At 61.2% G+C, this 57,239-nt stretch carries 55 protein-coding genes and 1 pseudogene (2 of these 56 cut by a window edge); 29 read left to right on the forward strand and 27 right to left on the reverse strand.

Features of this window, described 5'->3' with window-relative positions; genetic code table 11:
* The 8 genes from mmsA to ACSOSP_RS20415 all read right to left on the reverse strand — a co-directional run.
* Positions 1–826, reverse strand: the 5' portion of a protein-coding gene (gene mmsA / locus ACSOSP_RS20380; protein ID WP_455312710.1) for a multiple monosaccharide ABC transporter ATP-binding protein. The gene continues 704 nt to the left of window position 1, outside the view; 826 of the gene's 1,530 nt are visible here — the first part of the coding sequence; the start codon lies at positions 824–826; its stop codon lies off the left edge, out of view.
* 93 nt (positions 827–919) lie between these two features.
* Positions 920–1,990: a multiple monosaccharide ABC transporter substrate-binding protein gene (gene chvE / locus ACSOSP_RS20385; RefSeq protein WP_455312711.1), complete on the reverse strand. Its 1,071-nt coding sequence runs from the start codon at positions 1,988–1,990 to the stop codon at positions 920–922.
* 97 nt (positions 1,991–2,087) lie between these two features.
* Entirely contained in the window at positions 2,088–3,176 is a 1,089-nt protein-coding gene (locus tag ACSOSP_RS20390; RefSeq protein WP_455312712.1) for a Gfo/Idh/MocA family protein, read from the reverse strand.
* A gap of 24 nt (positions 3,177–3,200) precedes the next feature.
* Complete coding sequence (gene iolG, locus ACSOSP_RS20395; protein WP_455312713.1) at positions 3,201–4,193, reverse strand: inositol 2-dehydrogenase; 993 nt, start codon at positions 4,191–4,193, stop codon at positions 3,201–3,203.
* Between the two features lie 41 nt (positions 4,194–4,234).
* A complete protein-coding gene (locus ACSOSP_RS20400) occupies positions 4,235–5,116 on the reverse strand; it encodes a sugar phosphate isomerase/epimerase family protein (RefSeq protein ID WP_455312714.1) in 882 nt (293 codons plus the stop codon).
* A gap of 69 nt (positions 5,117–5,185) precedes the next feature.
* Entirely contained in the window at positions 5,186–6,109 is a 924-nt protein-coding gene (locus ACSOSP_RS20405) for an intradiol ring-cleavage dioxygenase (protein ID WP_455312716.1), read from the reverse strand.
* Positions 6,110–6,257: 148 nt separating this feature from the next.
* Positions 6,258–7,172, reverse strand: coding sequence for a LysR family transcriptional regulator (locus ACSOSP_RS20410; RefSeq protein WP_455312717.1), 915 nt, complete (start codon positions 7,170–7,172; stop codon positions 6,258–6,260).
* A gap of 190 nt (positions 7,173–7,362) precedes the next feature.
* Positions 7,363–8,556, reverse strand: a complete 1,194-nt coding sequence (locus tag ACSOSP_RS20415; RefSeq protein ID WP_455312718.1) for a phytanoyl-CoA dioxygenase family protein — start codon at positions 8,554–8,556, stop codon at positions 7,363–7,365.
* Positions 8,557–8,650: 94 nt separating this feature from the next.
* Between ACSOSP_RS20415 and ACSOSP_RS20420 the strand changes: the two genes are divergently transcribed.
* Entirely contained in the window at positions 8,651–9,691 is a 1,041-nt protein-coding gene (locus ACSOSP_RS20420) for a LacI family DNA-binding transcriptional regulator (RefSeq protein WP_455312719.1), read from the forward strand.
* A gap of 85 nt (positions 9,692–9,776) precedes the next feature.
* On the opposite strand, the gene ACSOSP_RS20425 is transcribed toward ACSOSP_RS20420, so the two are convergent.
* The 4 genes from ACSOSP_RS20425 to ACSOSP_RS20440 form a co-directional block, all read right to left on the reverse strand.
* The gene (locus ACSOSP_RS20425; protein ID WP_455312720.1) at positions 9,777–10,961 is read right to left on the reverse strand and encodes a porin; all 1,185 of its coding nucleotides are present in this window, start codon (positions 10,959–10,961) and stop codon (positions 9,777–9,779) included.
* A 606-nt stretch (positions 10,962–11,567) separates the two neighbouring features.
* Positions 11,568–12,284 (reverse strand): maleate cis-trans isomerase family protein, encoded by a 717-nt coding sequence (locus ACSOSP_RS20430; protein WP_455312721.1) that lies wholly within the window; start codon positions 12,282–12,284, stop codon positions 11,568–11,570.
* An 80-nt stretch (positions 12,285–12,364) separates the two neighbouring features.
* Positions 12,365–13,714, reverse strand: a complete 1,350-nt coding sequence (locus ACSOSP_RS20435) for an MFS transporter (RefSeq protein WP_455312722.1) — start codon at positions 13,712–13,714, stop codon at positions 12,365–12,367.
* 280 nt (positions 13,715–13,994) lie between these two features.
* Positions 13,995–14,594, reverse strand: coding sequence for a TetR/AcrR family transcriptional regulator (locus tag ACSOSP_RS20440; protein ID WP_455312723.1), 600 nt, complete (start codon positions 14,592–14,594; stop codon positions 13,995–13,997).
* Positions 14,595–14,811: 217 nt separating this feature from the next.
* On the opposite strand from ACSOSP_RS20440, the gene ACSOSP_RS20445 reads away from it, so the two are divergent.
* From ACSOSP_RS20445 to ACSOSP_RS20495, 11 genes are read left to right on the forward strand one after another with little or no spacing between them, the layout of a single operon-like run.
* Positions 14,812–16,137: an aromatic ring-hydroxylating oxygenase subunit alpha gene (locus ACSOSP_RS20445; protein WP_455312724.1), complete on the forward strand. Its 1,326-nt coding sequence runs from the start codon at positions 14,812–14,814 to the stop codon at positions 16,135–16,137.
* 11 nt (positions 16,138–16,148) lie between these two features.
* Complete coding sequence (locus tag ACSOSP_RS20450) at positions 16,149–16,595, forward strand: hypothetical protein (RefSeq protein WP_455312725.1); 447 nt, start codon at positions 16,149–16,151, stop codon at positions 16,593–16,595.
* A 31-nt stretch (positions 16,596–16,626) separates the two neighbouring features.
* Positions 16,627–17,043, forward strand: a complete 417-nt coding sequence (locus ACSOSP_RS20455; protein WP_455312726.1) for a cupin — start codon at positions 16,627–16,629, stop codon at positions 17,041–17,043.
* Positions 17,040–17,360, forward strand: coding sequence for a cupin domain-containing protein (locus ACSOSP_RS20460; protein WP_455312727.1), 321 nt, complete (start codon positions 17,040–17,042; stop codon positions 17,358–17,360). Before ACSOSP_RS20455 ends, ACSOSP_RS20460 begins: the two co-directional genes overlap by 4 nt.
* Positions 17,357–18,601 (forward strand): NAD(P)/FAD-dependent oxidoreductase, encoded by a 1,245-nt coding sequence (locus tag ACSOSP_RS20465; protein WP_455312728.1) that lies wholly within the window; start codon positions 17,357–17,359, stop codon positions 18,599–18,601. Before ACSOSP_RS20460 ends, ACSOSP_RS20465 begins: the two co-directional genes overlap by 4 nt.
* A gap of 2 nt (positions 18,602–18,603) precedes the next feature.
* Positions 18,604–19,179: a nuclear transport factor 2 family protein gene (locus ACSOSP_RS20470; RefSeq protein WP_455312729.1), complete on the forward strand. Its 576-nt coding sequence runs from the start codon at positions 18,604–18,606 to the stop codon at positions 19,177–19,179.
* Positions 19,180–19,181: 2 nt separating this feature from the next.
* Positions 19,182–20,102 carry a dihydroorotate dehydrogenase electron transfer subunit gene (locus tag ACSOSP_RS20475; RefSeq protein WP_455312730.1) on the forward strand — a complete coding sequence of 307 codons (921 nt, stop codon included), beginning with the start codon at positions 19,182–19,184 and terminating at the stop codon, positions 20,100–20,102.
* The gene (locus ACSOSP_RS20480) at positions 20,096–21,034 is read left to right on the forward strand and encodes a dihydroorotate dehydrogenase (RefSeq protein WP_455312731.1); all 939 of its coding nucleotides are present in this window, start codon (positions 20,096–20,098) and stop codon (positions 21,032–21,034) included. Before ACSOSP_RS20475 ends, ACSOSP_RS20480 begins: the two co-directional genes overlap by 7 nt.
* A complete protein-coding gene (locus tag ACSOSP_RS20485) occupies positions 21,031–21,399 on the forward strand; it encodes a non-heme iron oxygenase ferredoxin subunit (RefSeq protein WP_455312732.1) in 369 nt (122 codons plus the stop codon). The genes ACSOSP_RS20480 and ACSOSP_RS20485 overlap by 4 nt, the downstream gene beginning before the upstream one ends.
* Positions 21,396–22,430, forward strand: a complete 1,035-nt coding sequence (locus ACSOSP_RS20490; protein WP_455312733.1) for an asparaginase — start codon at positions 21,396–21,398, stop codon at positions 22,428–22,430. Before ACSOSP_RS20485 ends, ACSOSP_RS20490 begins: the two co-directional genes overlap by 4 nt.
* Before the next feature lie 54 nt (positions 22,431–22,484).
* On the forward strand, positions 22,485–23,183 hold the full coding sequence (locus tag ACSOSP_RS20495; protein ID WP_455312734.1) for a hypothetical protein: 699 nt from the start codon (positions 22,485–22,487) through the stop codon (positions 23,181–23,183).
* 55 nt (positions 23,184–23,238) lie between these two features.
* Here the strand turns inward: ACSOSP_RS20495 and ACSOSP_RS20500 are convergent, their stop codons facing one another.
* Positions 23,239–23,490 (reverse strand): DUF4148 domain-containing protein, encoded by a 252-nt coding sequence (locus ACSOSP_RS20500; RefSeq protein ID WP_455312735.1) that lies wholly within the window; start codon positions 23,488–23,490, stop codon positions 23,239–23,241.
* Here ACSOSP_RS20500 and ACSOSP_RS20505 point away from each other — a divergent pair.
* A pseudogene (locus ACSOSP_RS20505) lies at positions 23,438–23,551 on the forward strand (hypothetical protein); the annotation flags it as partial. The gene ACSOSP_RS20500 and the pseudogene ACSOSP_RS20505 overlap by 53 nt on opposite strands.
* An 80-nt stretch (positions 23,552–23,631) precedes the next feature.
* Here the strand turns inward: ACSOSP_RS20505 and ACSOSP_RS20510 are convergent.
* Both ACSOSP_RS20510 and ACSOSP_RS20515 read right to left on the reverse strand, forming a co-directional pair.
* On the reverse strand, positions 23,632–24,438 hold the full coding sequence (locus tag ACSOSP_RS20510; protein ID WP_455312736.1) for an alpha/beta fold hydrolase: 807 nt from the start codon (positions 24,436–24,438) through the stop codon (positions 23,632–23,634).
* A 36-nt stretch (positions 24,439–24,474) separates the two neighbouring features.
* Positions 24,475–25,911, reverse strand: coding sequence for an amidohydrolase (locus tag ACSOSP_RS20515; protein WP_455312737.1), 1,437 nt, complete (start codon positions 25,909–25,911; stop codon positions 24,475–24,477).
* Between the two features lie 109 nt (positions 25,912–26,020).
* Between ACSOSP_RS20515 and ACSOSP_RS20520 the strand changes: the two genes are divergently transcribed.
* The 6 genes from ACSOSP_RS20520 to ACSOSP_RS20545 all read left to right on the forward strand — a co-directional run bounded on the left by ACSOSP_RS20520 (position 26,021) and on the right by ACSOSP_RS20545 (position 33,803).
* Complete coding sequence (locus ACSOSP_RS20520) at positions 26,021–27,055, forward strand: LysR family transcriptional regulator (protein ID WP_455312738.1); 1,035 nt, start codon at positions 26,021–26,023, stop codon at positions 27,053–27,055.
* Between the two features lie 233 nt (positions 27,056–27,288).
* Positions 27,289–28,617 (forward strand): MFS transporter, encoded by a 1,329-nt coding sequence (locus ACSOSP_RS20525; protein WP_455312740.1) that lies wholly within the window; start codon positions 27,289–27,291, stop codon positions 28,615–28,617.
* A 130-nt stretch (positions 28,618–28,747) separates the two neighbouring features.
* Positions 28,748–30,232 (forward strand): amidohydrolase, encoded by a 1,485-nt coding sequence (locus ACSOSP_RS20530; RefSeq protein WP_455312742.1) that lies wholly within the window; start codon positions 28,748–28,750, stop codon positions 30,230–30,232.
* Positions 30,229–31,677 (forward strand): amidohydrolase, encoded by a 1,449-nt coding sequence (locus tag ACSOSP_RS20535; protein WP_455312743.1) that lies wholly within the window; start codon positions 30,229–30,231, stop codon positions 31,675–31,677. Before ACSOSP_RS20530 ends, ACSOSP_RS20535 begins: the two co-directional genes overlap by 4 nt.
* 58 nt (positions 31,678–31,735) lie before the next feature.
* The gene (locus ACSOSP_RS20540) at positions 31,736–32,470 is read left to right on the forward strand and encodes an ethyl tert-butyl ether degradation protein EthD (protein WP_455312744.1); all 735 of its coding nucleotides are present in this window, start codon (positions 31,736–31,738) and stop codon (positions 32,468–32,470) included.
* Positions 32,471–32,681: 211 nt separating this feature from the next.
* Positions 32,682–33,803, forward strand: coding sequence for a porin (locus ACSOSP_RS20545; protein ID WP_455312745.1), 1,122 nt, complete (start codon positions 32,682–32,684; stop codon positions 33,801–33,803).
* A gap of 74 nt (positions 33,804–33,877) precedes the next feature.
* Here ACSOSP_RS20545 and ACSOSP_RS20550 read toward each other — a convergent pair whose 3' ends face one another.
* Positions 33,878–36,637: an MGH1-like glycoside hydrolase domain-containing protein gene (locus tag ACSOSP_RS20550; RefSeq protein WP_455312746.1), complete on the reverse strand. Its 2,760-nt coding sequence runs from the start codon at positions 36,635–36,637 to the stop codon at positions 33,878–33,880.
* Between ACSOSP_RS20550 and ACSOSP_RS20555 the strand changes: the two genes are divergently transcribed.
* Complete coding sequence (locus ACSOSP_RS20555; RefSeq protein WP_455312747.1) at positions 36,636–36,926, forward strand: hypothetical protein; 291 nt, start codon at positions 36,636–36,638, stop codon at positions 36,924–36,926. The genes ACSOSP_RS20550 and ACSOSP_RS20555 overlap by 2 nt on opposite strands.
* Positions 36,927–36,955: 29 nt before the next feature.
* On the forward strand, positions 36,956–37,930 hold the full coding sequence (locus tag ACSOSP_RS20560) for a PDR/VanB family oxidoreductase (protein WP_455312748.1): 975 nt from the start codon (positions 36,956–36,958) through the stop codon (positions 37,928–37,930).
* On the opposite strand, the gene ACSOSP_RS20565 is transcribed toward ACSOSP_RS20560, so the two are convergent.
* Complete coding sequence (locus ACSOSP_RS20565; RefSeq protein ID WP_455312749.1) at positions 37,927–38,862, reverse strand: LysR family transcriptional regulator; 936 nt, start codon at positions 38,860–38,862, stop codon at positions 37,927–37,929. The two genes, ACSOSP_RS20560 and ACSOSP_RS20565, sit on opposite strands and share 4 nt — an antisense overlap.
* Positions 38,863–38,987: 125 nt before the next feature.
* Here ACSOSP_RS20565 and ACSOSP_RS20570 point away from each other — a divergent pair, with 125 nt between their 5' ends.
* Genes ACSOSP_RS20570 through ACSOSP_RS20595 form a run of 6 tightly spaced genes read left to right on the forward strand, consistent with a single transcriptional unit; the run spans position 38,988 to position 43,607 of the window.
* Positions 38,988–40,280 carry an aromatic ring-hydroxylating oxygenase subunit alpha gene (locus tag ACSOSP_RS20570; RefSeq protein WP_455312750.1) on the forward strand — a complete coding sequence of 431 codons (1,293 nt, stop codon included), beginning with the start codon at positions 38,988–38,990 and terminating at the stop codon, positions 40,278–40,280.
* A gap of 1 nt (position 40,281) precedes the next feature.
* A complete protein-coding gene (locus ACSOSP_RS20575; protein WP_455312751.1) occupies positions 40,282–40,779 on the forward strand; it encodes an aromatic-ring-hydroxylating dioxygenase subunit beta in 498 nt (165 codons plus the stop codon).
* Positions 40,780–40,824: 45 nt separating this feature from the next.
* Positions 40,825–41,190 (forward strand): hypothetical protein, encoded by a 366-nt coding sequence (locus ACSOSP_RS20580; RefSeq protein ID WP_455312752.1) that lies wholly within the window; start codon positions 40,825–40,827, stop codon positions 41,188–41,190.
* Positions 41,187–41,699 (forward strand): nuclear transport factor 2 family protein, encoded by a 513-nt coding sequence (locus ACSOSP_RS20585; protein ID WP_455312753.1) that lies wholly within the window; start codon positions 41,187–41,189, stop codon positions 41,697–41,699. Before ACSOSP_RS20580 ends, ACSOSP_RS20585 begins: the two co-directional genes overlap by 4 nt.
* Positions 41,700–41,712: 13 nt before the next feature.
* Positions 41,713–42,852, forward strand: coding sequence for an amidase (locus tag ACSOSP_RS20590; protein WP_455312754.1), 1,140 nt, complete (start codon positions 41,713–41,715; stop codon positions 42,850–42,852).
* An 11-nt stretch (positions 42,853–42,863) separates the two neighbouring features.
* Positions 42,864–43,607 carry an SDR family NAD(P)-dependent oxidoreductase gene (locus ACSOSP_RS20595; protein ID WP_455312755.1) on the forward strand — a complete coding sequence of 248 codons (744 nt, stop codon included), beginning with the start codon at positions 42,864–42,866 and terminating at the stop codon, positions 43,605–43,607.
* A gap of 63 nt (positions 43,608–43,670) precedes the next feature.
* On the opposite strand, the gene ACSOSP_RS20600 is transcribed toward ACSOSP_RS20595, so the two are convergent.
* From ACSOSP_RS20600 to ACSOSP_RS20615, 4 genes are all read right to left on the reverse strand, one after another.
* On the reverse strand, positions 43,671–44,909 hold the full coding sequence (locus ACSOSP_RS20600; protein ID WP_455312756.1) for a dienelactone hydrolase family protein: 1,239 nt from the start codon (positions 44,907–44,909) through the stop codon (positions 43,671–43,673).
* 20 nt (positions 44,910–44,929) lie between these two features.
* Entirely contained in the window at positions 44,930–45,646 is a 717-nt protein-coding gene (locus ACSOSP_RS20605; RefSeq protein ID WP_455312757.1) for an SDR family oxidoreductase, read from the reverse strand.
* A gap of 57 nt (positions 45,647–45,703) precedes the next feature.
* A complete protein-coding gene (locus ACSOSP_RS20610) occupies positions 45,704–47,257 on the reverse strand; it encodes an ABC transporter substrate-binding protein (RefSeq protein ID WP_455312758.1) in 1,554 nt (517 codons plus the stop codon).
* 95 nt (positions 47,258–47,352) lie between these two features.
* The gene (locus ACSOSP_RS20615) at positions 47,353–48,474 is read right to left on the reverse strand and encodes a porin (RefSeq protein WP_455312759.1); all 1,122 of its coding nucleotides are present in this window, start codon (positions 48,472–48,474) and stop codon (positions 47,353–47,355) included.
* Positions 48,475–49,106: 632 nt separating this feature from the next.
* Here ACSOSP_RS20615 and ACSOSP_RS20620 point away from each other — a divergent pair.
* Both ACSOSP_RS20620 and ACSOSP_RS20625 read left to right on the forward strand, forming a co-directional pair.
* Complete coding sequence (locus tag ACSOSP_RS20620) at positions 49,107–50,213, forward strand: LLM class flavin-dependent oxidoreductase (RefSeq protein WP_455312760.1); 1,107 nt, start codon at positions 49,107–49,109, stop codon at positions 50,211–50,213.
* Between the two features lie 96 nt (positions 50,214–50,309).
* Positions 50,310–51,920 (forward strand): AMP-binding protein, encoded by a 1,611-nt coding sequence (locus tag ACSOSP_RS20625; RefSeq protein WP_455312761.1) that lies wholly within the window; start codon positions 50,310–50,312, stop codon positions 51,918–51,920.
* On the opposite strand, the gene ACSOSP_RS20630 is transcribed toward ACSOSP_RS20625, so the two are convergent.
* From ACSOSP_RS20630 to ACSOSP_RS20655, 6 genes are all read right to left on the reverse strand, one after another.
* A complete protein-coding gene (locus ACSOSP_RS20630; protein ID WP_455312762.1) occupies positions 51,917–52,213 on the reverse strand; it encodes a hypothetical protein in 297 nt (98 codons plus the stop codon). The genes ACSOSP_RS20625 and ACSOSP_RS20630 overlap by 4 nt on opposite strands.
* Positions 52,210–53,376 (reverse strand): thiolase family protein, encoded by a 1,167-nt coding sequence (locus tag ACSOSP_RS20635; protein ID WP_455312763.1) that lies wholly within the window; start codon positions 53,374–53,376, stop codon positions 52,210–52,212. Before ACSOSP_RS20635 ends, ACSOSP_RS20630 begins: the two co-directional genes overlap by 4 nt.
* A 12-nt stretch (positions 53,377–53,388) precedes the next feature.
* The gene (locus ACSOSP_RS20640; protein ID WP_455312764.1) at positions 53,389–54,081 is read right to left on the reverse strand and encodes a GntR family transcriptional regulator; all 693 of its coding nucleotides are present in this window, start codon (positions 54,079–54,081) and stop codon (positions 53,389–53,391) included.
* A gap of 141 nt (positions 54,082–54,222) precedes the next feature.
* A complete protein-coding gene (locus ACSOSP_RS20645) occupies positions 54,223–56,103 on the reverse strand; it encodes a dipeptide ABC transporter ATP-binding protein (protein WP_455312765.1) in 1,881 nt (626 codons plus the stop codon).
* Positions 56,100–57,104, reverse strand: coding sequence for an ABC transporter permease (locus ACSOSP_RS20650; protein ID WP_455312766.1), 1,005 nt, complete (start codon positions 57,102–57,104; stop codon positions 56,100–56,102). The genes ACSOSP_RS20645 and ACSOSP_RS20650 overlap by 4 nt, the downstream gene beginning before the upstream one ends.
* 11 nt (positions 57,105–57,115) lie before the next feature.
* Positions 57,116–57,239: the 3' portion of an ABC transporter permease gene (locus ACSOSP_RS20655; RefSeq protein WP_455312767.1), read on the reverse strand. 896 nt of this gene lie beyond the right edge of the window; the window shows 124 of its 1,020 coding nt (coding positions 897–1,020); the start codon falls outside the window, past its right edge; its stop codon occupies positions 57,116–57,118.

The following is a 57,239-nucleotide window of genomic DNA, read 5'->3' on the forward strand; positions in this document are numbered from 1 at the left end:
GCTCGCGCTGGGTCGGATGCTGTGCGCGCCAGTCCCTGATTTCGAAAATCACCTCGCCGATCTTCGGCACACGCTTGGGATAACGGTCAGACATCTCACGCCCGACCATCGCCTTGATGATGCGGTCTTCACTCACACTTTCGGCCTTGCAGTCGAGCGCATCGACGGTCGAGCCGTCGCGGATGACCGTTATGCCGTCGGCCACGCGTGAGATCTCGTTCAGCTTGTGCGAAATGATGATCGACGTCACTCCACGCGCCTTCAGCTCCAGCAGGAGAGTGAGCAGCGTGTCGCTGTCCTTTTCGTTGAGGCTTGCCGTAGGCTCGTCCAGGATCAGCAGACGGACCTCTTTGGACAATGCCTTGGCAATTTCCACAAGCTGCTGTTTGCCGATGCCGAGCGTGCCCACGGGGGTATCGGGCGAGTCGGTCAGACCCACCTTCGCCAGCAGGTCGCGGGCAATGGACCGGGATCCCTGCCAGTCGATAACACCGCGCTTCGACTGTTCGTTCCCCAGGAAGATGTTCTCGGTAATCGAGAGCATGGGCACGAGTGCGAGCTCCTGATGGATGATGATGATCCCCACGTGCTCGCTGTCGGAGATATCCGAGAATGCACGATCTTCACCGTCGTAGACCACATTGCCCTCGTAAGAGCCGTGTGGGTAGACGCCGCTCAGGATCTTCATCAACGTCGACTTGCCCGCGCCGTTCTCGCCGCATATGGCGTGAATCTCGCCTTTGCGGACTTTAAGACTGACGTTGTTCAGGGCTTTGACCGCGCCAAAGCTCTTCTGGATTTCGTTCATCTCCAGAATGGTTTCCATCGTCGTACTCCTCGGGTTGCTCGTGTGCACAGCGTGTCTGTGTGGTGCCGGGCGGCTGCCGCGCGCCCGGCGCCCACGAAGTTCAAGACACGGTCACTTCAACTGCGCCTGCGTGTAATAGCCGCTCGTGACGAGCTCCGGCTGCCAGTTATCCTTATCGACGAGGATGGGCTTCACGAGATACGTAGGAACGATCTTGGCGCCGTTGTTGTAGCTCTTCGTGTCGTTCACAGGCACGGGCTTGCCAGTCAGCGCGTCGTCCACGATATCGGCCGTGACGCTAGCCAGCTTGCGCGTATCCTTGAACACGGTCGTCGTCTGGTCGCCGCGTATGATTCCCTTGACGTTCTGCAGGTCCGCATCCTGTCCCGTGACGATCGGCATAAGCTGTTGCGCCGAACCATACCCGACACCCTTGAGCGAGGAAATCACGCCAATCGCGATAGCATCATTCGGTGTCCATACTGCATCGAGCCTGTTGTTGCCATAGAAGGCGCTCAGCAGATTGTCCATGCGGGCCTGGGCCGTGGCGCCATCCCAGTTGCGCGTGGCGACTTTTTCGAACTCCACCTGCTTGCTTCGAATCACGAACTTGCCGCTGTCGATATACGGTTTCAGTACCGACATCCCTCCGGCATAGACCATATGCGCGTTATTGTCGTCCGACGAGCCGCCGAACACCTCAACGTTGAACGGGGTCTTGCTTCCCTTCTTCTGCCAGGTAGCGACAATGCTCTGAGCCTGCAGGACACCCACGCCGTAGTTGTCGAACGTGGCGTAGTAGTCAACGTTCCTGGTCTGGCTGATCAGGCGGTCGTACGAGATGACCTTGATGCCCTTCTGTTGCGCAAGCGCCAGGGTGTCGGAAAAGGTCTTGCCGTCGATCGGCGCAATCACAAGCGCTTTGACGCCCTTGGCGAGCATGTTCTCGACCTGATTGACCTGGGTCGGGACGTCATAGTTGGCGTACTGGAGATCGGCGGAATAGCCCTTCGCCTTCAGCGCGTCGACCATGCTCTTGCCATCGGTAATCCACCGCGATTCCGTCTTGTCCGGCAGCGAAATGCCAATCACACCCTTGTCCTGCGCGTAGGCGGATACGGACACCGCAGACAATGCAATCGAAGCGGCCACGGCCACAGCGACGTTCTTGATGATGTTCATGGTGTTGTCTCCTAATAAGGATTACATAATTTACTTCTGACTTTCTGCAGCCAGTATTTGGTGGCCGGCCCCGAAAAGGAGGCCGGCCGCGACCTTTCTACCCGATAAAGATTTCTGCACCCGCCTGTTTCGACGAAGCGAACATGGTCTCGATGACGCGGCTGATGTTGTACGCCTGCGTGGCGGGAACAACCGATGGCGTGCCGTTACGAAGCGCTTCGAAAAAGGCATCCGATTCACGGTCGAAGTAAACCGGGTTGCCGATTTCAGCAATATCGGGCGAATATTCGGTCTTCTTCGTGGCCCATATTTCGGGGAAGCTCGTTTCCTGCCATTCGGTCCATCCTTGCGGATAGGCGCCCTTGCCCGCGTCGTAGATCTTGTAGCTCGACGGCAGCGAACGGGACGACATGATGCCTTCGGTGCCGTATGCCGTGATGTCCCAGCTTTCGGTCCACGGCAGCACGTCCCACGACATGAAGTCGATCACCACAATCTTGTCTTCGTAGTTCAGCACCGCGCCCGCGGCATCCTCGCGCGACTCGTCGCCATGGAAGTTCGGGAACTTCGTGATGCGCGCGTTGACACTTCGCGGCATGCCGAAATGCAGCAGGATGCGGTCGATCAGGTGGCAACCGATGACGAACACGGCGCCCCCGATATCACCGGGCTGGGTCATGTGAGCCGTACCCGCCTCGTCGTGTGAGCAACCGCCGTGCGCACGCACCTGCACCACTTTCCCGAGGCGGCCGCTCGCAAGTGCTGCCTGCATGGCGTCGACCGACGGAGCAAAGCGCCAGCAGTAGCCAACCTGTACGAGACCGCCCGTGCGCTCGACCGCTTCGACGATCCGTTTGGCATCCGCAGAGCCGCGCCCCGCGGGTTTCTCGCACAGGACCGACTTGCCTGCCTCAAGTGCTTCAATGGTCAGCTCGGCCATCTTCTCGCTCTTCGAATGCACGAGCACGACATGCACATTCTCGTCAGCCAGGATGGCTTCTTTCGTCCGCGCTTCGAGGCCGAGCGCATCCACGAACGGCTTGAGCAGCGGACTGGTGTCCCATGCGCCAAGCATCTTCGCGCCGCGGCGGCGCTGGATCGCCTTGACCCGTCCGGATGTGTGGGGATGGGTCACGCCAAGACATGCCACGCCTATCGTTTCGTTGGGGTCGATCTTTCGCGTCATGATTTGTCTCCTCCTGATGATGAGTTACACCTTGACCGATTTCCCTGATACCGCGGACTCAAGCGCACAGTCGGCCAGGCGCAGCGCCTTCAGGCCGTCCTGCACCGATGTCGGCAGGGGCGAATTGGTACGCAGCGCTTCGACAAACGCTTCGAGTTCACCCTTGTAGGCAGCTTCATAGCGCTCAAGGAAGAAGTTGAGCAGGGGTTCGCGCACATCGGTCGCCTCCTTCGTCCAGCGACGGATTGTGGAAGGCCGAAGGTTCTCCTGAAGGAGCATGCCCTTGGAGCCTGAGACTTCCATGCGCTGGTCGTAGCCGTACACAGCCTCGCGACAGCAGTTGATATGGCACTGCTTGCCCGATGCGGTCCGCAGCTGCACCATGACCGTGTCGAAATCGGAGAGTTCGACGAGCGATGAGTCGACGAGCCGGCTCGCGAACGCCATCACTTCCACCGGCTCTTCGCCAAGCAGCCAGCGGGCCATATCGAGGTCGTGGATCACCATGTCGCGGAAGATGCCGCCGGAGTGTTCGACATAGTCGCGGGGAGGCATGCCCGGATCGCGACTGGAGATGACAACCTGGCGCACCTCGCCCACATCGCCTGCGTCGATCGCCTTGCGGAAGGCCTGGGACGTCGGGTCGAAGCGGCGGTTGAACGCGAGCATCACGCGGCCGCCGAGGCGCTCGACCTCGCTGGCGGCTGCGAGCGACTTTTCCATGTCCAGGTCGATCGGCTTTTCGCACAACACAGCCTTGCCGTTCGCCACGGCTTGCAACATGAATGTGATGTGCGTGTCCGTCGGCGTGCCAATCACCACGGCATCGATGTCGTTGCGCTCGAGGACAGCCGAGCAGTCCGTCGACGCTTCGCAGCCGAGCCGTTCGGCGAGCGACGTGGCTGCCTCCTCGAAAGGATCAGCGACCACGACCAGCTTCGCGTTCGGGCTAGCGGCAACGTTGCCGGCGTGAATACGGCCAATGCGGCCGGCGCCGAGTACGGCGATTCGAATCATGTCAGTCTCCAGGAATACTTTGTGGTTTAGGGTCGGGAGCTTCAGGCGGAAGTCGCGCTTTTTGCCGAGAACTGCGCAATGGTGGTGTCGTAGGCGCGCTTTGCCATCTCGTCGAGCGGCAACTTCCGGTGCGACTCGGAGATCAGTTCCACACCGTAGTAAGGAAGCGTGCAGCCAGCTTCCTGCAGCGCATTAATAAAGGCGGGGCAGTCGCCTGCACCTTCGCCACAAAGCTGGCGGTGAAAGCTTGAATCCTCGAACAGCGTCCCTTTAACCTGCGCGCCTACGTCGTCCAGCTCTACTCCCTTGATAAAGCGCGCCGGGATTCGGGCGACCTCGGTGTAGGGGGTGCCTGCGCGTGCTACGTGCCAGTAGTCAACCATCAGGCCACCGTTGGGTTGGTCGGCGCCTTCAGCAATCGTCAGCGCGTCTGCGATATTCCGGATGCGGGAAAAAGGCATGAACTCGATTGCGACCGTTGCTTCAACCTTCGCCACGTCTTCGCAAAGTTTCGCGAATTCGTCGGTCATGCGTTCAAAGTCGACCGGACTTTCATCGAAGGGGTTCGCGCCTATTTTCAAATTGCGCATGCCAAGTTCGCCGCCCAGTTCGATGACACGGCGACGGCACGTATCCGATTTAACGCGCGCCTCGCCGTCGAGGTACCAGTCCATGAGAATTTCGAGTTCGAAGTACTTCATGCCCGTGTCGTCCAGAATCTTCCTGACGCCGGAGAGCCCGTATTTCTCGATGCTGTGCTCCAGGTCATCGAGGATGAGGCCGATGCCGCTCCAGCCCGCACGCGATGCCGCTTCGCAGCGCTCTCGCAGCGGGAATGGACTGATTTCAACCGGTCCACACGGATAGACGTCGCCGGCAAGAGTCCAGTACGCCGCTATCAGTTCGATATCTTTGCCGCTCATTTCAGTTTTCTCCCGTAGTTCAAGTTCGTTCAGGACGTTCGACGACGTGTATTACCGCGAGCTGCGCAATCATGCGATTGGCAGCGCCGGATTCGTGGAGGTCGCAAGAGTAAAATCCCACGTCACCGACCAATAGGGCGCCTTGAAGCCGATTTCACGCGCGGCATCCGGGTCATCAATCTTGATGAATTCGGCGATGAGTTCGCGCTTGACGCCGAAGACCGTGTCCTCGGCGAGGTACGGGCAATCCGGTGTGAAAATATGAGTGATGACGGGGTCAAAGCCAGGCGCGGTCACGATGAAGTGCAAGTGAGCAGCCCGGTTCGGATGTCGACCGATTGCGCTCAGGAGCTTTCCGACCGGCCCGTCCGACGGAATCGGATAGTGGCGCGGCTTGACCGACTTGAAGCAGTAACGGCCCTCGGCATCCGAGCTGAACACACCGCGCAGATTCGAGTCCGGCTGGATCCCTTTTTGCTGGACGTCGTAGAAGCCTTCATCATTGGTCTGCCACACCTCGAGCTTCGCGTTCGGAATGGGTGTGCCCTCGATGTCCGTCACGCGACCGGCCACGACCAAAGGTTCACCCTTTGCGTCCAGGCAGATGTTCGCGCCGTTCTCATACTCAGGTGCATTCGCGACGTAAAAGGGCCCGAGAATCGTATTGGGCGTCGCCCCGCTCGGCCGGCGGTGATTGATTGCGTCAACGAGCATCGAGACGCCGAGGATGTCCGACAGCAGGATGTACTCCTGCCGCCAGTCGGTACACATCTGACCGGTTTCGGTAAGGAACCGGATCGCGGCAAACCAATCTTCGTGCGTGGGTTCGATTTCCTTTACCGCAGCATGCAGATGCTTGACCAGGATCGTCATGACCTTTTGCAGCCGTTCGTCAGCACCCTGACCCATGCGAGCATTGACGATTTCAGCCGAACGCGTTTCATCGAAATACGATGATAAGGATGGCGAATCAAATGCCCTTGAATGTTGCATGAAGCGTCTCCTTCAATATTGTCACCAGCTTTGAGACAAGTCTATATTCCCCGAAGTCGGCAAAACAGAGCTGAAAAGGGAATCTCTTTCGCGCAGACTGGGAAAGTGCGAACAGGCAGGCGGCATTGCCCACTCTCCCGCGCGCGCATCACGCGGTCCAGTGCCGCTCGTACTCGTTCTGCTGAAACCGCTCGACGAGCGCGTCGATAAAGAGGCGAACCTTCACCGGCATATGCGCCCGGGTCTGGAATGCAATATTGATGGTGAGGCGTGGCAGGTCCCAGTCATTGAGCACCGGAACCAGGCGGCCGGCCTTGAGGTCGTCATACACGATGTACTTGGGCTGCACGAGAATGCCCATACCGTCGAGCGCGGCGACCCGAAGTATCTGGCCGTCGTTGGATTCGAGAAGAGGCTTGATCTTGACGAGAACCGACTCTCCCGGCCGGCAAAATGCGAGCTCACGCGGATTGTCGGCGAGTCCGTAGTTCAGTACCTTGTGCCTGGCCAATTCAGCCGGCAAGCGCGGCGAACCATTTGCTTCGATATACGAAGGAGTCGCAACCAGTATTCGCCGCGTTGCAGCGAGCCGCCTGACCGTGATGTTGCTGTCCGCCTCGAGCACCTTGGTACGGACGGCGACGTCGATGCCATTCTCGATGATATCGTGGTACCTGTTCGCCGCCACAACATCCACCGTGATCTCAGGATAACGCGCTGTAAACTCCGAAAGCATGGGTGCGATGTGCAGCATGCAGAACGAGAGCGATGCAGTGACGCGAAGTACACCGCTCGGTCGTACCGTAGCATCCTTGATGACCGACTCGGCTTCGCCGAGATCAGCCAGGATGGACTTGCATCGCCTGTGAAACTCTGCCCCAGCCTGTGTGAGATAGAGATTGCGTGTCGTCCTGCGCACGAGCTGGACAGCAAGCCGGGTCTCCAGCGAGATCAGGTAACGGCTTGCCGCGGATATGGAAAGATCTACAGCCTCCGCAGCCCGGCTGATACTGCCCGTTTCGGCAACCTCGACGAACAGCTGCAGTTCCTTGAACTGATCCATCCTGTATCACCCTACTTTTCTGCCAGGTTCCGTCGCGCGACGAATCGCACAGGCGCGCAATTATCAAGAACCTCGCTCGGCCGCCTGTTTGTCTTTGACAGGCAACAATACGGCGTTCCTTCAATCGCTGAAGGACACAAAGACATCAAAAAACCATCAACCAAGGCGTTTACCCGAATCTGGCGGGAGTCTAGGCCGTGCCGCTTCGGGAGGCGTGATCGTCGAGCGCCTGCGTGAATCTGGCGGGCTCCCAATCCTCATCAAGTGCGCGTTGCATGAGCTCCCGCTGGCTTTCCGGCGCCAGCCCGCCGACCGGAGGGTTGCGGTCGAGGTCGGTAGGGAACGGGTACCCTTCAGCGCAGGATGCAATTGCCGCAGTGGCTTCGGCGGCGCTCATTCGCCCCAGCGCGCAACGCTCGCGCAATACCGGGTACACCGCCTCGCACATGCTTCTACGGTCGAGCACTTCCATTGCCCGGCCATAGGCCGACGAGACCTGCAGGAGATTTGCCATGCGCTGGACATCCGCGGTGCGATTGGCCCCCGCCGCATGAAACAACGCGGGATTGAAAAACACGGCATCGCCCTTCGAGAGCGGCAACTGGACGAAGTGCTCCTCGAAGTATTCGCGGAAATCCGCACGCCGCCATGCCAGGTATCCCTCGGCATATCGCTGTGAATACGGCAGGAGTTTTGTCGGTCCGCTCTCGACAGGCATATCGGTGTGCGCCACCGCCCCCTGCAGCGTAAGAAAGGGGGACATCCTGTGCACGTGCGCGGGGTAGCGTTCAGCCGCGCTGACAGTCTGGAAACCCAGGTGGTAGTCGCGATGTGCCTGCTGAGCGTCGCCGCCGGGCCGAACCACATTGACCTGCGATGTCATCTGGTAACACGGGCCAAGCCAGGCTTCCGACACGGCCAGAAGCATCCGGTTCGAGAAATATTGCGCGAATACGTCCGGCGCCCGTAGGCAGAGCTTTTCCTGCGCATTCCAGATCCGGTCATTTGCGCCCGCCTTCGCGAAATGGTCTGCTGGACCTGCGCCCTGCTCCTTCTCACTCCGGATAATGGCTTCGAAGACGGCCGTGGCGGCATCGATGGATCGTGTATCAGCAAATGCCCGATGGAGCACCAGAACGCCCGCACCGCCCTGAAGGACGCTTGCCCATTCCGCCTGCAACTGCGCTCGGCCTGACGCATCGTCCATGACGCCATCGAGCTGATCGCAGTCGTATACGGGGATTCCCTGCCTGATATCCGCCGCATGACGCGTCGGGCAGTCGTCGCCTGCTTTGAGCTGATCCGCAAAGTCAGCCAGTGAGCAATCACGCTCGCTAAACCACTGCTGCCCCAGTTTCTCGACACATCCTTCGCGCTGTTTCATATCGCCCTCCATCGTGAATCCAAGCATAGCCTCCAAAATCAATATGCGGTTATCATAAAACCATCAAAAACACATCAAAAATGGAAGCATGAATATGGCGCACCGCTTTCTGATCAAGGAGATAGCGCTTCAGTCCGGCGTCGGGGTGGCAACAGTCGACCGGGTGCTCAATGGCCGTGCCCACGTTCGTGAACACACACGCAAGCGCGTGGAGCAGGCCATCAAGGAACTCGAAAAGCAGGAACTGCAGTTGGCGACCGTCGGGCGAAAGCTCATGATCGACGTGATCGTGGAAGCGCCCGTACGCTTTGCTGACGAGATCAAGGACGCGCTTGAAACGGAACTGACGGGCATGCATCCGGTCATCATTCGGCCGCGCTTCCTGATGCAGGAAACGATGACCACGGCCGAGGTTGTCGATGCGCTTCAGTCGATTGGACGCCGGGGTAGCCACGGGGTTGTCCTGAAGGCGCGCGACGTTCCCGAGATTACCGAAGCGATAGGCGATCTCCAACGTCGCGGCATTCCGGTCATCACGATCTTCACCGATATCCCGTTGTCCGGACGCCTCGCTTATGCCGGGCTGGACAACCGGGTCGCCGGCGCCACCGCTGCCTACCTTGTTGCGCAGTGGCTAGGCTCACGGCCTGGCAACATCCTGATAACCATGAGCGATGAACGGTTCAGGGGCGAGGAGGAACGCGAAATAAGCTTTCGGCGTGCGTTGAGAACCCGCTATCCGCAGCTTACGTTGATCGATGCCAGTGGCGGCCACGGCCTTGACACATCCACCGAAAAGCGAGTCCTCGATGTCCTTGCCACAGATACCAGGATCGCCGCGGTCTACTCCATGGGAGGCGGAAATGCAGCCATTCTCCGGGCGCTTGGAGCGCATCAGCAATCCCCCATCTGCTTTATCGGGCACGACCTGGATCGTGACAACGTGCGTCTGCTGCGCGAGGGAAAGCTACAGGCAATTCTCCACCACGATCTGCGTCAGGACATGCGCTCGGCGTGCCAGCACATCATCTGTTTCCACAAACTCCTGCCGGCGTCGGCAGTGTCGCCGTCTTCATCGGTCGTGGTCGTGACGCCCGAGAATATTCCGGAGCATATAGCGAGCCGGTTTCGTTGATAGCGACTCCGATGCAGGCGCTGCAAGCCGGCGTGATCCGAGCCGGGTTCGGAATGGGAACTCATTCCGAACCCTCCCGCTCTTCTTAGAACTGGGTGGCGATTCCCGCGATTACGCCGAACTGACTCTTGCCGTAGTTCGGGTTCGTGCTGGACGCGGCGCTGCTCACCGGATCGTTGTTCGTGTTCGCGCCATACAGCCCGCTGTCGAGCCCAAGGTTGGACGTCGAACTATTGCGAACGTAACCGAGCTCGGTGTAAAGGAGCGTGCGCTTGGACAGCGAATAGGTCGTGCCCAGCGTGTATAGCGTCGCGTTGCCATTGCCGTGATTGGCGTTCGCGTGATACACCGCACCAGTGATCGAGAGCGCCGGCGTAGTCTGCCAGATGGCCCCGATCCATTCGTGATTGACTGCCGTCGGCAGCGATGTACCTGCCGGCAACGTGGTTGGAGTGGCCGTACCGAAGTAGCCGGCATCGGATGCGCTGGGTGCGCTGAGGTGCTGATAACCGAGATACGCGACCACTGGTCCCAGCGTATACGTCGCACCTGTGAGTGCCGAGCGCGACGCCAGGTACACATTGCTGAACTGGCCGTTCGGATCGCGGGTCTCGTCATAGGTCGCTTGCCAGAACAGACCCCCAGTCTGATACGACAGCTTGATGCCGTCCGATCGCCCCTGAGCACTACCGAGTCCACTCGATGAGCCCAACTGGCCCGGCGCACTTCCCGGAGTTCCGGCGTTCCATTTTGTCGAGTTCGTCAGGTCGTATTGCCCCTGCAGCGTAAATCCTGCGAGCGTCGGCGACAGATACTCCGCACCGTTACCCGCTTGCGAAAAGATCCGGCCGCGCACCAGCGTGCCAATCGCATATTTCTTCGTCTGCTGGGGGTCGACGTCGCCCGAATACTGACTTATTTCGGCTGAGCCCATGTTGCCGAGTTTCAGTTGGCCCCATGTATCGTTGTGCAAACCTACCGTCGCCTGGCCCTCGAAGAAGCTGCCGTTGGCCACGCTGCCGTTCTGTGTGTTCAGGCGCGACTCGAGCTGGAAAATAGCTTTGGTTCCGCCACCGATGTCTTCGGCGCCTTTGAGGCCAAATCGCGACTGGGCCCATCCCCCGCTCTGCGCGCCGACCACGTGCCCCTTCGGCATGCCAGTCTCGTATTCAAGCCCATTGTCCACGATGCCATACAACGTGACGCTGCTTTGCGCGCTTGCCGATGCCGTGGCTGTCATTGCGAGCAACCCGAACAGAACCTTTCTCATGTCATCTCCTGTTTATGTTATGTAGTACTGCTGTATATAAGTGTTGCGGTGAAAGTCGCGCTGTGGCGATTTGATACGTCCGCAGGACGCGTTACCCGGCAATGTCCAAAGTTGGGCCATTGCCGTCCGGTAGTCACGGACAAGGGGCGCTTCAAACATCCGTCAGAAAGTTCGAATGGTTTCCGGGTGTGTTGACTTTGGAGCCGCAAGCCTTGCGGCAACCACGTGACTCAATCGGCTGATGCCAGCGTCGGCTCAGCGCACTTCATCAAAGTACGGGGAATTGCGGAGAAGAAAGCTGCTCGTGGCATGGTGTCTCTAACGTTGTTCTTGTGGAACTTTGGCCCGAGTGTATATTCGCCAACGATGGAGACACAGAGCTGAAAGAGGAATCTCTTTCGCGGAAATTGGGAAAATGGCAGCCACTAAGCCGCGGCGGTACCTGACTGCGAATCATGGCTTTGTCACCCGGCGCTGACCTGATATTTGGCCTGCGCTCAGGTTCGGGACGCACATTCCTCACGCAAATGGTCAACGTATGCGATGCCTACCCCGTCGCCCTGCACGAACCCTCGAATCAAGAGTAAATACGGTTACTCCAGCGGTTCATGCGTCGAAAGCGCCTTCCAGCAGGCTGCCGTAGTGCTTCGGTTTTTGTGCGATGTTCAGCGTCTTCAGGCAATACCAGAGCAAGGCGGCATTGCTGGCAATCACGGGCTTGTTCAGGCGTGCTTCAAGCTTTTCGATGACACCGGCGAGCCGGATCCCCGCGCAACTGATGACCAGCGCATCGAACGGTCCCTCGAGCGTGGCCGCCAGTTCGAGCCATCGCTGTGGATGCAGCATCCCCTGATCGTAAGGCGTGGTCTGCGGCAAGCTTCTTTCCGTAGTTATACGCAGACCCTGTTTTTCAAGGAACGCGGTCTCCGCTTCCACCACTTCACGCCGATACGGCGTCATCAACGCAATGTTGGTGGCCTTCACCGCCGCCAACGCCGCCATGACTGCCTGGATCGTCGTGACCGACCGGATGCCGGTCGCAGCCTGCACGCGGCGGTTGATCTCATCCGGTCCGGCAACGACGCCCGCCGCGGTGCAGTTGAGCGCGATCAGGTCCACGCGGGCATCGGCGAGCAGCATGGCGTGCGATTCGAGATCGTCTATCAACGCCTTGTCCGATGCGATCGACGTATCGCGAAACGGCAGACGCGTGGTAAGAAACTGCACGCCCTCGGGCGCCATCATCTGCACTTCATGGTCGCAAAGACCACCTGATGGATACAGATGCCCAATGCGCGCCACATCGCCGAATCCACAACTCATGGAAGGTCCTGTGATTGCGGTTTGACTTCGAACGACGCGCATCGCGCATCGCGCACTGCGGTACGGTCAGCGGAGAAGCTTCAGCTTTCCAGCGATACCGCGCCGTGGGTCATCGAAGCTGTGCTCCAGTGCGGGCTGCGCGTGAGCGCAATCGCAGCGGCTGCCACCAGCGCGGAGCCGGCGAACGCGTAGAAGTTCCACTGGACATCGGCGCCTCGCGAAGCCAGGTACGCGCCGACCATCGGACCGCTCATGGCGCCGAACCGGCCGACACCCACCGCCCAGCCCGTGGCGCTCGCCCGAGCATGCGCACGATAATAGTTGGCGATGAAACCAAGCTGCACCATGGCTACGCCAATACTGCCGAAGCCCGCGAGCGCCACCAGCACGTAGTTCATGATGAGACCGCTCTTGATCGCGAGACTGGAGATGGCGATTGCGCCGATCACATAGCCACCCACGATGGTCTTGCGCGTGCCGAGAAAGTCGCTGATACGCCCGATCAGTATTCCGCCCAGCGCCGACGAGAGCATGAACACCGCGAGAAACGAGAGGCTCGGACCCAGGTCGTAGCCCATCTTGCGCATGAGTTGCGGCAGCCATGTGCCAAGCCCGTAGATCACCATCACCGCGGCCACCTGCGCCACCCACAAGCTGATGGTGGCGAGCGCATTCTGCTTTGAGAACACTTCGCGGAACACGGCGCCAACGCTCGGTTTGGGCAGCGGATCTCTGACGCTGCGCTCCAGTTCGGCGGGCGCAATGCCGAGCTTGCCGGCAAGCGCCGCCGCTTGCGCATGACGGCCGCGTGCAATCAGGAAGTCGAGCGATTCGGGCAACAGGTAGAACAGGAACGGCACCGCAAGCAACGGCGCGGCGCCGAGCGCTACGACGAGGCGCCAGCCATGCGAGCCGAGAAACACCATGCCGATCACCGCGGAGAGCAACGCGCCGATCGAATAGCCGGAGTACATCAATGCGAAGTTGAGGTTGCGCTTTTCAGGCGGCGAGAACTCGATCGTCAATGCAGCGGCTGCCGAAATCACGCCGCCAAGACCCAGTCCGCCTATGAACCGTGCGATCGAAAACACCATCGGCGTGGGCGCAAAGCCAGCACCGATCATCGAGAGCGAGAAGAGCGTCACGCAGCCAACCAGCAACAACTTGCGCCCGACCAGGTCACTCACGACGCTAATGAAATACGACCCGATGAGCGTACCGAAGAGCGCGGCGCTGCCCATCGCACCGATCTCGATAGGCGTAAGTTTCCAGTTGGCATCGGCGAGAAGGGAGGGAACGATCGTACCCATGACGCCGATGTCATAGCCTTCGGCCACGATGGTGAGAAAGCACAGGACCAGCACCAGATACGTCGTTCGCGCGGGGGGATGGAACGCGTGGGACGCTGCGCTATCGGACAAAGCCGCCATGAAGCCACCTCAAATATATTTAGCAGAGCAGATAATGAAGACCAGGATCTTCAAGGCGCGACCGTTCCGCACGACCGTACCCGACACTCCGGTTTTCATGCCATCGTGAAGTCAGGAAGCTATGTCGAAGGGCGGGTCGATCCGCGTGTTCATCTAAATACAGAATGACATTCTTTATTCGAGCATGTCAAAAGATTTTCAAAAATCCGCTCTGCTTTCTTCTGACGAAACGGAAAATTGCAACGTGCTCGATGCGCACCAGCGCACCGCAGCAAAGTCATCACGTGCCCGCCTCGGCGTCGGGTTCGGTACCGCCCAGCAGGAGATCGGTCATCACGCTGGCGATCTGGTCGATATCGCGCACGTCGCCAATGCGGTGATTGATCACGAAGCCGTCGAACGCCATCCAGATCACGTGCGCGATTATCTCGCCCTGGACCATCACCGAGCGCTCCGGCGGCAACGCGTCGCGCAGTAATGCGCCGATAAACGCATCGACGGAATCGATCAGCTTGAACGGCTTGCCCTGGTTCGGAGGCGCGCTTGCGAGTGCGTCGATCAGCGCGTTGGCGAACGTGTGGTCGGTCGATGGAATGTCGGACCAGAGGCCGACCAGGATGCGCTTGATGCGCGCCCTCGGCGTATCCAGGCTCATCACTTCGTCGCGCAGCAGGTCGAGCTGCTTCATGAGCCAGGGCTGGTAAATCTCATAGAGGATAACGAGCTTCGAGTCGAAGTAGACGTACAGGTTCGCCACCGTCGTCTGCGCCAGACGAGCGATCTCGGTCATGGTCGTCGCCGAATAGCCCTTGCTGCTGAACGCCGAAAACGCGGCCTTCAGGATCGCCTCCCGCACTTCTGGTTTCTTGACCTGCGGCACTGGGTCTCCTCGAACTGGATGATGTGCGGGTAGCGCCCGGTACTGGCGTCCCTACTTATTTAGCCCGCCAAGTCGAGCGCGGGCGCCCGCCATTCTAGCAACCCCTATTTCGATCGATGAACAACGCGGCACGCATAACGCTTGACAAGCCATTTTTTTGAAAACAGAATGCCATTCGTTATTCGCAGATATCTGCTTTCCTATCGAGGACGATCGCATGATCAACGCTCCCGCGCCTGAGGGCACGCTCACCGGCCGCTATGCCGAGCTGGGCACTGGACTGATTCCCGTAGAGCCGTACATCTCGGCCGACTACTTTGCGCGCGAGAAGGCGCATATCTTCAAGAAAACGTGGCTGCAGGTCGGCCGCGTGGAAGAAATTCCGCAAGCCGGTGATTATTTCGTCAAGACACTTGCTTCGTGCGATACGGAAATCATAGTTGTACGAAATAAACAGGGGCAGATTCGCGCGATGCACAATGTCTGTTCGCATCGGCTGAATCAGATTGCCTACGAGAAGACCGGTCACACGCGCAAATTCTTTTGCAAGTTCCACGGCTGGGCGTACGACCTCGATGGCAACCTTACCGGCGTGCCCGACGAACAATGCTTCTTCGGCCTGTCGCATGCGGACTATGCGCTCACGCGTGTGTCGTGCGACGTGTGGCAGGGATTCATCTTCGTCAACATGGATCCGTTGCCCGCGCTCTCGCTGGACGAATTCATGAAGCCGATGTACGGCGACATCGAAGGCTATCCGTTCGACAAGATGACGGTTGGCTTTGCGTGGGAAACGGTTGTCGATTGCAACTGGAAGCTCGCGCTCGACGCGTTCCAGGAGGCGTATCACGTGGCCTACGTGCACGGCAATTCGATTGCCGACGCTATCGACAAGAGCGAGGGTGGCAGCATGCCGCCGCTCGACGCGCTGTGTGGAGAATTTCATCGGCGGCTCTCGCTCGCGGGCAACCAGAAGTCCGTCTATGGCAACCCGAAGGCAGTCACCTCGGGCGGGGCGGCGGCGAGCGAAGCCTTGTCCGATGCAAGCGCGAAGCGGCCCATTGCGGCGGCTGCATTACGCGCGGGCATTGGCAGCGCGCGCCATGCGTTTCCGCTCGAAGCGTTGCCCAAGGGCGTGAACTGGACCAAGAGCCCGAACTGGCTCTTCGACATCAATGTCGTCTTCCCGGATTTCTATCTTTCGCTGCGTCCGAACTATTGCCAGGCGTACAACTTCCGCCCGATCGCGCACAACAAGACGCTGCTTGAAGCGCGCGTGTATTACCCCGAGATGACGACGCCCGGCGGCCGCTTCTTCCTCGAATACATGAAGGTCGCGCTCCGCGACGTGCTGCTCGAGGACCTGAGCACGCTGGAACGCACGCAGCGCGCCGCCGAAACCGGCGTGAAGAAGTTCATGGTTCTGCAGGATAACGAATTGCTCGTGCGTCACAGCTATCACGTGATCGAGCGCCTGCTGGCCGAAGCTGAAGCTGAAGCCGGAGTTGAAGCGAAGCAACAAGCCGTGGCGGCCGCCGCCTGAGGAGCATGAACATGGAAGAAAAAATCATCGTGATGGCTGGGCGCAGTCAAATTTCAAACACGATTCCTGCGACTGTTTCGGCGACTGTTTCGGCGACTGTTTCGGCGACTGTTCCCGCGACTTTGCCCGACGAATTTGCCGATCTTCAACCGTTCGTCGAACGCTGGGCGCTGGCAACGGAAACCGGGCGCAACACGCAACGTCATGCAGTGGGCATGGAGGCGATCCTCGCGTTCAAGGACGCCATGCTGCCGCGCGTGGACGCCGTCGTGCAGTGGCTCAACGAGTTTCCGCTCAACGCGTTGCCCGATGCTGCGAAGCCGCTTATGTACCTGCTGCTGTCGTTCGCGGAGATCGCGCCCGCAGTCGAGTTCTACAAGCAGCCGGCCGTTATCGACGGATACGATCCGCGCCGCTTCGTGGCCGATGAAACGTTCACGATGCGGCCCGCCATCTGACTTGTCGCAGCATTCACACAGGAACAACACCATGCCCAAGTGCCGCATTTTCGGCATCGACGACGGTCTCAAGCAGGTCGTCGCCAATGGCCTTTATATGAAGACCTACATCGGCGAATCGATCAGCGTCGCGGTGATCAAGTTCGTTGAAGAGGCTGGACGCGAACTGCCGGCGAAGGCGCACGACCACGGCGAGGAAGCGTCGCTGCAAGTGAGCGGCAGCTGCTCGATCTTCGAAGTGCGGCCCGGCGAAGCCGATGTCGAGCGCATCATGAATGCGGGCAGCGCGGTGATCATTCCCGCCGGTCTGAGCCACTATGGCGTGAACCGCTTCGAGCCGGCCGGCATCAGCATGCGCCTGAATGTGGTCACGCCGCCACGCGTCGAGTATGGCGGCGGCGCCGAAACGCCCTACTATCCGCTCGCGGATCGGGAAGGTGCGCGATGACCACCCTTGACACGATGTCCTGCCGGCACGTCTCAAACGACGATCGCGTGGACGGCGCGGCGCTTAGCGCCAGCATCCAGACGCTGCGTCACAACGAAATCATCGATGTTGAAGCGGGTACGCTCGGCGAGGAAGTCGGCGCGATTCTCTCGGGCCGCATCGACGTTGTTGCCGCAGGCGAGCACTACGTTCTGTGCGCGGGCGAAGCCATTGTGATTCCGGCCGGCGAAGCACGGCGCTTCACGTGCCTCTCCGAGCGCTGCGAGCTGTATCGGGTCACCGTCCGCGCGTATGACAACGTGCCGGAGCGGGCATGAACGCGCACTCGCACGTGGCGATTGTCGGCGCGGGCCACGCGGGCGGACGCGTGGCGCAGCATCTGCGTGCGCTCGGCCACGGCGGCCGCGTGACGCTGATCGGCGCCGAAGCGCATGCGCCTTATGAGCGGCCGGCGTTATCGAAGGAAATGCTGCTTGGCACGACATCCAGCGAAAACCTCGTGCTCGCGCCGTCGGCATTCTGGGTCGGTGACGCGCTCGCGGGCATCGGCATCGAGCGCGTGCATGCAACGGTCGAATCGCTCGATGCCGATGCGCGCCGCGTGCGCCTTCATGACGGACGCCATATCGGCTTCGATCAGCTTGTCGTGGCGACGGGCGCGGCGGCGCGGCGCCTGCCGGTGCCCGGATGCGACCTGCCGGGCGTACACGTGTTGCGCACGCTCGATGACTGCATCGCGCTGAAGGCCGCGTTTCCGGCGTGCCGCGAGCTCGCGATCATCGGCGGCGGCGTGATCGGCATGGAAGTCGCGTCGAGCGCAACGAAGCTCGGCATGCGCGTGACCGTGCTCGAAGCGGGTGGCGCGATCATGAACCGCTGCCTGCCGCCGCTCGTGTCCGCGTGGCTCGAAGCGCGGCATGCGGAACACGGCGTCGTGGTGAAGAAGAACGCACGCGTGGAGAAGATCGTAAAGACGGGCGAGCGGCTGCAGATCGTAGCCAGCTGCGGCGATGAATCTCTGCTGACCGATGCCGATTGCGTGCTGATGGCGACCGGCGCCGACTGCCATCCCGCTTTCCTGCGCGGCACGGGCTTGGCGGACGCGCAAGGCGTGCAAGTCGATGCCCATTGCCGCAGCCCGCTTGCCCCGTGGCTTTATGCAGCCGGCGATGTCGCCTGCCTGCGCGACGAAGAATCCGGGGTCGCGTTGCGCCAGGAAACCTGGCGCAACGCCGAGAACCAGGCGCGTGCAGTCGCGGAAATGTTGCTTGGCCGCAGCGAGCCGTATCGCGAGACGCCGTGGATGTGGACCGATCAGCATGGCTACGCCATTCAGGTGACCGGCACACCCGATGCCGCGCATGAGTGGATCGTACGCGGCAGCCTGGAGACGGCGAATGCGACCGTCGTGGGACTGCGTGACGGCTGCGTGCATGCGGGCGTGACGATCAACCAGAGCCGCGAGCGACGTCACATTGAAGCGCTGGTGAAAGCACGCCAGGCGGTGGACACGCTGCGTATCGCCGATACCGGGCACGCACTGAAAACGTTCCTCTGATCATGACGACCTTACCGGCTTTGCTTTCACTTGAAGAACGCGTGGCGCGACTGGAGGCCATCGACGCCATTCGCCGTTTGAAAGCCCGCTACGCCGCGCTCGCCGACGCCAAATACGCGAGCGACTGCACGCGTCAACCCGACGCCGTCACGCACGACGTCGCGCGGCAACAGGCCGAGTGCTTCACGCATGACGCGGTCTGGATCGGCGGCTCCGGCTTCGGCAACGACCTGACAGGACGCGAAGCGCTGCGCGACTGGTTCCATCGTTCACCCTGGCGCTTCGCCATGCATTACTACACGGGCGAATCGATCGATGTCGATGTTCGCACGGGCACCGCACACGCAACCTGGCGGCTCTGGCAACTGGCGTTACGCGATGACGACGCTCACGCCGTCCTCCTCGGCGCGATCACGGAAGAAAAATATGCCGTCGATGGCGCGGGCCAATGGCTCGTAAGCGAGATGCGCTTCGTGCAACTGAAGATGTTGGAGCCGAGTGCGTTGTCCTTCCCCATCGCCAATGATTTTGGCGCGCTCGCGGCCATGCGAACGCGCGCTACAACCCTCACGGAATGAACATGAACGATTTCCCCATGGCACCCACCACACCCACGGCGGCCAAGGTCATCGCCTTTGCGCCTGGCCGCTGCGATACACAGCCCGCATGCCACGACGAGACCTTGTCGATTGCCGAAAACATCTGCACGGTGCGCTCGAACGACTGGGTCAACCCCGAGTACAAGCACTTGGTGCTGAGCGCACCGGCCACTGCGCTCACAGTCGTTGCCGGCCAGTTCTTCCATCTCGCATGCCCGCCGGGCCCCGATGAAGCCGCGTACCTGCGCCGCCCGATGAGCATCTACCGAGTGGAGCCGGACGATGAACGCATCGAGTTCCTTTACAAGGTGCAGGGCGTGGGCACGCGCGGCCTCGCGCGCCTGGCTCCGCGTGACACGCTCGACGCGCTCGGCCCGCTCGGACGAGGCTTCACGCTGCCTGCCGTCGCGCCGGGCGAACGCGCGCACGTGCTGCTGCTTGCGCGCGGCGTGGGTCTCGCGACCATGGCGCCGCTCGCGCAGGAAGCCATCCGCAGCGGCGCCCGTGTGACCGCGATCCTAAGTGCGCGCAGCGCGTCGCTCGTGATGTCGGCGGACTATCTGCGCGAATCGGGCGCGGAAGTCCTTGTTGTCACCGACGACGAACAAACCAGCGACGTCGTCCAGATCGAACGCATGATCCGCCGCGTTCACGCGACTCAGGCAATCACGTTCGCCACCACCTGCGGGTCGAACCGCCTGCTTTCGACACTCCAGCGCCTCACGGCCGAGTTCGGCATTCCCGGCGAGATCGCGCTCGAACAGCACATGGGCTGCGCGATCGGCGCCTGCTACGCGTGCGTGCGTCCGTTCAGGAAGCACAGCGGCTCGGACGAACTCACTTACCGGCGCGTGTGCTGGGAAGGCCCCGTCTTCGATCTTCAGGAAACGACATCATGGTAGACCTCAGCGTCAACATCGGTTCGCTCGCGCTTGCGAATCCGGTCATGCCCGCGTCCGGCACGTTTGCTGAAGGCACGGCGCAGGTCTTCGACCTCGACTGCCTCGGCGCGATCGTGACGAAGACAATCACGCACGACATCCGCGAAGGCGTGCCGCCGCCGCGCGTGGCCGAATTCCGCGACGCCACGCTCTTCTCCATCGGCATTCCCAGCAAGGGCAGCGACTACTACATCAACGAGACCGTGCCGTTTTATAGACGATACGCACCGCCGCTCGTGGCGAGCATTTCGGCCAATAGCATCGAGGAGTTCGGCGAACTTGCCGCGAAAATCTCGGTGCCGGGCGTCAGAGCGATCGAGGCGAACGTCTCATGCCCCAATCTCAAGAAGGACGGGCTCGCGTTCGGCATGGATCCGGAAGCCACGTACCAGGTCGTGAAAGCGATGAAGGCCGCGGCCAGCGTCCCCATCTGGCCGAAGATGACGCCCAACGCGGGCAACGTGGTCGAAGTGGCGCGTGCGGCGGAAGAAGCCGGCGCGGACGCGCTGGTCGTGAGCAACGCCATCCTTGCGATGGCGATCGACGTCGAAACTTTCCGGCCGCGTCTGGCGAACGTCATGGGTGGACTGACCGGCTCCGCGACACGCCCCATCATGCTTCGGATTGCGTATCAATGTGTGCAGGCCGTATCGATTCCGGTGATTGGTTGCGGTGGCATCGGCAGCGCGTCGGATGCGCTCGAATTCCTGCTGGCCGGATGCAGCGCCGTGCAGGTCGGCACGGCAAACTTCGTCTCGCCGACCACCATGCCGCGCCTGATCGACGACCTGATGAAATATTGCGAGCGGCATGGCATCACGCGCATTGCGGACATCATCGGCGCGGTGCGCATGCACGAACCCATCCAGCTTCAAAAGGCGGCGGCGCTATGAACACCATTGTGATCCAGGATGCATCGGCCATGACGAACTTCTCTCTCGTCGATGGCTGGTACGAAATCGGTGCGATCGCCGAACTCTTTGCCGAACGCGATTGTCGCGGCGTGGAGCTCGCGGGCGAGAAGATCGGTCTCTTTCAGGTCGATGGCGAGGTGCACGCACTCGACGACATCTGCACGCACGGTGCAGCGCTCCTGAGCGACGGCGACATGGAAGACGGTGAAGTGGAATGCCCGCTGCACGCAGGCCTCGTGGATGTCCGCACCGGCCGCGCGCTGGGCGCCCCCATCACACGCGACACGCGCCGTCACGACACGAAGATCGTGGACGACCGGCTTTTCGTGAGGCTGCAAGCATGACGCCGACGCCAAACGCAGCCGCGAAACGCGCGCGGATCGCGGTGATCGGCACAGGCGGCACGTTCGCCATGCACGGGCGGCATCGCTTCGACTGGATCGAATATGCCGATAGCGGCGTGATTCATCCTATAGACGATCTGCTTGCCACGCTCGGCGAACTCGCGCCGGATCTCGACCTCGTGCCAATTCCATTTCGCAGTCTCGGGAGCGTCTCGATTGGACCGGCCGACTGGCTCGAGCTCTCGGCGCTGATCCGGCGCACAGCGGCAGCCGATCCTTCGCTAACGGGTTTCGTCGTCACGCACGGCACGGCGACGCTTGAAGAAACGGCATGGTTCCTGGACCTGACGCTCGCGCTTGATCAGCCCGTTGTCGTGACGGGCGCGCAGCGTCCCGCCAATACCGATGGCAGCGACGCCAGCGCCAACCTGCGCGCGGCGCTCGCGATTGCGGCGTCGCCTGCGTCGCGTGGTGCGGGCGTGCTGGTGACACTCGGGGGGCTCTTCTTCGCCGCTCGCGATGTGACGAAGGCCGCGAGCTTCGAGCTCGGCGCGTTCGAAGCGCCGCCGTTCGGCCCGCTCGGCCGCGTGGATGCGGACGCGAGCGTGGTCTGGCGGCGCCGCATGGCCGAACGTGCGCCGCGCCATGATCTGCCGCTTGATGTGACGACACTGCCGCGCGTCGATATTGCTATGTCCTATGCGGGAGCGGACGGCGTCGCGATCGATGCGTTCGTGGCCGCCGGCGCGCGCGGCATCGTCTCGGCGGGTCTTGCACCGGGACGGCCGGCGTCGAAGGAAACGAGCGCGCTCGTGCGTGCGGCGCAGGCGGGCGTGGTCGTCGTGCAGGCGACGCGCGCGCCGCGTGGCACTGTGCCCGTGCAACGCTTCCTCGCGGCCGACGGCCTCTTGGCAGGCGGCGACCTCGCGCCTCCCAAGCTGCGCATTGCGCTGATGCTCGCGATCGCGGCCGCCGACGCGAGCGGCGGTATCGACTTGCCGCGTCTTCAGGCGCGCCTGCTCGCACTCTGACGCGACGTGCAATGAACACGGCGCTCTTCCCTCTCAGCCATTGACCCGATCATCATGCAATTCTCCTACCTCGTCACCTTCACGCATCCCGACCCGGACGCGCGCATCAGCGCACGCGATCTGGAGACGATGACCACGCGCATCGACGCAACGCCGGATCTTCGCCGCGCGCGCCTCTACACGCCGCAGCATGCCGAGGACTACTACACGAATGACGGTCCTTCGCCCATCTTCGCGCTGCAACTCGACTTCGATACCCTCGCGGCGCTCGAAGCGTCCATTGCCGCCAATGGTCACTTGCAAAGCATCGCGCACCGCGATTTACCGAGCCTCGCGGCGTGCGCTGTCGAACAGCAGGTGATGGCACGCCGGCCGTTCCCTGTGCTCGACCCTACGCCGCGCGTGCCCGATGGCGCGCTGCCTTGCCAGTTCCTGGTCCACTATCCGGGCCGTGCGGAAAATCTCGACGAATGGCTCGCCTATTACCTCGCGCATCACCCGCAAATCATGAAGTTCTTCGACGGCGTGCGCGAAATAGAGATCTTCACCCGCGTGGACTGGATTGACGCGATGCCGTGGGCACGGGTTCACTACATGCAGCGCAACAAGCTCATGTTCGACAGCGCCGAAGCCATAACCGCGGCAATGAATTCGCCCGTGCGTCATCAGATGCGCGCCGATTTCGAGCGCTTTCCGCCGTTTGAAGGCAGCAACATTCACCATCCGATGTCGGCGCGGACGATCGTGAAGTGAGGTGAAGTGAGCTCGCCGGGTTCGGCATCGCAACGTGCCGAACCCGCTATTTCCACTACTGCGTTGGAACAGTGGAAACACCCTGAGCAGCGCGTTTGGCATCGAGGCGCTTTTGCGCTGCAACGAGGTCGTTCGGATAGTCATACCGGACCAAGTCGGGCTGGTATCCAACGCCGATCAGTTCCCTGAGTTCCTGCGTCACCTTCGTCCGGGTGACAGAGCCGTCACTCGATGTCTGCGCGAACGCGACCGCGGGGAGAAGAACGAGCGTAGCGGCAAGCGGCGCCATCATTCGAGGCATGTTCATGATCCACACTCCTGGCGAGGCGCTAGATGAGGTTGGACCAGCCTCGCTCAGCCAAGTATAGGTGTGAATCCGCAGCAACCGAAAGGTGTGGAAAGCAAAATGCGTTGCCCGAAATACCCGAAAGGTATCCGCAAGCGTCGCTCAAGCATCAAGCGAAGACTCACACGATGAATCACTCGAAGACTTGCCGGACAACGCGGCATTGATGGCAGATGCCAGGCCGGCTGGATTGTCCCGCATCATGAAGTGCCCTGCGCGATGCACGATATCGACCGCGACACCTTCCTTCGGCAAGCTGACGGCGTCGGGATGTGGCAACGAGTGCTCGCCGAAAATCACTGAACGCGGCATGGGTAACCCGAACAGCAATTGTCGCCACGGCGGTGATCCGCCTTGTACCAGCGATGTCGCCGCACGATGGATTGCCTTGGGACAGGACATCGAAAGAGTAGCCGCCCATCCGGGATCGCCTTCTCTCGACGCGGTCGCGACCGTTTGCGCATGGCCGTACAGCACGTAGTCAGATTCGGAACAGGCGGCAATCTTGCGACTGAACAATCCTCCACCCGCGTCAAGATTCGGCTCCGCGAGAACCAGCCGGCGCACCTTGCGAGACGCCATCGTGGCAGCGACGATAGCAACCGCCCCGCCCATGCTATGACCAAAGAGATCGACTTCCAGTTCGAGACTCAGAATGAGTTCGACGACAGTTCGAGCATGGTCTTCGACGTGATATCCAAAACGCTCAGGCCTGTCGCTATACCCGGATCCCGGCAAATCGACCAGAATGCAGCGCCGCCCGATCAGTGCCGAATCCGCAATCACTTGCGGGTAGTCGCGCGAGGACGCGCAGCCAAGCCCGTGGATAAACACCAGCGGCGTCCCCGAACCCGGAACGTCGAGGAAGCGCAGCATCGCATCTTCGCCGGAGAGCTTGAAATCACGCATGGATGGTTCCCGGGTGACAGGCCCGACGTGGTGCGCTCAGGCGGTCGCCAAAGTACGCGCCGGCGGCGGCAGGACGTCGGACGGAATCGGGCAATCATAGGGCTTGTGCCCGCGTTTCCTGTCGAGTTCCGCTTTTGCCGCGCGCAGCACATCCGGTTGCCCCGCCAGATCGATGGCTGTCGCCGCCAGCGTCTGCGCGGCGAGCAACATGCCGCGGTGGGCCAGCGTCGCCTTTCCCTGCGAGACCATTTGCCACGAATGAAAACCCGTTCCCCACGCGAAGCACGACGTCAGGCATTGCGTGGTCGGGACAACCCAGGTGACATCGCCGACGTCGGTCGAGCCTGTCACCGGCCGTATCATGTCGGCCCGATACGGCTGGATTTCGGTCACGATCGGCCGCGGGTCGCGCAGGGCTGCTGCGAAATGACGGGCGCTGTTCTCGAAATCGCCAGGCGAAATGGTCTGCTGAATCTGCTTCGCGAACTCGATGTCGCGATCGCTGACGTCGAAGCCGCCGAGCGCCCGCATGTTCGCATCGAGAACCTGATCGAGCGTATCGTTATGCAGCACGTTCGAGCATGCCTTGTCGAAAACGATCTCGAGGCGCGTGCCGGTCATCAATGCGGCGCCGTGCGCGATCTGCTTGACGCGCTCGAACAGATCGCGCGCTTCTGCGCTGTGAGGTGCTCGCACCGTATAAAGCAGTTCGGCGAGCACCGGCACCACGTTGGTCGAAATACCGCCGGAATTGATATAGGCGAAATGCACGCGCGCCTGATCCGGCATATGCTCGCGCAAATAGTTGACGCCGATATTCATGAGCTCTGCGGCGTCCAATGCGCTGCGCCCAAGATGCGGCGCCAATGCAGCGTGCGCCGCCTTGCCATGAAAGCGGAAATACGCCTGGACGTTCGCGAGCGTCGCGTTCATGAACACCGAATTGGCTATCGACGGATGCCAGCTCAACGCGACGTCGAGGTCGTCGAACAGGCCATCGCGCGCCATGAACGTCTTGCCGGCAGCCGCTTCCTCGGCGGGGCAACCATAGAACCTTACCGTGGCCTCCATATTGTTTGCGGCAAAGTAATCTCTCGCTGCAACTGCGGCGAGATGCGCGCCCGCACCAAGCAGGTGATGACCGCAGCCGTGTCCGTTGGTGTTGACTCCGTCCGCGGCCGGCACGCAGGTCAGCGCTCCGCTCTCCTGGCTCAGTCCGGCCAAAGCATCGTACTCACCCAGAAATCCGATGACCGGGCCACCGCTGCCCGACTCTGCCACAAACGCTGTCGGCATTCCGGCTACGCCACGCGTCACGCGAAACCCTTCCTCCTCGAGCAGCACCGCATGCAGCTCGGCAGAGCGATATTCGCTGTAGCGCATCTCGGCATGCGCCCAGATTTCATTGGCCAGTTCAAGGTATCGCTGCTGCTTTGCCTCGACGAGACGCTTCACCTGTGCTGCGTGCTTCACATAACCTCCATTCGTTCAAGATCGGTTGTCGATAGTCGGTTCCGCAAGATTCACGGCGGCGAGCGCCGCCCATCTTTCGGCTTTCTGCTGGCGTAGAGTATGTCGACAGATGACCCGCCAACACCTCAATGAAAGTGTTGCTGTTGACTCCCGGTTGTCTCCTCCTCACAAAATTTGGCGTCATACATTGACCATGAAGCTACATCAGCTCCGCGCACTTGTTGCAATCGCCGACACCGGCAGCATCCGGAACGCAGCCCGCGCCACGGACCTCTCGCCAGCCGCCATTACGAAGGCGATACGCGAGCTCGAGGAAGATCTGAATGTCACTCTGATCATCCGCGAGGCCACCGGTGTGACGCTGACCGAGGCAGGCCAGACGCTGCTCGGCCATGCAAGGCTGACAGTCGGGCAATTGGCGCGTGCGCGACAGGAAATGGAGCGCTTATCTGGAAAGAGGGACGGCACCCTCTCGATTGCAGCAGTGTCGTGGGTCGGTCTAACGTTGCTCGGAGAGGTTGTCGGCCTGTTCCAGACGCGTATGCCCGAGGTAAAGATCGAATTCTTCGAAGGATTGGCAACCGTGTCGATACCCAGATTGCGTGACGGAACACTCGATATCTCGATTGGAAGGGCCAGCCCCGTGACGCAAACGGAGGAGTTCACCCACGTCCCGCTGTTTCGCACGGGCTACGCGGTGGTCGCCCGGGCAGAACATCGCCTGGCCGCGTGCAGGTCGCTGCATGAATTGAAGGACGCCGAGTGGATCCTGAATCGCGACTCCTCCGTCGACGAGCTCGCCGCGGACAATGCATTCACCGAATACTGCCGTATGTATGAACCACGCATCCACATATCGCATTCCAGCGCCATCGCACTTGGGCTGGTCGCAAGCACCAATATGCTGACGCTGATGCCCTGGCCGCTCGCTGAACTGCTGGTCAGCAAGGAACGCTTAGCAGTCCTCCCGCTTGTCGACTCGATTGCCGAGGCCGAGGTCAGTCTCATCTACCGGCGCGGCGCGCCGCTAAGCAATGCCGCCAAATACTTCGTGGAGTGCCTGACCAGCGTGATCCGCGCTTCCATGACCTCTGAAGATCCTTTGAAGCGCCGGCTCTTTCACTCTGTCGAGTGCCTGTTGTAGGCGGCAAGCATCCGGTTTCGCAGCGAACGGTTTCTCACGACGCGGCCCATTCGCTCCATGCCGGACAAGCATGGCGCCGGATTGCTTCGCGGGTACTTCCTGAATGATCGACGCTCAGGAAAGGCACGTGAGACCCCATGAATTTCGACTCGTAGACGGCAGTAAAGACGACCTACATTATTTTTCCACCGCACGGCAACAGCGCCGGCGCTAACCCAAATTCGGAGACGGGTGTGTCAAATCAAGCAAACGGGTGCGAGCACCCGGCAGTCCGCACTACATCGGCTCGCGACTTCATCGCGGTGGTCGTGGGCAACGCCCTGGAGTTCTTCGACTTCACGGTTTATGCCTTCTTTGCGGTGTTCATCGGCAAGGCCTTTTTCCCGGCGTTTTCTCCGGCGAGCCAGGTGATCGCATCGGTTGCCGTGTTTGGCGTCGGTTTCGTCGCACGGCCGATCGGCGGTCTGGTGATTGGCGCCTACGCGGATCGTTCAGGCCGCAAAGCGGCGCTGTCTCTGACGATCGGCCTGATGGCGCTCGGCACCGCGATCCTCGCGTTCACGCCATCGTATGCAACGATCGGCATGGTGGCGCCGGTCCTCGTTGTCATCGGCCGCTTGCTGCAAGGATTTTCAGCCGGTGGCGAAATGGGGCCCGCGACCACGTACCTGCTCGAAATGGCGGCGTCGAACCGGCGCGGCTTCTATACGAGTTGGCAGCTTGCGACCCAAGGCGTGGCTTCGCTGCTTGGCGGCCTGGTCGGCTACGTCGTGTCGTCGATGCTGTCGCCGACTGCGCTCGCGGAGTGGGGGTGGCGCGTACCGTTCGTCGTCGGTCTGCTGATCGCGCCGGTCGGACTGTATATCCGCAAGCAACTGAGCGAAACCCTCGATCTCGAGTCCGCGGTCAAAGGGACGAGTGAGCTGGTATCGGTCATTGTCAACAAGCACCTTGCCGATTTGCTGATCTCGTGCGCCGTGCTGATCGGGCCGACGATCACGGTGTATGTCGTCGGCTACTACATGACGACCTACGGCTTGCGCGTGTTGCACCTGCCCACGTCGACCTCGATGCTGGTCGGACTTATCACGGGCGGTGTGGGTATCGTCGCATCGCTGGCTGCAGGCCTGCTCTACGACCGCTTTCCCAATACGAAGTGGATGCTGCTGCCGCAGCTTATTACCGTGCTGGCGATCGTGCCGTTATTCGTCTGGGTAACCCAGAACGGCACCGCCGCTACCTTTCTTTCGATGGTCGGATTGCTGACGTTGTTACGCGTGCTGATGGCGCCGTTCCAGCTGTGCTTCATCCCCGAGATATTCCCTAATGCGATTCGCAGCACCTGCGTATCCATCTGTTTCAGCGTGCCGACCACGATCTTCGGCGGCAGCGCGCAAGTGGTCGTTGCATGGCTCGCCGCCAGGACCGCCGATCCGATGTCGCCGGCCTGGTACCTGCTCGCAGCAAATGCAATCTCGCTACTCGCCGTCCTGACGCTCTACATGCGGCATCGCGCAACGCTCGGCCGCAACGGCGCATTCCACGCCAAGGCGGGAATCTAGCGGCCTGCAGATAGTGGAACCACCCTGATCAATCATTGATGTTCGTCATTCGGATGCAAGGCCTCACATGTCGTTTCGATTACGCGTCGAATGGCACGGGGCTGCGTGTTTCAATCAAAAGGGATAGGTAGTGAATTTCGATCAACTCGATCAAGAGATTGCCGCGCGGATCGAATCGTACCGTGAGGTATGTGTTCACCTGAGCGACCGGCTGTGGGATCTCGCCGAGACTGCCTACGCAGAGTACGAGTCGGCTGAACTGCAAATCCGCGAACTCGAGCGCCATGGCTTTCGAATCACGCGGGAAGTTGCGGGCATCCCTACTGCGTTTGTCGCCGAAGCCGGCGATGGCGGCCCGGTCATCGGTTTTCTCGGCGAGTACGACGCGCTGCCTCACCTCAGCCAGGTCGCCAACTCCGCCAGCCGGCAAGCGGTAGCAGATGCCGGTAGCGGACATGGTTGCGGCCACAACCTGCTGGGCGGCGCGACACTGATGTCCGCGTTCGCCATCAAGGATTGGCTGCATGCGTCCGGCTATGCTGGCCGGGTCCGCTATTACGGTTGTCCCGCCGAGGAAGGCGGAGCCGGAAAGACGTTCATGACGCGAGCCGGCGCATTCGCCGACCTCGACGCCGCACTCACCTGGCATCCCGCAAGCGTCCTCGCCATCGACGCGATGGCAACCCTTGCGACGCTCCACGCACGCTTCACGTTCAACGGTATCGCAGCGCACGCGGCGGCGGCGCCTCACCTGGGACGCAGTGCACTCGACGCCGTCACGCTGATGAACGTTGCCGCGAACTATCTGCGCGAGCACATGCCGAGCGACGCCCGCCTTCACTACGCGCTGCACGATACGGGAGGGAGCGCGCCCAACGTCGTGCAGGCTCGCGCCGAGGTCGTCTATCAATTGCGCGCACCGGAACTTTCCACGATCCATTCGCTGCTCGAGCGTCTGCGAAAGATCGCGGACGGCGCCACGATGATGACCGACACCACTGTGGCGTGCCGGGTGGAAAAGGCCATGTCGAACATGAAGCCCAACAAGGTGCTGTCCGGCTTGATGTACGAGCGCATGCTCGCGATAGGTCCGACGCCGTTCGATATCGCCGACCACGATTATGCCGCGCGCATGCACGCCGCGATTTCACCCGCCGAAGCGAAAGCCAGCTTGTCGATTTTCGGTGCCCATCGGCTCGCGGGCGTCCTGCATGACGGGGTCCTGCCCGCTGAATTGATGCCGTCGTTGTTGCCCGCATCGACCGACGTGGGGGATGTGAGTTGGGTCGTGCCGACCGCCCGCTGTCTCGGCGCCTGTTTCGCGCTCGGCACGCCGTTTCACTCCTGGCAGTTGGTCGCACAAGGCAAATCGTCGATAGCGCACAAGGGCATGCTTCATAGCGCAAAGGTGATAGCTGCGACCGCCGCAGCGCTCTACGCGAGTCCTTCATTGCTTGAACAGGCCAAGGCGGAGTTGCGCGAACAAGCGGCTGATGAAGCCTACGTCTGTCCCATTCCGGACGATGTGCTTCCTCCTGTCGCCCAGGAAGGCCGAACGCAAAGAGGCTCGGTGCGTGGGTCGTTTCCAATCCAATACGCAGGAGCCGGCGCATGAAGCGTGAAGATAGCCAGAGGCTTGCGCTCATCGAGCAGCTCGTTGAAGCAAAGCGCGATACCTATATTGAACTTGCGGATCGGATCTGGGATCTTGCCGAGACGCGTTGGGAAGAATTTCGCTCAGTCGAAGCGCAGATCGAGATACTTGAGCGCGAAGGATTTCGGATCACGAGGAACGTCGCCGGCCTGCCGACGGCGTTCGTCGCCGAGGCCGGGGATGAAGGACCCGCCGCCGGCTTCCTGGGCGAATACGACGCCTTGTCGAACATGAGCCAGCAAGCCGCGGCCGTAGAAGCTTGCCCGGTCTGTGCCGGGGGCAGCGGACACGGATGCGGCCATCATCTGCTCGGTGTCGGTGCGATGCTCGCCGCAGTCGCCACGCGCGACTACCTCGTTTCGCAAGGTCTGCCCGGGATCGTGCGGTATTTCGGATGCCCCGCCGAGGAAGGTGGCGCGGGCAAGACTTACATGGCTCGCGAAGGCGTTTTCAACGAACTCGACGTCGCGTTGACCTGGCACCCCGGCCCTTTCTCGGGGATCTTCAAGTACAAATCGCTGGCGGTGATTCAGGCATTCTTCCGCTTTTCCGGCGTGGCGTCGCACGCCGCGGCGTCACCCCATCTGGGACGCAGCGCGCTCGATGCGGTTGAACTGATGAATGTCGGCGTGAATTTCCTGCGCGAGCACATGCCTGCCGAGGCTCGCGTCCATTACGCGATCACCGACGCCGGCGGTCTCGCTGCGAACGTTGTCCAGGCGCGTGCCGACGTGCTGTACGTCGTCCGCGCGCCGGACATCGAGCAGGCGCGTGCGCTATTCGAGCGCGTCCGGCGAATCGGTGCGGGCGCTGCGCTGATGACTGAAACGACCGTCGAGGTCGAAGTCGATCGCGCCTGCTCCGAGGTGCTGCGCAACGAAACGATCGAGGCCTTGATCATGGATAACCTCGAGCGTCTCGGTCCCCCTCCCTTCGACCAGTCCGACCGCGATTTCGTCACGCGGCTCGCCGGGAACATCAGCGCGGGTGATGTGCAGGAATGCCTCGACGCGTATCGAGGACCCGCCAATGCGCATGGTCTCGCCGATACGCCGCTCCCATTGAACGAGAAACCCGGCTCGTTGACGGGATCGAGCGATGTCGGAGACGTGAGCTGGATCGTGCCGACAACGCAATACCTCGGCGCATGCTACGCAGTGGGCACCAACATGCACACGTGGCATTTGGTGTCCCAAGGAAAACTGCCCGCCGCACACAAAGGAATGTTGCATGCAGCAAAGGTGCTCGCGGCGACCGCGGTGGATCTGCTGACGGAGCCGTCTTCCATCAGCTCAGCTCAGGCAGAACATGCGCGCTTAACCGGTGGACGCGCCTACGTCTGCCCTATTCCCGAAGCGGTGCTCGCGCCGCCACTGCGTAAAATTAAAAGTAAAAAGACGGGATAAAGAAATCTTGCCTGCCTACAAACCGCACGTCTTGCACGCACCTGAGCTGATTTGATCCATGACATTCTCTTACTTCATCACGGCGACCAACGAGCACGATCCGCACGCGCGGATAAGCGCGGCACATCATGGGCTCATCGAGGACGCTATCCGCGCGACGCCTGACTTATTGAAGGCCGAGCTCCATACACCCGCCCAGATCACGACTTATCACGACGACGGGCATTCGCCCCTGCTCGCGCTCAGACTGGAGTTCGCCAGCATCGAGGCGCTCGAGGCGCAAGTCGCCGAGGGCGGACATCTCTGGCGGCTTGCGCACTCGGATGACTGGCGCGCGACAGGCGCAAGTCTCGTCACGCATCAAGCCATGCTCACCCGTTCGTTTTTACCTCTCACAAGCACGATCGCGGAACCGGCGTTGTGCAGCTATCTCGTGCATTACCCCGGCGCCGCGGAAAACTTCAACGACTGGCTTTCCTACTACGTCGCGCATCATCCGCAGATCATGCTCGACTATCCGAACGTACGGCAGGTCATCGTATTCACCCGGATCGACTGGTGTGAGTCGATGCCATGGACGCGCGTGAACTACATGCAGCGCAACATGCTGAGCTTTCCTTCACCGCAACTGCTCGCCGAGGCGCTGACCTCGCCCGTGCGTGCGCGAATGCGGGAAGACAACGGACAGTTTCCGTCGTTCTCAGGACGCGCTTGTCACTACCCGATGCTCACCACCGTGATCGCTCCAGACAACGGGAAAACCTTGGAAACGCCACCGTCTCTCGCACGCTGACATAAAAGGAGAAAACCAGAGGAGAAAACCAGGCCTGAAGAGGCTTCATTCAATATCTCACATTGCACGATCCAATATTAGCAATACTAATTATAAAAAATAGTCCGTCACGTTTGGAATTCAACTCCGTCAACTAATCGCCCCAAAAAAATCGAGCGTCAATAAGAACATTTTTGGGCGATCTATGCAGCACTTTAAGAGGATGTTTAAAATGCGTAGGAAAGTTCTGGTCACCGCTACCCTGCTCGGCTCCATTGCAGGCACCGCACACGCGCAAAGCAGCGTGACGTTATATGGGCTTGTCGATTCGGCCATCGGATACACGAGCAACATGGGTTCGACCAATGGCCACATCAATCACGGCATTCAGGCGCTGCCGGGCGCCATGTCGGCGAACCGCTGGGGCTTGCTCGGCTTCGAGGACATTGGCGGCGGTACGCAAGCCACCTTCAGGCTTGAAAACGGCTTCAACATTCAGAACGGCGCGCTTGGACAAGGCGGCCGGATGTTCGGCCGCAGCGCTTATGTGGGCCTCGTCAACAACACTTGGGGAACGGTAACGGCAGGCCGCCAATACATGCCGTTCCAGGAAGATGTGGGCAACGAAATGGCCGCCCTCTACATGTCAGGTTATACGTTCCACCCGTATGACAACGACGACATGAACTGCACATTCCGGCCCAACAACGCGATCAAGTACACGACGCCTACCATCGCCGGTTTCACCGCGAAGGCCCTGTATGCGTTTTCAAACCTCCCGGGTCAGATCAATACCAACCGCCTATGGAGTGGCAGCGCCGACTATGTGAACGGTCCCGTCCACCTCGATGCGGGTTTCTTCACCGTCACCCAGCCAGGCTACAGCACGGCCGGTGCGGAAGCGTCCGATAACACCTACGGCGCACTTCCGACGATTGCCGCCGGCGGCATTGCGAAGCACACCGTATGGGGCGCCGGCGGCACCTATACGTTCGGCTCGGTCCTCGCGAGCGTCATCTATACCAATGCGGCCTTCGACGCGACCGTCGGCGGCGCACTGAAGTTCAACAACTATGAAACGAGCTTGCGCTATCAGGTCACGCCCGCTACGGTGCTGACCGCGGCCTATCTCTACACGACTCAAAGAAGCACCGTTGCCACCGGTGGAAACACGCACTACAACCAGGGTGCGTTAGGTATCAACTACTTCCTGTCGAAGACGACCGACTTGTACAGCAACGTTGTCTACCAGAGAGCCGCCGGTGCGGCCCATGCGTGGATTCTCAACGGAACGGCGGCGTCCAGCAACAACAGCCAGTTCATGGCCCTGGTCGGGATCCGGAAGAAGTTCTAGAAGCCCGGATGAGCTGACGGCACTGTGCCGGAGGATGCGCGAATTTGCCAACGCGCATTCCAGCAGCCGGAACGCTAACGCGCCATCGACGGTGCGGTGACTTCGGCCACCGGTGCAGCCACTGAACCGGCATCAGGCGCCACATGAGACAGCTTCATCACGCGCGGCTGAAGCAGCAACGCAACGAGCCCACTCCAGCCGGTCTGATGCGAAGCACCGACGCCGCGTCCGTTATCGCCATGGAAGTACTCATGGAACAGGACGAGATCCTGCGAACGCGGGTCGGCCTGCAGCATCGGATAGGCCGCCATGACAGGCCGCATGCCGTATGCATCCTTGAGAAAGAGTGTGGTGACGCGCCGCGCGAGATCGTCAGCAATCTCGCTCAGTGAACAGTCGTTGCCCGATCCCGTCGGATATTCGACGCGAAACTCATCGCCGTAGTAGCGATGGAACTCGTACAGCGACTCGATCAGCAAGTAGTTGACGGGCATCCAGATTGGCCCGCGCCAGTTCGAATTGCCGCCGAACGAACGCGAATCCGATTCCCCCGGTTCGTATTTGATGCAGAAGCTCGTGCCGTCATGATCGAAGAGGTACGGCGCATCCCGATGCACGCGGGACAAAGCGCGTATGCCGTGCTCGGAGAGAAACTCGTCTTCATCAAGGGCGCGCTGCAACAGCGCTTTCATCCGGTGTCCGCGCAACATCGACAGCAGCGTAGTGTTACCTTTGCCGGGTTCGGTCCAGCGCGACACCAGCTTTGCCAGGTTCGGCCGATGCTCAAGGAACCACGCCAGCCGCTCGCGCAATCCCGGTAGATGGCCGTACACCCGCTCCTCGAGCACGTGAACGGCGAAGAGCGGAATCAGCCCGACGATCGAACGAATGCGCATGGGCACACGGGTACCGTCCGGAAGGCGCAATACGTCGTAGAAAAATTCGTCTTGTTCTTCCCATAACCCGGTGCTGCAGCCTTCGCTGCAACTGACCGCTTCCGCGATATACAGGAAATGCTCGAAGAACTTCACCGCGATTTCCACATACGCGTTGTTCGTCATCGCCAGTTCGAGACCGATCTGCATCAGGTCGAGCGCGTAGGAGGCCATCCATGCCGTGCCATCGGCCTGGTCGATGTGGCCACCGGTCGGTAGCGGCGAAGACCGGTCGAAGATGCCCACGTTGTCGAGCCCGAGAAAACCGCCCTGGAAGATGTTGCGGTCGTCGGCGTCCTTGCGGTTGACCCACCACGAGAAATTGAGCAGCAGCTTGTGGAACATGACTTCGAGAAACGCGTGATCGCCAACGCCGGTCACCTCCCGGTCGAGTTCGTACACACGCCATGTTGCCCACGCATGAACCGGCGGATTCGCGTCGCCGAACGCCCACTCGTAGGCAGGCAATTGCCCGTTCGGATGCATGTAGCGCTCCTTCACGAGCAGCAGCAATTGCTGCTTCGCGAAGCCGGGATCGATCATGGCGAACGCAGCCGCATGAAATGCGAGGTCCCACGACGCGTACCATGGGTACTCCCACTTGTCGGGCATCGACACGATGTCGCCATTGCACATGTGCCGCCAGTCCGCGTTGCGCCCGCGCCTGCGTACTCTCGGCGGCGTGGGTTGGCCGGGGTCGCCGTCGTGCCAGCGCGTCACGTCGAACTGGTAGTACTGCTTCGACCACAGCATGCCGGCTAGCGCCTGACGCTGTACGAGCCGCGCATCGGCGTCGGTGATGTCGTGCTGAAGCGCCGCATAGAATTCGTCGGCCTCTGCTTGCCGGCGCGCGAAGAGCGCTTCCATGTCGAGTGGCGCGGCATCCTGAGCCGCAGTTGCAGACGCTTCGGGACGCCACCGCAAATACACCACCGAGCGCTCATGAGGCGCGAGCTCCAGGTACACATGCGCAGCGGCACGGGTGCCCCTGTCGCGCCGGATTGCCTGCTCGTCCGCGTCGATGAGGTAGTCGTTGATGCCATCCTTGAATGGCCCGGGGCCCGCTCCATCGAAGCCGAAAACGCGGCGCATATTCGTTTCGTTTTCGCAGAAGAGCCACTCGATCGTCTGCTGCGCCGACGCCGTCACGATCATCGTTCCCAGCGCGGGGTTGCGTGCAATGACACGTGCGCCCTCCCGTGCGTTCGGCTCCAGTTTGAGCGACGGCTTGCCGGGCTTGCCCGACCACGCCCATCTGTTACGCGCCCAGAATTGCGGCAACACATGAAGCGCCGCGCGGTGATCCGCACGGTTTTCGACGGTAACGCGCATCACGATATCGTCGGGTGTGTGCTTTGCATACTCGATGCAGACATCGAAGTAGCGGTTATCGTCGAACACGCCTGTATCGAGGATTTCATATTCGGGCTGATCGGCGCCGCGCCGCCTGTTTTCGTCGATCAGGTCCTGGTATGGGAATGCGTAATGAGGATACCTGTACAGCATCTTCATGTACGAATGCGTCGGCGTGCCGTCGAGATAGAAGTAAAGCTCCTTTACGTCCTCACCGTGGTTACCCTGCTCATTCGTCAGCCCGAAGAGCCGCTCCTTGATGATCGGATCGTGCCCGTTCCAGAGCGCGAGCGAGACGCACCAGTCGAGCGGGTCGTTGCCGAACCCGCCAATGCCGTCCTCACCCCAGCGGTACATGCGGCTGCGCGCATGATCGTGCGGGAAGTAGTCCCATGCGGTGCCGTATTCGCTGTAGTCCTCGCGAACAGTGCCCCATTGCCGCTCGCTCAAATACGGTCCCCAGCGGCGCCATTGATCGAGTTCCGGACCATGAAGCCGGGCGCCTTCCTTCGACTGGAGAAGATTGACTGCGCGTAGCGGTTGCATGGAATCTCCCGATTGCGTGCTGGAACCCGAGGTGATGGTTGATCGAGGCACTCCGGCCGCCTCCTTCGCAAACCATACCCTGCATGATGGCCTGCTGTGGAAGAGTACCCTGCCGGCGGAACCTGCTCAACTGCGCCGGCAACCCATTCCCCTGCCGGCTGCACCGACCAAAATAAACCCGATTGATATCACTATCGATTTATTATCGATTTGGCCTATCTTTGATATGCCTGTATTTTCCAATACAGCGCGCTCCGGCCAAATCCCTCGTTCCCGTTGCACGCGTTAATCGTCAATCGAAAAGCAGCCCCACACACCATGAACTCTTCCGTCATCACCGTCTGCGTCGATGCTGTGCGCGACGAAGCCCCCGGTATCCGCTCCTACGTCATCTCGCGCGTCGACGGCGCGCCGCTCGACGCATACGAGCCGGGCGCTCATATCGATGTAACCAGTCCCACCGGTGTCACCCGTCAATATTCGCTGTGTGGTGACCCGGATCTGCGGGACCAGCATCTTTTCGCGGTCAAGCGTGAAGACGCTTCACGGGGCGGATCGAGTTCGCTGCACGACCACGTTGAGCCGGGCGCGCATCTGTTGATCGGAGCGCCGCGCAGCCTGTTTCGCCTTGACCCAGCGGCCACCGAACATATCCTGATCGCAGCCGGGATCGGCATTACGCCGCTACTGAGCATGGCGTACCGCCTGGTTCGACAGAATGCTTCGTTCAAGCTGCATTATTTCATTCGCGACCAGGCGAGCGCTGCCTTCATCCCGTTGCTCTCGCAGCCTCCTTTCGCCGCTAATGTGGTGCTCCATTGCGGCGTCGAACCGGATCGCGTCGATGCGGAAGTTAGCGGGTGCCTCGCAGGCATCGCTCCGGGCGCCCACGTCTACACATGCGGCCCGGGCGTGTTCATGAATCGCGTGGTGAGCGTGGCGGAGCAACACGTCCGCGCTGAATCGATCCATCTGGAACGGTTCGCCGCCGATCCCGATCCCGATGCGGCCACCGCCCCCGCTCTCGATTCCTTCGACGTGGAAATCGCCAGCACAGGGTCGAGAGTTCGGGTGAGCGAGGGCATGTCGATCGTGCAGGCGCTCGCGTCCATCGACATCATCGTCGACACGTCCTGTGGTGAAGGCGTCTGCGGCACCTGCATGGTGGATGTCGTCAGCGGCGAGCCTGAACATCGTGATCATTGCCTGAGCAAATCGGAACGCGCTAGCGGCACGGTCATTTGCTGCTGCGTCTCACGCTCGCGGTCTCCCGTGCTGGTGCTAGACCTCTAGGCCTCCGCCAGCGGAAACTGATCGAAGGTCTGCACCCTCTCGCTGAGCAATTCACGCAGCCAGGCATTGCCTTCATCGTTGTTGAAGTTCTCGTGCCAGTGCATCGATACGGACGCACCGGGTAACTGGACCGGCAATTCGTAGACCTTGAAGCGGCCATCGCGGTTAAAGATCTGGGCGAGCCGGCGTGGCAGCGTCGCGTAGTAATCCGTCACGCCGAGCACGCTGGGCAACGCGACGAAGTGCGGCAATTCCAGCAGCGTATTGCGCCCGACGCCTTGCGAGCGGAACGCGTCTTCCAGTGCGTGGTGACTGTGCTCGACCGACAGGATCTGCACGTGCGGCGCTGCGGTGAACGCGGCCAGATCGATCTGCGCGCCGCGCGGCAAGCCGCGACGCTTGCGCGTCATGCACACGTAAGTCTCTTCGAACAAAAGCCGATGGCACGTTCGCGCCGTGAGTTCCGGCAAATTGCCGATCGCGAAATCCAGCCGGCTCACCCTCAACGCTTCTTCAATCTCCTCCACGGGCGTCGGCTCTATGCGCAGCTTCACGCGCGGCGCGAGCCGCTGCAAGGCCGCGCAGATCGGCGGCAAATACGCCAACTCCCCCGCATCCGATAACGACAGCCTGAAGGTCCGCGTACTGATGGCCGGATCGAACCGTTCCGCATAACGCAGGGCTTCGCGCACCGTATCCAGCGCCCGCGCCACGATAGCCGCCAGTTCGAGCGCGATCGGTGTCGGCTGCATGCCGACCCGCGTGCGGATAAAAAGCGGGTCGTCGAAAAGCGTGCGCAGGCGGCCAAGCGAATAGCTGACCGCCGGCTGCGACAACGCGAGGCGCTGCCCCGCCTGCGTCAGGCTGCGCTCTTCGATGATCGCGTTGAAGACGCGCAACAAGTTGAGGTCGACGTGGTCGATCGAGGTCATGATATTTGCCAGATTGATGGACGCACCGATTTTAGATGAATTTGACCTATAAGCGCCATCGGCCGACACTTCAATGCATAACTAGCACTAGCGCTACGGCCCACCCTACATTACTCAGGTCATTGATGAGCGATATCCATCCCACGGCCTCTCAGGTCATCGATACAAGCGCGCTCTACAAACGCGCGGAAGCCGACCGCGTTTCGCCGTCGCTTTATAACGATCCGGCGATTTTCGAAGCGGAACTCGAACGCATCTTCTACAAGACATGGATCTGGGTTGCGCATGAAAGCGAGCTGCCGAAGCCGGGCGACTTTCGTACGACGACAATCGGACGCCAGCCAGTGATCGTGGTCCGCGACAAGAGCGGTGAAATCAATGTGCTCGAGAACCGCTGCCGCCATCGCGGCGCAACCGTCTGCGAGCAGCACAAAGGCAACGCGCGCGGGTTTACCTGCCCGTATCACAGCTGGACGTACGGACTCGACGGCGCGCTGCGCGCATTGCCGTATGGCGATGGTTACGAGGGTATTGTCGACAAGACCGAACTGCCGCTGAAGAGCCTGCGCGTCGGCATCTATCACGGACTGATTTTCGCGAGCTTCGATCAGTCGATCGAACCTCTGGAGGACTTCCTGGGCGGAGCGAAACCGTGGATCGACCTGTTCATGAAACAGGGCGCGGGATTTCCGGTCAAGGCGAACGGCGAACACAAGTTCAAGTTCAAGGGCAACTGGAAGATCCAGCTCGAAAACACGACCGACCTGTATCACTTCCCCGTCGTCCACAAATCGTGGATGAAGACCATCGACGACGAAACCGCCGCTGCGATCACCAGCTTCATGACCAGCGACAAAGCGTTTTGCCGCTCGCTTGGCAACGGCCATAGTCTCGCCGTCCTGGTTCCCGAGATTGTCGACCTGGACGAAGACAACGGAGCGCCGATCCCGATGCGCTACGAGGCGCTGGCGGAGTCTTTGGCCAAGGACTATCCGCCCGATCAGGTGAGACGAATCGTGCGCTCGCTGATGGGCGTCGGTTTCAACCTGAACCTGTTTCCGAACCTGGCGTTATCGATGGCATTTTTCCGCGTACTGCGGCCCATCTCGGTGGAAGAGACCGAGATCCGTCATGTGGCGCTCGGCATGGACGGCGGTCCCGAAGAAGCCAACCGCGCACGCTTGCGGGTGCATGAACATTTCCAGGGCCCATTCGGTTTCGGCAGCCCCGACGACGCCGAAGCGTGGGAGCGCGTGCAGCGCGGCTCGCATGCGGGACCCGACGTACCGATCCTCGTCAATCGCGGCTTGAACCGCGAAACCACCGCGGCGAACGGCGAGAAAACGGCACACGCCACCGACGAAACCGGCATGCGCGCCGCCTACGCGAAATGGCGCGAGCTGATGGAGCAGCAATAACATGGACGATACCAACGCCCTCCTCATGCAACCCGTGTTCGCGAAAGCCGTGCAGTTCATCTGGCGTGAAGCCGAGATTCTGGACCGGAAGGATTATCGTGCGTGGCTCGATCTTTGGTCGCCCAAGGGGTTCTACGTGGTGCCCATCGACCCGCTTGCGACCGACTTCGCGGACACGCTGAACTACGTTTATGACGATGAAACGATGCGCGCATTGCGCGTGCAGCGGCTGAGCTCGGGCTATTCACCATCCGTCACGGACGCCGCGCGCACGGTACGCACCGTGTCGCGCTTTACGATGTCGAGTGACTCGGCGGACACAGTCGACGTACGCAGCGCTCAGGTCGTGGTCGCCTACAAGCGCGGTGTCAGCGCGCTGTTCGCGGCGGACGTGGAGCATCGCATTGACCTGTCCGGCGGCGAGCCGCGCATTGTGCAGAAGGTCGTAAGGCTGATCGATTCCACCGACGCGCTCAACGCGATCGGGTTTTTGCTCTAGCTCGCTACACTGGCAATCCGATAAAAATTTCAGGAGAACTCCACCATGGTGGACGACGTATCGTTGCCTCTGCGGGTACTGTTTTGCTGCGGCGTAACGCAGAATTTCTTCGACCTTCCGCGCGAGCAGATCGGCACGGTCTGGCAGGCCTATGGTGCGATGCTGAAGAGCATCGAGGCCATGGAAGGGGTCAAGGTCCTCGGCATCATGGACGACGACCGCGTAGTGGTGGGTCAGTCCGCCGGCGCGCCGTGGACCTTCTACATCATGGCCGATGTCGACAGCTTCGACACGGCGGCGGCCGTCTGCAACCTGTACCGGACCACGCCCGTGGGCGAATACAACCTGTGGCGCTACGGCAAGATAGAAGCCCGCATAGGCCGGGCGCTGAGCGTGCCGAACCCGGCATGAACGACACCTTGGCCAATCTCACTGCCCGGCTCGCCGTGCTCGAGGCCGAGCGTGCGGTGCGCCGGACCATGATGCGATACATGGCGCTCTGCGATGTGCCATCGGGTGGCCGGCCGTACGAGACGCTCGCTGAGCTATTCAGCGAAGACGCCATATGGCAAGGCGTCGGCCCCCAGTACGCAGAAAAGTTCGGCGCGCTCACCGGCCGCGAAGCGATCGTCGCGATGCTCGCGCGCTACCTGCCGCCTACGCCGCATTTCAGCGTGAACACGCACTTCATGGCATCGGAGACTATTGATGTCGATGCCGCCGCAACGCATGCCACCGGGCGCTGGATCATGTTGCAGGCATCGGGCTATGTAACGGGCGGGGCCGAGCTGGTATCGGCGAGACTTGATGTGGATTTCGTGCCGGCCGCTGACGGCCAGCGCTGGCTCATCAAACATTTCCGCACGCAACGCCTGTTCGATGCGCCCTGGCAAGTCCATCCCTCCACACCCAGCCCTTAGGGCCGCTTAGGCAATGAACGAATTCATCAGCGAATTTACGCTTGGCGACGCCGACGGCCCGAGCATTGCGCTCAAGGACACCATCGACGTCGCGGGATATCCGACCACGGCGGCAAGCCGTGCGTTACTGGATACCCCGCCGGCGCAAAGTCACGCGGACGTGGTGGACCGCTTGCTTGCGCAGGGTTGGCGCGTGGTCGGCAAGACCAACATGCACGAGCTGGCGTTCGGCATGACCGGCATCAACGACTTCACCGGCACGCCCGAGAATCCGCAGGACGAGACGCGGATTCCGGGCGGTTCGTCGAGCGGGTCAGCTGCGGCGGTCGGGCTGCATCTGTCGTCCGCGGCGCTCGGCACCGACACCGGCGGCTCGGTGCGCGGTCCCGCTGCCTGCTGCGGCGTGATTGGCATGAAGCCGACCTTCGGTCGCGTGTCGCGACGCGGTGTGGCGCCGGCACGAAGCACGCTCGATTGCGTCGGACCGTTTGCGCGCGAGATGCTGACGCTGATCGACGTAATGGCTGCCATAGCACCTGGCTTCGATGAACACGTAGCGAACACGATGCCGTCATCGATCAGGATCGGCGTAGTGTCCGCCGATGCAACCCCTGAGATCAGCGACGCCGTGGCAAACGCGCCGTCGCTCGCGGGCTTCACATCGCAGGGCATCGAGTTGCTCAACCTGCGCGCCGCGTTCGATGCAGGCCTCACCGTGATCAACGCCGAAACGTGGGCCGCGTTCGGGCACTTGCTCGAGACGGGCAAGCTCGGTGCGGATCTGGATGCACGCTTGCGGATGGCGTCGAAGACGACCGAGGCTGATCTTGCCGTTGCTGAAACGGTGCGGGCGCGCTTTACCGCCGAGGTCGATCATGCATTGCAGAACGTCGATGTCATCGTGCTGCCGACACTCCCCGCGCTCCCGATTACACTGGAGGCGGCGAGGAACGGTACGCCGGTGATCGCCATGTCGTCGTTGATCCGGCCATTTAATCTCAGCGGCCATCCCGCGCTCAGCCTGCCCTTGCCGATTGCCGGTTCGCCCCTGCGAGCAGGTTTGCAGATCGTCGGACGCAAGGGCGAGGATGAACTCGTTTGCGCTATCGCCGCTTGTTTTGAAGCTTGTTTTGAAGGTGCGTTCGTTCAATGATTGAAGACAGCATGACGGACAGGGTAGTCCTGGTGACGGGCGCGGCGCGGGGTCTGGGCGCGGTCATCGCACGGCGCTTTCACGCATCGGGATATCGCGTGGCGATCGGCGATATTGCGTTCAACGCCGCGCAGGAACTGGCGAGCGAACTCAGCGCCGATCACTCGAGCGCGTTTGCATTGAATCTCGACGTGACATCGAAGGCGGATTTCAGCGCTGCACGCGATGCGATCCTGAACAAGTGGCAACGCATCGATGCACTGGTCAACAACGCGGGTGCATCGAAGGTCGTGCCGGTGATGGACATCACGGCGGAGCAATTCGACCATGTCATCAACGTGAATCTACGCAGCGTGTTATTCGGATGCCAGGTCTTCGGCCAGCATTTCGCCGATGCAGGTACGGGACGCATAGTGAATATCGCATCGCTTGCGGGCCAGAATGGCGGCTCTGCAACGGGCGCGCACTACGCGGCATCGAAAGGCGGCGTGATTACGCTCACCAAGGTGTTCGCGCGTGACCTCGCCTCACGCGGCGTCACGGTCAACGCCATTTCACCCGGCCCGATGGACTTGCCCATCGTTCATGAAAGCGTGCCCGCCGACAAGTTGAACGTAGTCATTGCGAGCATTCCGGGCGGACGTCTTGGCTCGGCCGATTACGTCGCCGATGTGGCCGTCATGCTGGCCGCAGAGAACGCTTACTTCGCGAACGGGGCGTGCTGGGATGTGAACGGCGGCTTGTTCATGCGCTGAGGTGTGTGCTTTTAAGGCGATGGAACCACGTGATGCCATCGCCCTTCCTCATCCCTTTCCGCGTTAAACCGGCTTGCCTTCACTCGATGCCCAGTTCGGCATCAAGGTATTCGTCGGCAAGGTTTCATCGACCATCTTCTTCGCGGTCTGAATGCCCGCGACCGGCAAGCCTGTTGGATCAAGCGCGCCGATCTGCACCAGCACCGACGCCTGGTCCCAATAGATATGCTCGTTGTACAGCTTGTCGCCGCGAAAGCAGATGACCGCGAGCATGGGCACTTCGAAGTATTTTCCAGTCGGCTTAAGCCCAGGCAACAGCCAGTCGATTTCCCGATCATGCGTCGCGCAGAACACGAACTCGTCGACCACGCGATCCGAGCCGATCGTGCGCGACACTGGAATCAGGCGCGTATCCGCCGGATTCGAATCGACGAAATGGTACTTGTAGAAACGCTTGAGCTGGTCATGGCCGACACCGCCGGTCATCGTGGGAACGTGGTTGACGTAAGGCTGCGCCACCATGGTCGGCATCACGGCGTTGACGTCGCGCGTGCCGAATTCGTAGTAGCAATGCATCTCCCAAAGCTGGTTCAGGTCGTACACGGGACCGAGCACTTTACGCAGCAACGTCATGGTCCGCGAATACGCCATCATGGCCGCGGGTTTGTCGAAGTGCTCGCGCTCGGGCGTCGCGAACGCGTGGTCGCAACCCGGATACACATAGGTTTCAATCGACGCTTTTTGCTTGAGCGCCGCGATGATCTTTTCACGCGATGCCGCCGGCGTCATCACGTCGTTCTCGGCGAAGTGGAAGATCATCGGGCAGTGGATCGCCGGGATCTTGTTTATGTAGGCTTCGAGTCCCACGCCGTAGTAGCTCACGGCGCAATCCACGTCGGTGCGCGCGGCTGCGAGCATCGCGAGGCGCCCTCCCAGGCAATAGCCGATCGTGCCGACCTTGCCCGCCTGCTCAGGCAAGGCACGGATCGCGGCGATGGTCGCGGCAATGTCGTTGACCGCGTTCTCTTCGTCGAGCCTTTCGTTGTAACCGAGCGCTTCCTTGAAATCCGCTTCGCCGTAGCCGAGTTCCACGCCCGGCTTCATGCGCCAGAATAGATCCGGAACCAGCACCACGTAGCCTTCCTCGGCATAACGGTCGGCCATCGACTTCATGTAGCCGTTGATGCCGAATATCTCCTGCAGCAACACGAGGCCGGGACCCGACCCTTGCGCCGGCTTCGCGAGATACGCCGCGAACTGGCCGCCGTCTTGCGCTGTCACCTGGATTGTCTGACCGCTCATTATCTCTCCTCCGTCCATGTTCAAAGATAGCCCGCGAACTGCTTCTGCACCGCATCGCGATCGGCTGCGAGACCTGCACTGACGCCTTGCGCCATCGCGCCAACATACACCTCGTCGGGACCATTCGCGAGCGCGGCGAACACGGCGTCGACCACCTCGGTCACCGATAGCTTCGGCGGCGGAAAGTCACGGCTCATGTCGGTATCGATCGCACCGGGCAGCACGCCGAGCACGCGCACATGATGTTCCGCGAGTTCCGCGCGCAGGCATTCCGTCATGCGTAATGCCGCCGCCTTCGATGCGCACAGCGAACCCATCATGGGCAAGCCGACGCGCGCGAGAATGGACAGCATGTTCACGACCGCGCCGCGATTGGCGATCAGCGCGGGCGCGAACGCACGGCACATACCAAGCGTTCCGAAGTAGTTCACTTCCATTTCGGCGCGAGCGGCCGAGTCGTCTCGGGAAAGAATGACCCGATCGAGCCGGTTGATGCCGGCGTTGTTGATCAGCAGCGTGACATCGCTTGCGGTTGCCGCGGCTTGCGCCACCTGCGCCGGGTCCGTGATGTCGAGCGTGACCGGGATGATCCGCGAGTCGCCCGTCGCAACGGCGTGGCCATCGCGTGCGGCGGCATACACCTTGCGCGCGCCGCCTTCGAGCAGGCTCGTGACAAAGCGCGCGCCTAGCCCGCGATTGGCGCCTGACACGAAGGCGACGGAATCTTCAATCTGCATCGCATGCTCCTTGGTTGATGGGGCCTAAGCTGAGGGACTCGAATCGAGGGACCCGGGTCACTTGCGCTTGTATTCGACGGGCAGGATATAGCCGCTATCGAACGTCTTCACATCAATATTCGATCGATACGCAATGGTCGTCACCGCCTGCAGCAAGGGCACGACCCACGACTTCTCCGATGCTTCCTGACTCAGCGCACGATACCCCGCCATGCGCTTGTCGTCATCGACTTCAGTCATCAGGGCTTCCACGCGCGGCGCGAGTGCGTCGTCTTTCCACGCGGAGAAACGCAGACGCGGATCGAGAATGCGGCCCGTGTAGTTCTCGGGGTCGCCGGTCGAATTGGCCCAGCTATAGAGCAGCACGCCGCTCATCTTGGTCGCCTGGATCTCGCCGATGACCTTCGCCATGGTCGTCTGCGTGAGGTCGGCCTGAATGCCCACGCGCTGCCACATGCCGGCAATGGCGCGCGCCATGTCGTAGTCGCTCGGGAACGTGCCGTTGGTCGTGAGGAACGGCACCTTCACCGGTTTGTTCGGGCCGTACCCGGACTTCGCAAGCGCCGCGAGCGCGCGTTGCGGATCGAAGCCGATCTTGAAGCCCGGCACGTCCGCGGGCGAACCGGGCGTGGCCGTGACCGACAACGGCACCGCTTCGCCGCCGTAGAACGCCTTGGACAGCGCAGCGGTATCAATGGCGTAATGCATGGCTGCGCGCACGTTTTCGTCGTCGAACGGCTTGACGTAGTTCGGCATGCGCAGCATGTAGATCTCGCTGTACGGATAGATCTTTGTCGTGATGCCAGGCGTCTTCGCCAGGCGCTGCGCCTCGCGCAGAGGAATCTGCACGGCCACGCCCGCGCGGCCGGACTCGACCGCGGCCACCCGCGCCGATGGTTCCGTCGTGATCTGGAACGTGACGTTCTTGATCGCGGGAACACCGCCCCAGTATTTATCGAAGGCCTCGAGCACGATGCGCGAACCGCGCTGATAGTCGACCAGCTTGTAGGGCCCGGCGCCGATCGGCTTCGCCAGGAAACCGTCGATACCGACCTTCTCCATGTACGCCTTCGGCAAGATATATCCCGCGAGGAACGCGAGATAGATCGGCGCGGCCGGCGTCGGCTTGCTGTACACCAGCACAGCGCGCGTGGGCGAGATGATCTCGACGTCCTTCAGCGTCTGGAACATGCCGCCGACAGCCAGTTTCTTGTCGGCGGACGGGCGATCGTGAAGGCTGTATTTCAGGTCGGCGGTCGTCAGCTTCGAGCCATCATGAAACAGGATGTCGTCGCGCAAGGTGACTTCGAGGCGCTGGTCGGTCTGGTCCTGCCACTTCCATGCCGTGATCTGGCGCGCTTCCAGTTTCAGCTTGGGCGAGTAGCGCAACGGGGAATCGAAGACCGTTTCGTAAATGGATTGCGCCTGCGGCACCGTGATCGCCGTCGGGTCCCAGGTGGGCACGTCCGAGATGTATGCAATGTTCAATACGTCATCGCTGGCCGTTCCCTGCGCACGCGCCAATTCCCACGGCAGTATCAGGCCGGCCCCTGCGGCCAGCGAGCCCAACAACCATTGCCTGCGCTTCGCGTCGATCTCGAAACTGTCCATCGAAACTCCTGTGTCCCGGCATCTCGCCGGATGAAGATGCACGAAAGCGTGCCGCGACCTGACTCGCGGCACGCGTGAAGATGAATTATTGACGGTCAGAAACGATGACGCAGCCCCAATCGCACTTCAATCTGGTTGGGCGTGCTCGATCGCTGCAAAACCGGCGCGAGATCGGCGTATTGAGCGTCACCCGCGGCGTGCATGTAAGTGGCCTGCAAGTAGGTATCGGTACGCTTGGACAGGAAGTAGTCCACGATCGCATCGAAGTTGTGATACTTCGGTTTCTGCGAAGTCGCCGAGACCTGGCCTTCCGTATAGCTGTATCCAGTGCCGAGTTGCACGGAGGGCGTCACGTAGTAGCTCGCCACGACTTCAAAAATGTTAAACGATACGTGGCCGCTGATGTTGGCGCCGACCGTCGGGTCCAGTCCGAGGAATTTCGTGTTCGTATAGTCGGCGCTGATTTTCGCGTTACCGAACGAGTACTGCCCGCTGATACCGAACGACTGGTACTTCGACGCAGCCAGCCCGTAGTTGCCATCGACCGTGTTGGTCGCTGTCCACACGCCTTCGGGCACGGCTTCGGACGGGTGATCGATCGATGTATAGGCCGCAGCCAGCGCGATCGGACCGCCCGCGTATTTCACGCCGACCGACTTGACCGCGTCGCGGTTGGTCGCGCCCGCCACGTTGCCGAATCCGTATAACGCTGACGCCTGGATGCCCGAGATGATCGGCGAGGTGTATCGGACGGCATTGTTGATGCGGAAGTCGATGCCGGTGTTGTCGAGATCGCCCGGGTGCGGGAACAGGATGCCCCAGTTGCCGTTCGCGGTGTACAGGCCCACGTAGTCGCCCATCATTTCGTTTTGACGGCCGAGCGTGACCGTACCCAGGGTCTTGCTCGACAAACCAACATAAGCGCCGCGGCCGAACTCGCGGCCTTGTTGCCCCAGCTTGCCCGAGTTGATGTCGAAACCGTTCTCGAGCCGGAAGATCGCCGACAAGCCGCCCCCCAGATCCTCCGCACCCTGAAGCCCCCAGCGGCTGCCCTGCGAAATGCCGCTTTGCATCTGATACGCCTTCGAGCCAAGCTGATTGTTCGAGAAGGTCAGGCCTTCGTCGATGATCCCGTACAGCGTCACGCTGCTTTGAGCGCACACAGAGCCACTCGCGCACAACGCGGCGAGCGATGCAGCAATAAGAGGTGTTTTCACTTGGGTTCCGTTAAAGATCGTGGGTGGTTGACGAGATTTCTTGATGTCGCGATTTCGTTTGCTCGTGACTTCGGACTTCGGGGTAGAACTCGCCGCGCCACGCAGGCCTCTGGAGCGGCAGCTTCCATGACACGTGAATGTCTATGTCATCATCAACATTCTGAATTCAGATTATTTCAGCAAAAATTGGACGTCAAGAACTTGCCAAAAATGTTTTTGCGGAGAAAGTGCGGGAAGAGCTGGGATGCTCAGTCAATGGATCGGGATTGTTCGCATCTATCGCCGTGATCTGTCTGAAACGGACTATGATGAATGCGATTTTTGCCAGAGGTCGGGGTAACGTCATCGCAGCATGGATTCAATTAAAGTGCTGCCTGCAAGCGTGCTTTGCACCTGAACAGCGCTTTTTACGATCCAGCGGCCTTGGCTACCCCTTGTGAAACCGCTGGCTTCGAACCTGCGAAGGCCGCCGACAAACCTCGCTGCACCGCGGCGAATTTTTCCTGCGACCGTCCATGCACCGGCACGAGCGGTTTTCGCACAAGCGCAACGCATTGCACATGGTCCTTGACACGCGATTTTTCTGAATTCAGTATTCTTCAATAACCGCCCTCGATCTCAAGGAGCATGTCTTGACCGAACTCACCGCGAATCCAATGCGACTCGCTCACGCGTTCAAGCTCGGCGTCTTTGCAGCCAACGCGGACCGTGGCCTCTCGTTCACGACCGTGCCCGAGCAATGGCGTGCGACATGGGACGACGTGCAGCGCGCCGCCATCGCGGCAGATCTTGGCGGCATGGACTTTTTCCTGCCCATCGCGCGATGGCGTGGCTTCAACGGCACCACGCATGTTCGCGAGTGGTCATTCGAGACCTTCACGTTCGCCGCTGCACTTGCCGCGGTGACGCGTCGCGTTGCGTTGTTTTCAACGGTTCACGTGCCGCTCGTGCATCCGCTGTACGCGGCGAAAGCGCTGGCGACCATCGACCACGTCAGTCATGGCCGCGTGGGACTGAACATTGTGTGTGGATGGAACCCGGACGAGTTCGACATGTTCGGCGTGAAGCTGAACCCGGAGGCTTATAAACAGGCGGCGGAATGGTCCGAGATCCTGATGAAGCTCTACACGTCGGCCGAGCCCTTTGATTTCGAGGGCGAGTTCTATCACCTGAAAGGCGCTATTTCACGGCCCGTGCCATTGCAGGCGCCTCGTCCGGTCACGATGAACGCCGCGTTCGGTGCGCCGGGACGCGACTTCGCGGCACAGTATTGCGACTATCTGTTCACCACGTTTTCGGAACTCGACGCCGGCCGCGAACATGTCGTGGATATTCGCAGCCGCGGACAAGCGGCGGGACGCGATATTGGCGTGTACACGGTGGCGCATGTGGTGTGTCGCGAGACCAGTCAGGAGGCGCAGGATTACTACCATCGCTATTCGGTGGAATACACGGACGAAGCCGCGCTCGACTATCACATGAAGCAGAAGAAGGGCTTCAGCCACAGTCACGACGACCGTGCGTTCACTGAGTATCGGCAGCGTTTTGCAGCCGGGACCGGGAGCTTTCCGCTGGTCGGCACCCCGGTGCATATAGTCGATGAACTCATCAAGATCCATGAAAGCGGGTTCGCCGGCGCGGCCCTCACCTTCGTGAATTACGCCGATGAACTGCCCTTTTTCTGCGAGCAAGTCATGCCCCTGATGCGCGAAGCGGGTTTGCGCAACGACACCGACTGACTCTCTGCTTTAGTTAAATACAGCGCTTCTGTCTGAACGAACGTTACGCGCTCGTTCGGAAGCGCTCGTCCAAACGCTTTACATCACTCCCACCCTATGACATTGACCTCTCCCTATCTCGCGTTCAAACAAACCGCACTGCAGTATCCCGGCAACGACTTTCTGCACATTCCCGCCTCCGCTCGCAAGCTCTACGCAACGCCCGAACCGCTGACGCTGAAATACGGCGAGACGCTGGCACAAATCGATGAACAGGTCGAACGCTATCGCGATGCGGGTTATCGCGCGGGCATGCGCGTGGCGTTGTTGCTCGAGAACCGGCCCGAGTTCTTCGTTCATTTCTTCGCGCTCAATGCGCTCGGCATCAGCGTGGTTCCGCTCAATGCCGACTCTCGCCCGCACGAAATGGCGTATGTGGCCGAACACAGTGAGATCGCGCTGGCGGTGGGCATCGATACGACGACGCCGCTCCTGCATGCCGCACTCCACGACAAAGTCCCCGTTGCCGATGCAAACGCCACCGTTCTGCCGAAGATCGAAGGCGCGGGCCGGACGACGAACACACCGTCCCTGGACGATGAATGCGCCATTCTTTACACGTCCGGTACCACCGGCAAACCCAAGGGCTGCATTCTCGACAACCGCTATTTCTTGTCCATTGGCGATATTTACATCACGGAAGGCGGCTTGTGCGAGGTCCGTCCGGGCGTCGAGCGCCTGATTACACCGCTGCCGCTATTCCACATGAATGCGCTCGCCTGCTCCACCATGGCGATGGTGTTGTCGGCCGGCTGCGTGATCCAGCTCGACCGGTTTCATCCGCGAAGCTGGTGGGCCGATGTGCAGACAAGCGGCGCGACGATCGTCCACTATCTTGGCGTCATGCCTGCGATCTTGCTAAGCATGGAAGCCGATAAACCCGTCACGCATTCGGTCCGGTTCGGCTACGGCGCGAACGTCGATCCGAAACATCAGCAGGTGTTCGAGCAGCGCTTCGGCTTTCCGCTCGTTGAAGGCTGGGCCATGACCGAGACCGGCGGCGCCCTGGTGATCGCATCGAGCCGCGAACCGCGGCACGCAGGCACGCGATGTTTCGGCCGGCCGCGCTCAGGCATGGAAGTGAAGCTTGTCGATGCCGAGTACAACGAGGTCGCGCTCGGCGTGCCGGGCCACATGCTGGTGCGGCGTGAGGGACCCCATCCGCGTCTCGGCTTTTTCCGCAGCTATCTGAAAGACGATACCGCAACAGAAGCCGCATGGCAGCACGACTGGTTTCATACCGGCGATATCGTGCGTCGCGGCGAAGACGGCAGCCTTCATTTCGTCGACAGGCAGAAAAACATCATCCGTCGATCGGGGGAAAATATCGCGGCGCTGGAGGTGGAAGCGTGCCTGCTCGATCATCCCGATGTCCGTCAGACCGCAGTGATCGCCGCGCCCGATTCCTTGCGCGACGAGGAAGTGATGGCGTGCGTGATCGTGTCGCCGGGAACCGTACGCACTGAAGCGACCGCACGCGCGTTGCAGGCGTGGTGCCTGGAACGGCTCGCGTATTACAAGGCGCCGGGTTATGTCGCGTTCGTGGATGCGTTGCCGGTAACATCGACGAACAAGGTGCAGAAAACGCAGCTTGCCGCGTTCGGTGCGGACCCGTTGAACGCGCCGGAATGCTTCGACTTGCGCTCGTTCAAGAAGCGGGTGAGTTAGTCGCTGGAACCGACAATGGCGCCGTCGCTTTCGACGCGAAGCGAGACGACGGTGCCCGGTTCGAACAAGCGCTCAAGCCGCGCAATGACACGCGGCCCGGCTTGAGTCAGCACCGTCGCAATGTACGCGATATCCCCGCCCGCCTTCCCCGCCCGATGATGCAAAGCCGTGACGTCTTCAACGCGGCCTTTGCAAGCCTCGACCTCGACGAATTCATCGCACCCGCACGACGGGCACAGCAAACGCCGGGGGAAATCTACCTGAGCGCACGCAACGCAAGCGAATACGTTCATTGCGCGCCTCCTCGTTCGAGCACGACGGCATTCGCACACATGCCGTATCGATACTGCACCATGCCGTATCCGCTCACCGCCGCGAAACGCGCGTCGTCCACCTGGCGCACGCCGGCTTCGTGACGCAACTGGATGATCGCTTCGACCAGTCCGTGCATGCCGGCAGCAGCACCCGCCTGTCCCGCCGACAATTGCCCGCCCGACGTATTCACAGGCAAACGGCGTGGCGCAATGCGGTCGTGGATCAACGCGCGCAGGTTGGGCTGGTCGTCGGCGAAACCGAGGTCGATGAGTTGCGCGAGGATCATCGACGGATAATCGTCATAGACCGAGACGAGGTTCATATCGGCGGGCTGAAGGTTGGCGTCGCGCCAGAGGGAATCACGAATGCCTGCAAGACCCGTGACAAGTCCGTCGCCATGCTGATGATCGATGTTATACGCCGCGCGCAGCGCGCGGATACGAACCGGTAAATGCTCAGCATAACGATGATTCGATGAGGTCAGAACAATCGCATTCGCCCCCGAGACCACCGGCACGCAATCGAAGCGACATAGCGGTTCTGCTACGAGCGGCGCGGAAAGATAGGTGTCGAGCGTCAACGGCTCACGATAGACAGCCAGCGGATTCATCGACGCCCACTCGCGTTGCGCGATGCACAGCGCCGCGTAATCCTCGCGCGTCAATTGCGAAGCGCGCATCTGGCGTTGCGTGAGCATCGCGAACAGGGGGTTTGGGCCGCCCGTGTTCAACGGCCGCAGATGCGTGCGCGTGGTCACGTTGTAGTTCTCGACGAGCGACGTAAAATCCGCCGCCTCGAAATGGTCGCCGCTGACCAGCACGATCACGCTTGCGTCGCCGGCCTGGATCGCGCGCGCCGCATGCTGCAAAAGATTGATCCCGCTCGCGCCGCCGTGACAGTCGTCCATGCACCAGCCCACGCGCAAACCGGCGCGCCACGCGAAGTCGATAGCATGATCAGGCGGCAAGGTAAACGAAGCAACGCCAAGGCCATCGACTTCATTCGTCGACAATCCGGCCTGCACAAGCGCGGCCTTCAAGGCCTGGGCAAGCAAACCCGCTGTGCTCGTGCCGGCCGCTGCGTGACGCGTATAGGGCACTTCGACCGCGGCAACAATCGACACACCTGCAAAGTCGTTCATCGCGTGGGCGCGTCAGACTGCATTGTCACTGTTGAGAAAATACTGCTGCTCGGCGTCGTCGATAAAAGCCTGGGTCGCCGAGCGCACCTTCACGGGATCGCGATCCACGAAGCCTTTCAACAATACCTGCATGCCGTCGGTGATCAGCTTCATCGTGCCCGGTTTCGTCATGGTTCCATGACGCACCTGGCGCGTGTGATCGGCGAAACGCAGGATCGTGCCTTTCAAGCGCATGTTCAACACGCCTTCGAGCCAGATCGCGCGAAACTCGACATTGGCCTCGGTCATCAACGCAATGTCCTTGCGCTCGAACGCGCGACGGCATTTGCGATAAGCCGCGCCCATGCCGGCGAGTTGTTCATCGGTAAGCACGGCGGCCGCCGCCGCGGCCGCGCCCGGCTCGAGCATGCGGCGCACTTCGAAGATCTCGCGGACATCCTCGCCCGTCAGCACCGGAGTGACGAACCCGCGCGTGGTGCCGACCAGGTATCCCTCGTTCACGAGGCGCAGCAGCGCCTGACGAACCGGCATGCGCGTGCACTCGAATTCCTCGGCGATCTCGTAGTCGAGCACGCGGTCATCGGGGCCGATCTGACCGCGTTGCAGGCGGCCCAATACTTCCTGATACACCGACTCCATCAATGTGGCCGGGCGCAGCGCAGTCCGTCGCGGCTGCTTGATAACCGTCGGGTCGGCGGTTGCCATGGTTCTCTCCGTTGTCTTGTTTCGCGATTTCGTCACGATTCGTATGCCGCCGCGAGGGCGGCAGTGTCACGCTATCAATAATTGTACCGGCTGGAATCCGGCCAGCCCCTCAAAGCTCGCAGCGCTCATTGCTCATAACCTTCACGCCGCTTCCTCCAGCCCGGCGGGCGGCCATGGCGTTCCCGCATGATCGCTCGGCACCGCGTCGATCAGCGCGCGCGTGTACGGATGGCGCGGCGCGGCGAACACCTCCTCGGTTAGCCCCTGCTCCACCACTTCGCCGCGACGCATCACGAGCACGCGGCTGCACAGGTAGCGCACCACGGACAAATCGTGCGAGATCAGCAGCAGTGCAATCTGCCGCTCGCGGCGCAACTCCAGCAGCAGATTCAGGATCTGCGCCTGGACGGAAACATCGAGCCCTGACACGATTTCATCGGCGACAATCAATTGCGGCGATGCACACAGCGCACGGCCAATATTCACGCGCTGCTTCTGACCGCCTGACAACTGCGTGGGAAAGCGGGTGAGGGTATCGGCGGGAAGACCCACGTCGCGCTGCACCGACTGCGCGCGGGACAGCCGCTGCTTTGCATCGAGCGGCGCCACGCCGGCCGCTTCCAGCGCCTGCGTCAGGAGCCGTTCGACCGAGCGGCGCGGGTTCAGTGCAGACTGTGGATCCTGGAAAATTATCTGTACCTGCTCGCGGGCGCGCCGCACGCGCTCCGCGCTGCCGTGTGTCAAGTCTTCGCCGCCGATCATCACCCGCCCGTCGGTCGGCTGTTCGATACCCATCAATAGCCGCGCCACCGATGTCTTGCCACTGCCGCTTTCCCCCACGATCCCTACGAACTCCCCGGGGAAAATCTGCAACGACAACGGCTTTACGGCATGGAACGAAGTCTTGTGCTGCCCGAACACTCCGCTGCGGCTCGTGTAAGTCAGCGCCGCCTCGCGCAATTCCGCCACCGGTTGCGCGCCCATGACGGGCGCAGGCGGCAACAGCGGCGCCTGCGAATTGTCTGCCAGCGGCGCATGCTCGCACGCCTCGCTGCACGCGACCCGATGCCCATTGGGCGCCACACGGTCATGCAGGACAGCGGCGCACGCGGCGCCGGCGCTTGGGCAACGCGGCGCGAAACGGCACCCGGCGATTCCGGCCAGCGCGGACAAGCCCGGCATTTGCTGAGCGAGTACCGGCAAGCGGCGCCGCGGTCCGGTGAGATCGGGCGTCGCGTATTTCAACGCACGCGTGTACGGGTGGCGCGGTTCATCGAGGACATCGCGGGCCGGGCCGTACTCGACCAGATCGCCCGCATACATCACGGCGACGTCATCGCAGACATGGGCGGCCAGCCGCAGATCGTGCGTGATCAGCAGCACGGCGGTCGAATGCACGCGCTGCTGTTCCGCGAGCATGCGCATCACGCGGGTTTGCGTGACGACATCGAGCGCGGTCGTGGGTTCGTCGGCAATCAGCAGCGCCGGGTTGCTCGCGAACGCCATCGCGATCAGCACGCGCTGGCATTGCCCTCCCGACAACTGGTGCGGATAGCGCTTGAGCATGTCAGCGGGTACCGGCAGTTGCACCGATTCCAGCGCCTTGCACGCAGTCTCCCAGCGTTCGTTCGACGGTACGCCGACTCGCGCGAGATGTTCATTGAAGGTATCGGCGATCGTCCACAGCGGGTTCAACGCGGTCAGCGGTTCCTGCGGAATGAAGGCAATTTTCCGGCCGAGAAGCGCGCGGCGTTTGGCCTTCGACATCGTAAGCATATCCTGTCCGTCAAAGCGCATGCTGCCGCTCGTTACCGTGAATCCGCTTGGCAACAAGCCCGAGATCAGCCGTGCCAGCATGCTTTTGCCCGCCCCCGATTCACCGACCACGCCCAGCACGCGACCCCGACCTATCGATAACGTCAACTCCCGCAACGCCGCGACCGGCTGGCCTCCCAGCTTCGCGGTCAGCGTCACGCCATCCAGTTGCAGCACCGTTTCAGTGATTGGTGTCGCCATCATCATTCTCCCTTGCTGCGCATGCGGGGATCGAGCGCGACACGCAGGCCGTCGCCAAGAAGGTTGCAGCCAAGCACGGTGATCACGATGGCAAGCACCGGAAACAAGAGCCCGGACAACGAGTCATGCATGGTCACGCGTGCATCCGCGATCATCACGCCCCACGCGGTTACATTGGCCGGCACGCTCAAGCCGATGAAACTCAGCAGTGCCTCGACCGTGATCGCGACCCCCATTTCGAGCGAGAACAGCGTGATCATCAACGGCAGCGCAGCAGGCAATATTTCGCGCAGCATGATCCGAAGGTGCGTGAAGTTAAGCAATTGCGCGGCGAGCACATAGTCACGCTGACGCACGACCATCACTTCAGAACGGACGACGCGGCAAAAGCGCGTCCAGTCCACCAGCACGATCGACAGGATCACGTTCTCTATACCCACGCCGAGACTCACCATCAGCACCAGCGACAACACGACCGGCGGAAACGACATCCACAGATCCACCAGATAACTGATGCTGCGATCGACCCAGCCACCGAAATAACCGGCGAGAATCGCCAGCACGCTGCCGACAATGCCCGCACCAAACGCAGCAATCACCGCGACCGTCAGCGCGATACGGCTGCCGTATAACAAGCGCGATAACACGTCGCGGCCGAGGCTGTCCGTGCCAAGCGGGAACGCGGCATCGCCGCCGGCCATCCATGCGGGCGGCGACAGCATGTGCAGCAGATCCTGATCGAGCGGATTATGCGGCGCGAGCCACGGCGCGAACACGGCGCAGAACAACACGCCCAGCACGATCGCGCCGCCAAGCCACAGGTTGACGGCAGGCTTGCGACGCGCGCGCGCCGATTTGCCGATGACTGCCGCAACCGGCGCGGCCGCTTCCGGCGATGGATCGACTGAAGTGGAATCGTGCAGCATGTCAGCCTTCGTATCGTGCTTCGAACTGTGCTTCGAACTGTGCTTCGAACTGTGCTTGGAACTCAGCGGGGTCGTGGACATGTCGTGTGTGCTCAAGCTGTTTTGCGCAAGCGCGGATTCATGATCACGTACAGCGTGTCGACGATCGCGTTGATCACCAGCATCAACGCGCAGAACACGATCGCGATGCCCTGGATCAACACCAGGTCGTTGTTG

It is taken from the genome of Caballeronia sp. KNU42, from assembly GCF_053760385.1.

Coding starts and splice junctions, on each gene's coding strand:
- ACSOSP_RS20585 (WP_455312753.1), top strand. CDS start 41,187: ATGAACGACACCTTGGCCAATCTCACTGCCCGGCTCGCCGTGCTCGAG.
- ACSOSP_RS20460 (WP_455312727.1), top strand. CDS start 17,040: ATGACCACCCTTGACACGATGTCCTGCCGGCACGTCTCAAACGACGAT.
- ACSOSP_RS20450 (WP_455312725.1), top strand. CDS start 16,149: ATGGAAGAAAAAATCATCGTGATGGCTGGGCGCAGTCAAATTTCAAAC.
- ACSOSP_RS20465 (WP_455312728.1), top strand. CDS start 17,357: ATGAACGCGCACTCGCACGTGGCGATTGTCGGCGCGGGCCACGCGGGC.
- ACSOSP_RS20630 (WP_455312762.1), bottom strand. CDS start 52,213: ATGAACGTATTCGCTTGCGTTGCGTGCGCTCAGGTAGATTTCCCCCGG.
- ACSOSP_RS20410 (WP_455312717.1), bottom strand. CDS start 7,172: ATGGATCAGTTCAAGGAACTGCAGCTGTTCGTCGAGGTTGCCGAAACG.
- ACSOSP_RS20640 (WP_455312764.1), bottom strand. CDS start 54,081: ATGGCAACCGCCGACCCGACGGTTATCAAGCAGCCGCGACGGACTGCG.
- ACSOSP_RS20650 (WP_455312766.1), bottom strand. CDS start 57,104: ATGTCCACGACCCCGCTGAGTTCCAAGCACAGTTCGAAGCACAGTTCG.
- ACSOSP_RS20400 (WP_455312714.1), bottom strand. CDS start 5,116: ATGAGCGGCAAAGATATCGAACTGATAGCGGCGTACTGGACTCTTGCC.
- ACSOSP_RS20565 (WP_455312749.1), bottom strand. CDS start 38,862: ATGACCTCGATCGACCACGTCGACCTCAACTTGTTGCGCGTCTTCAAC.
- ACSOSP_RS20520 (WP_455312738.1), top strand. CDS start 26,021: ATGACCCGCCAACACCTCAATGAAAGTGTTGCTGTTGACTCCCGGTTG.
- ACSOSP_RS20425 (WP_455312720.1), bottom strand. CDS start 10,961: ATGAGAAAGGTTCTGTTCGGGTTGCTCGCAATGACAGCCACGGCATCG.
- ACSOSP_RS20570 (WP_455312750.1), top strand. CDS start 38,988: ATGAGCGATATCCATCCCACGGCCTCTCAGGTCATCGATACAAGCGCG.
- ACSOSP_RS20435 (WP_455312722.1), bottom strand. CDS start 13,714: ATGGCGGCTTTGTCCGATAGCGCAGCGTCCCACGCGTTCCATCCCCCC.
- ACSOSP_RS20535 (WP_455312743.1), top strand. CDS start 30,229: ATGAAGCGTGAAGATAGCCAGAGGCTTGCGCTCATCGAGCAGCTCGTT.
- ACSOSP_RS20645 (WP_455312765.1), bottom strand. CDS start 56,103: ATGATGATGGCGACACCAATCACTGAAACGGTGCTGCAACTGGATGGC.
- ACSOSP_RS20445 (WP_455312724.1), top strand. CDS start 14,812: ATGATCAACGCTCCCGCGCCTGAGGGCACGCTCACCGGCCGCTATGCC.
- ACSOSP_RS20405 (WP_455312716.1), bottom strand. CDS start 6,109: ATGCAACATTCAAGGGCATTTGATTCGCCATCCTTATCATCGTATTTC.
- ACSOSP_RS20480 (WP_455312731.1), top strand. CDS start 20,096: ATGGTAGACCTCAGCGTCAACATCGGTTCGCTCGCGCTTGCGAATCCG.
- ACSOSP_RS20475 (WP_455312730.1), top strand. CDS start 19,182: ATGAACGATTTCCCCATGGCACCCACCACACCCACGGCGGCCAAGGTC.
- ACSOSP_RS20595 (WP_455312755.1), top strand. CDS start 42,864: ATGACGGACAGGGTAGTCCTGGTGACGGGCGCGGCGCGGGGTCTGGGC.
- ACSOSP_RS20550 (WP_455312746.1), bottom strand. CDS start 36,637: ATGCAACCGCTACGCGCAGTCAATCTTCTCCAGTCGAAGGAAGGCGCC.
- ACSOSP_RS20415 (WP_455312718.1), bottom strand. CDS start 8,556: ATGAAACAGCGCGAAGGATGTGTCGAGAAACTGGGGCAGCAGTGGTTT.
- ACSOSP_RS20470 (WP_455312729.1), top strand. CDS start 18,604: ATGACGACCTTACCGGCTTTGCTTTCACTTGAAGAACGCGTGGCGCGA.
- ACSOSP_RS20600 (WP_455312756.1), bottom strand. CDS start 44,909: ATGAGCGGTCAGACAATCCAGGTGACAGCGCAAGACGGCGGCCAGTTC.
- ACSOSP_RS20430 (WP_455312721.1), bottom strand. CDS start 12,284: ATGAGTTGTGGATTCGGCGATGTGGCGCGCATTGGGCATCTGTATCCA.
- ACSOSP_RS20490 (WP_455312733.1), top strand. CDS start 21,396: ATGACGCCGACGCCAAACGCAGCCGCGAAACGCGCGCGGATCGCGGTG.
- chvE (WP_455312711.1), bottom strand. CDS start 1,990: ATGAACATCATCAAGAACGTCGCTGTGGCCGTGGCCGCTTCGATTGCA.
- ACSOSP_RS20510 (WP_455312736.1), bottom strand. CDS start 24,438: ATGCGTGATTTCAAGCTCTCCGGCGAAGATGCGATGCTGCGCTTCCTC.
- ACSOSP_RS20560 (WP_455312748.1), top strand. CDS start 36,956: ATGAACTCTTCCGTCATCACCGTCTGCGTCGATGCTGTGCGCGACGAA.
- ACSOSP_RS20455 (WP_455312726.1), top strand. CDS start 16,627: ATGCCCAAGTGCCGCATTTTCGGCATCGACGACGGTCTCAAGCAGGTC.
- ACSOSP_RS20485 (WP_455312732.1), top strand. CDS start 21,031: ATGAACACCATTGTGATCCAGGATGCATCGGCCATGACGAACTTCTCT.
- ACSOSP_RS20420 (WP_455312719.1), top strand. CDS start 8,651: ATGGCGCACCGCTTTCTGATCAAGGAGATAGCGCTTCAGTCCGGCGTC.
- ACSOSP_RS20555 (WP_455312747.1), top strand. CDS start 36,636: ATGGAATCTCCCGATTGCGTGCTGGAACCCGAGGTGATGGTTGATCGA.
- ACSOSP_RS20605 (WP_455312757.1), bottom strand. CDS start 45,646: ATGCAGATTGAAGATTCCGTCGCCTTCGTGTCAGGCGCCAATCGCGGG.
- ACSOSP_RS20635 (WP_455312763.1), bottom strand. CDS start 53,376: ATGAACGACTTTGCAGGTGTGTCGATTGTTGCCGCGGTCGAAGTGCCC.
- ACSOSP_RS20580 (WP_455312752.1), top strand. CDS start 40,825: ATGGTGGACGACGTATCGTTGCCTCTGCGGGTACTGTTTTGCTGCGGC.
- iolG (WP_455312713.1), bottom strand. CDS start 4,193: ATGATTCGAATCGCCGTACTCGGCGCCGGCCGCATTGGCCGTATTCAC.
- ACSOSP_RS20590 (WP_455312754.1), top strand. CDS start 41,713: ATGAACGAATTCATCAGCGAATTTACGCTTGGCGACGCCGACGGCCCG.
- ACSOSP_RS20610 (WP_455312758.1), bottom strand. CDS start 47,257: ATGGACAGTTTCGAGATCGACGCGAAGCGCAGGCAATGGTTGTTGGGC.
- ACSOSP_RS20545 (WP_455312745.1), top strand. CDS start 32,682: ATGCGTAGGAAAGTTCTGGTCACCGCTACCCTGCTCGGCTCCATTGCA.
- ACSOSP_RS20540 (WP_455312744.1), top strand. CDS start 31,736: ATGACATTCTCTTACTTCATCACGGCGACCAACGAGCACGATCCGCAC.
- ACSOSP_RS20625 (WP_455312761.1), top strand. CDS start 50,310: ATGACATTGACCTCTCCCTATCTCGCGTTCAAACAAACCGCACTGCAG.
- ACSOSP_RS20495 (WP_455312734.1), top strand. CDS start 22,485: ATGCAATTCTCCTACCTCGTCACCTTCACGCATCCCGACCCGGACGCG.
- ACSOSP_RS20390 (WP_455312712.1), bottom strand. CDS start 3,176: ATGACGCGAAAGATCGACCCCAACGAAACGATAGGCGTGGCATGTCTT.
- ACSOSP_RS20500 (WP_455312735.1), bottom strand. CDS start 23,490: ATGAACATGCCTCGAATGATGGCGCCGCTTGCCGCTACGCTCGTTCTT.
- ACSOSP_RS20575 (WP_455312751.1), top strand. CDS start 40,282: ATGGACGATACCAACGCCCTCCTCATGCAACCCGTGTTCGCGAAAGCC.